The 57,671-nt window shown below is 41.9% G+C and carries 47 protein-coding genes and 1 pseudogene (2 of these 48 running past the window's edge); 8 read left to right on the top strand and 40 right to left on the bottom strand.

The features are described 5' to 3' along the window. Nucleotides 1-378, bottom strand: partial view of a S8 family serine peptidase gene (locus HYW21_03480; GenBank protein ID MBI2548387.1) — the start only. The gene continues 3,798 nt to the left of window position 1, outside the view; the window shows 378 of its 4,176 coding nt (coding positions 1-378); the start codon lies at nt 376-378; its stop codon lies beyond the left edge, outside the window. A gap of 136 nt (nt 379-514) precedes the next feature. Beyond that, the gene (locus HYW21_03475) at nt 515-778 is read right to left on the bottom strand and encodes a hypothetical protein (protein ID MBI2548386.1); all 264 of its coding nucleotides are present in this window, start codon (nt 776-778) and stop codon (nt 515-517) included. Nucleotides 779-1,079: 301 nt separating this feature from the next. Between HYW21_03475 and HYW21_03470 the strand changes: the two genes are divergently transcribed. Then, on the top strand, nt 1,080-2,627 hold the full coding sequence (locus HYW21_03470; GenBank protein ID MBI2548385.1) for a right-handed parallel beta-helix repeat-containing protein: 1,548 nt from the start codon (nt 1,080-1,082) through the stop codon (nt 2,625-2,627). A 55-nt stretch (nt 2,628-2,682) separates the two neighbouring features. Here the strand turns inward: HYW21_03470 and HYW21_03465 are convergent, their stop codons facing one another. The 6 genes from HYW21_03465 to HYW21_03440 all read right to left on the bottom strand — a co-directional run bounded on the left by HYW21_03465 (nt 2,683) and on the right by HYW21_03440 (nt 8,330). Continuing rightward, entirely contained in the window at nt 2,683-3,144 is a 462-nt protein-coding gene (locus HYW21_03465; GenBank protein MBI2548384.1) for a TRAM domain-containing protein, read from the bottom strand. A gap of 161 nt (nt 3,145-3,305) precedes the next feature. Continuing rightward, nucleotides 3,306-4,562, bottom strand: a complete 1,257-nt coding sequence (locus HYW21_03460; GenBank protein ID MBI2548383.1) for a right-handed parallel beta-helix repeat-containing protein — start codon at nt 4,560-4,562, stop codon at nt 3,306-3,308. An 81-nt stretch (nt 4,563-4,643) separates the two neighbouring features. Further along, nucleotides 4,644-5,660 (bottom strand): DNA repair and recombination protein RadA, encoded by a 1,017-nt coding sequence (radA, locus tag HYW21_03455; protein ID MBI2548382.1) that lies wholly within the window; start codon nt 5,658-5,660, stop codon nt 4,644-4,646. A 286-nt stretch (nt 5,661-5,946) separates the two neighbouring features. Continuing rightward, nucleotides 5,947-6,294 carry a hypothetical protein gene (locus tag HYW21_03450; GenBank protein ID MBI2548381.1) on the bottom strand — a complete coding sequence of 116 codons (348 nt, stop codon included), beginning with the start codon at nt 6,292-6,294 and terminating at the stop codon, nt 5,947-5,949. A 290-nt stretch (nt 6,295-6,584) separates the two neighbouring features. Next, complete coding sequence (locus tag HYW21_03445; protein ID MBI2548380.1) at nt 6,585-7,079, bottom strand: metal-dependent hydrolase; 495 nt, start codon at nt 7,077-7,079, stop codon at nt 6,585-6,587. A 39-nt stretch (nt 7,080-7,118) separates the two neighbouring features. Beyond that, nucleotides 7,119-8,330: a DUF2240 family protein gene (locus HYW21_03440; GenBank protein MBI2548379.1), complete on the bottom strand. Its 1,212-nt coding sequence runs from the start codon at nt 8,328-8,330 to the stop codon at nt 7,119-7,121. 152 nt (nt 8,331-8,482) lie between these two features. On the opposite strand from HYW21_03440, the gene HYW21_03435 reads away from it, so the two are divergent. From HYW21_03435 to pip, 4 genes are all read left to right on the top strand, one after another. Next, complete coding sequence (locus tag HYW21_03435; GenBank protein MBI2548378.1) at nt 8,483-8,983, top strand: hypothetical protein; 501 nt, start codon at nt 8,483-8,485, stop codon at nt 8,981-8,983. Between the two features lie 155 nt (nt 8,984-9,138). Then, nucleotides 9,139-9,417, top strand: coding sequence for a hypothetical protein (locus tag HYW21_03430; protein MBI2548377.1), 279 nt, complete (start codon nt 9,139-9,141; stop codon nt 9,415-9,417). Further along, complete coding sequence (locus tag HYW21_03425; GenBank protein MBI2548376.1) at nt 9,414-9,767, top strand: hypothetical protein; 354 nt, start codon at nt 9,414-9,416, stop codon at nt 9,765-9,767. Before HYW21_03430 ends, HYW21_03425 begins: the two co-directional genes overlap by 4 nt. Before the next feature lie 282 nt (nt 9,768-10,049). Further along, nucleotides 10,050-11,012 (top strand): prolyl aminopeptidase, encoded by a 963-nt coding sequence (gene pip, locus HYW21_03420; protein MBI2548375.1) that lies wholly within the window; start codon nt 10,050-10,052, stop codon nt 11,010-11,012. A 190-nt stretch (nt 11,013-11,202) separates the two neighbouring features. Here pip and HYW21_03415 read toward each other — a convergent pair whose 3' ends face one another. The 15 genes from HYW21_03415 to HYW21_03345 all read right to left on the bottom strand — a co-directional run bounded on the left by HYW21_03415 (nt 11,203) and on the right by HYW21_03345 (nt 25,056). Further along, on the bottom strand, nt 11,203-11,754 hold the full coding sequence (locus tag HYW21_03415; GenBank protein MBI2548374.1) for a nucleotidyltransferase domain-containing protein: 552 nt from the start codon (nt 11,752-11,754) through the stop codon (nt 11,203-11,205). 83 nt (nt 11,755-11,837) lie between these two features. Continuing rightward, nucleotides 11,838-14,432, bottom strand: coding sequence for a M23 family metallopeptidase (locus HYW21_03410; protein ID MBI2548373.1), 2,595 nt, complete (start codon nt 14,430-14,432; stop codon nt 11,838-11,840). Between the two features lie 14 nt (nt 14,433-14,446). Next, nucleotides 14,447-15,094, bottom strand: a complete 648-nt coding sequence (locus tag HYW21_03405; GenBank protein ID MBI2548372.1) for a hypothetical protein — start codon at nt 15,092-15,094, stop codon at nt 14,447-14,449. Then, nucleotides 15,087-15,683 (bottom strand): hypothetical protein, encoded by a 597-nt coding sequence (locus HYW21_03400; protein ID MBI2548371.1) that lies wholly within the window; start codon nt 15,681-15,683, stop codon nt 15,087-15,089. The genes HYW21_03405 and HYW21_03400 overlap by 8 nt, the downstream gene beginning before the upstream one ends. Continuing rightward, complete coding sequence (locus tag HYW21_03395; GenBank protein ID MBI2548370.1) at nt 15,680-16,765, bottom strand: hypothetical protein; 1,086 nt, start codon at nt 16,763-16,765, stop codon at nt 15,680-15,682. The genes HYW21_03400 and HYW21_03395 overlap by 4 nt, the downstream gene beginning before the upstream one ends. A 308-nt stretch (nt 16,766-17,073) precedes the next feature. Continuing rightward, a complete protein-coding gene (locus HYW21_03390) occupies nt 17,074-18,027 on the bottom strand; it encodes a terpene cyclase/mutase family protein (GenBank protein ID MBI2548369.1) in 954 nt (317 codons plus the stop codon). 95 nt (nt 18,028-18,122) lie between these two features. Next, nucleotides 18,123-19,520, bottom strand: coding sequence for an AAA family ATPase (locus HYW21_03385; GenBank protein MBI2548368.1), 1,398 nt, complete (start codon nt 19,518-19,520; stop codon nt 18,123-18,125). A gap of 66 nt (nt 19,521-19,586) precedes the next feature. Next, complete coding sequence (locus tag HYW21_03380; GenBank protein ID MBI2548367.1) at nt 19,587-20,792, bottom strand: hypothetical protein; 1,206 nt, start codon at nt 20,790-20,792, stop codon at nt 19,587-19,589. A 57-nt stretch (nt 20,793-20,849) separates the two neighbouring features. After that, on the bottom strand, nt 20,850-21,161 hold the full coding sequence (locus HYW21_03375; protein ID MBI2548366.1) for a hypothetical protein: 312 nt from the start codon (nt 21,159-21,161) through the stop codon (nt 20,850-20,852). Between the two features lie 6 nt (nt 21,162-21,167). Next, a complete protein-coding gene (locus tag HYW21_03370; GenBank protein ID MBI2548365.1) occupies nt 21,168-21,527 on the bottom strand; it encodes a hypothetical protein in 360 nt (119 codons plus the stop codon). After that, on the bottom strand, nt 21,517-22,389 hold the full coding sequence (locus tag HYW21_03365) for a fibronectin type III domain-containing protein (protein ID MBI2548364.1): 873 nt from the start codon (nt 22,387-22,389) through the stop codon (nt 21,517-21,519). Before HYW21_03365 ends, HYW21_03370 begins: the two co-directional genes overlap by 11 nt. Before the next feature lie 34 nt (nt 22,390-22,423). Further along, entirely contained in the window at nt 22,424-22,588 is a 165-nt protein-coding gene (locus tag HYW21_03360) for a hypothetical protein (protein ID MBI2548363.1), read from the bottom strand. A gap of 124 nt (nt 22,589-22,712) precedes the next feature. Next, nucleotides 22,713-23,654, bottom strand: a complete 942-nt coding sequence (locus HYW21_03355) for a hypothetical protein (protein MBI2548362.1) — start codon at nt 23,652-23,654, stop codon at nt 22,713-22,715. Nucleotides 23,655-23,681: 27 nt separating this feature from the next. Beyond that, nucleotides 23,682-24,467, bottom strand: coding sequence for a hypothetical protein (locus HYW21_03350; GenBank protein MBI2548361.1), 786 nt, complete (start codon nt 24,465-24,467; stop codon nt 23,682-23,684). A gap of 256 nt (nt 24,468-24,723) precedes the next feature. Further along, complete coding sequence (locus HYW21_03345; GenBank protein ID MBI2548360.1) at nt 24,724-25,056, bottom strand: hypothetical protein; 333 nt, start codon at nt 25,054-25,056, stop codon at nt 24,724-24,726. A gap of 111 nt (nt 25,057-25,167) precedes the next feature. Between HYW21_03345 and HYW21_03340 the strand changes: the two genes are divergently transcribed. Further along, a complete protein-coding gene (locus tag HYW21_03340; protein MBI2548359.1) occupies nt 25,168-25,632 on the top strand; it encodes a YbaK/EbsC family protein in 465 nt (154 codons plus the stop codon). Nucleotides 25,633-25,649: 17 nt separating this feature from the next. Here HYW21_03340 and HYW21_03335 read toward each other — a convergent pair whose 3' ends face one another. From HYW21_03335 to HYW21_03270, 14 genes are all read right to left on the bottom strand, one after another. Beyond that, nucleotides 25,650-25,931: a hypothetical protein gene (locus tag HYW21_03335; GenBank protein MBI2548358.1), complete on the bottom strand. Its 282-nt coding sequence runs from the start codon at nt 25,929-25,931 to the stop codon at nt 25,650-25,652. A gap of 441 nt (nt 25,932-26,372) precedes the next feature. After that, the gene (locus HYW21_03330) at nt 26,373-26,648 is read right to left on the bottom strand and encodes a hypothetical protein (GenBank protein MBI2548357.1); all 276 of its coding nucleotides are present in this window, start codon (nt 26,646-26,648) and stop codon (nt 26,373-26,375) included. Between the two features lie 109 nt (nt 26,649-26,757). Next, entirely contained in the window at nt 26,758-27,006 is a 249-nt protein-coding gene (locus HYW21_03325) for a hypothetical protein (protein ID MBI2548356.1), read from the bottom strand. Between the two features lie 2 nt (nt 27,007-27,008). Continuing rightward, nucleotides 27,009-27,272 (bottom strand): hypothetical protein, encoded by a 264-nt coding sequence (locus HYW21_03320; GenBank protein MBI2548355.1) that lies wholly within the window; start codon nt 27,270-27,272, stop codon nt 27,009-27,011. Between the two features lie 112 nt (nt 27,273-27,384). After that, the gene (locus HYW21_03315) at nt 27,385-28,269 is read right to left on the bottom strand and encodes a hypothetical protein (protein ID MBI2548354.1); all 885 of its coding nucleotides are present in this window, start codon (nt 28,267-28,269) and stop codon (nt 27,385-27,387) included. A gap of 215 nt (nt 28,270-28,484) precedes the next feature. Further along, complete coding sequence (locus HYW21_03310) at nt 28,485-29,159, bottom strand: hypothetical protein (GenBank protein MBI2548353.1); 675 nt, start codon at nt 29,157-29,159, stop codon at nt 28,485-28,487. Then, nucleotides 29,156-29,644, bottom strand: coding sequence for a hypothetical protein (locus HYW21_03305; protein MBI2548352.1), 489 nt, complete (start codon nt 29,642-29,644; stop codon nt 29,156-29,158). Before HYW21_03305 ends, HYW21_03310 begins: the two co-directional genes overlap by 4 nt. A 32-nt stretch (nt 29,645-29,676) precedes the next feature. Further along, a complete protein-coding gene (locus HYW21_03300; protein ID MBI2548351.1) occupies nt 29,677-30,732 on the bottom strand; it encodes a hypothetical protein in 1,056 nt (351 codons plus the stop codon). Between the two features lie 30 nt (nt 30,733-30,762). Beyond that, complete coding sequence (locus HYW21_03295; protein ID MBI2548350.1) at nt 30,763-31,281, bottom strand: hypothetical protein; 519 nt, start codon at nt 31,279-31,281, stop codon at nt 30,763-30,765. 40 nt (nt 31,282-31,321) lie between these two features. Continuing rightward, nucleotides 31,322-43,312, bottom strand: a complete 11,991-nt coding sequence (locus HYW21_03290) for a hypothetical protein (GenBank protein ID MBI2548349.1) — start codon at nt 43,310-43,312, stop codon at nt 31,322-31,324. 179 nt (nt 43,313-43,491) lie between these two features. Further along, nucleotides 43,492-46,977: a hypothetical protein gene (locus HYW21_03285; GenBank protein ID MBI2548348.1), complete on the bottom strand. Its 3,486-nt coding sequence runs from the start codon at nt 46,975-46,977 to the stop codon at nt 43,492-43,494. Between the two features lie 427 nt (nt 46,978-47,404). Continuing rightward, nucleotides 47,405-47,605, bottom strand: coding sequence for a hypothetical protein (locus tag HYW21_03280; protein MBI2548347.1), 201 nt, complete (start codon nt 47,603-47,605; stop codon nt 47,405-47,407). Then, nucleotides 47,602-48,102, bottom strand: coding sequence for a DNA-binding protein (locus tag HYW21_03275; protein ID MBI2548346.1), 501 nt, complete (start codon nt 48,100-48,102; stop codon nt 47,602-47,604). Before HYW21_03275 ends, HYW21_03280 begins: the two co-directional genes overlap by 4 nt. Continuing rightward, the gene (locus HYW21_03270) at nt 48,092-48,664 is read right to left on the bottom strand and encodes a nucleotidyltransferase domain-containing protein (GenBank protein ID MBI2548345.1); all 573 of its coding nucleotides are present in this window, start codon (nt 48,662-48,664) and stop codon (nt 48,092-48,094) included. Before HYW21_03270 ends, HYW21_03275 begins: the two co-directional genes overlap by 11 nt. Nucleotides 48,665-48,931: 267 nt before the next feature. On the opposite strand from HYW21_03270, the pseudogene HYW21_03265 reads away from it, so the two are divergent. After that, nucleotides 48,932-49,194, top strand: a pseudogene (locus HYW21_03265) (hypothetical protein). A gap of 156 nt (nt 49,195-49,350) precedes the next feature. On the opposite strand, the gene HYW21_03260 reads toward HYW21_03265, so the two are convergent. From HYW21_03260 to HYW21_03250, 3 genes are all read right to left on the bottom strand, one after another. Further along, the gene (locus tag HYW21_03260) at nt 49,351-50,343 is read right to left on the bottom strand and encodes a hypothetical protein (GenBank protein MBI2548344.1); all 993 of its coding nucleotides are present in this window, start codon (nt 50,341-50,343) and stop codon (nt 49,351-49,353) included. A 52-nt stretch (nt 50,344-50,395) separates the two neighbouring features. Continuing rightward, nucleotides 50,396-55,483, bottom strand: a complete 5,088-nt coding sequence (locus HYW21_03255; protein MBI2548343.1) for a PKD domain-containing protein — start codon at nt 55,481-55,483, stop codon at nt 50,396-50,398. A 212-nt stretch (nt 55,484-55,695) separates the two neighbouring features. Continuing rightward, nucleotides 55,696-56,760 (bottom strand): mRNA surveillance protein pelota, encoded by a 1,065-nt coding sequence (locus HYW21_03250; protein MBI2548342.1) that lies wholly within the window; start codon nt 56,758-56,760, stop codon nt 55,696-55,698. 425 nt (nt 56,761-57,185) lie between these two features. Here HYW21_03250 and HYW21_03245 point away from each other — a divergent pair, with 425 nt between their 5' ends. Then, nucleotides 57,186-57,671 carry the 5' end (the start) of a hypothetical protein gene (locus HYW21_03245; GenBank protein ID MBI2548341.1) on the top strand. 729 nt of this gene lie beyond the right edge of the window, so only the first 486 of its 1,215 coding nucleotides appear in the window; its start codon is at nt 57,186-57,188; its stop codon lies off the right edge, out of view.

Below are 57,671 nucleotides of genomic sequence, written 5' to 3'. Positions count from 1 at the left end.
CAGTTGTTTTAAGCCATTCTTGGTAACGCGTGCACTCAAGCCAAAAAGCGTGGTAAACCGGCGCTGAATCTGAACATCATCAGATGAAATATCCTCAACAAGCGTATCCTGAAGTGATGCAATGATGAGTTTATTCTGCTGAAGAGCAGCCTGTTTCTCCTGTGGAGAGGAGAATGAAGCAAGAGGGATGCCAGCACTTTTGTCTAACTCAATGATAACCGGAACAGACGTATCATGTTGTAATGCTGAAAAAACCTGTGCATCAACAGAAGCGAGTGATGGAGCGAACGAAGATGAAAGAGACGAAGACGGGGAAAAGGAAGGAAAAGAATGAGCATAAAAACCACTTATCACTAAGAAAAAAAGGAAAACAATCACGATCACCAAAGGTCTTGATAGCTGGCCATACCAAGAGCCGGAAACAGAGGAAAGAAACCCACGGCTGGGAGTGCAAGAATACGATTTTGGGGGTGTTGTATCTGCAGAAAAATCCCAGCGGTGGGTTGAAAAAAAATCATGATGCCTCATAATCACGTTCATACCTCTTTTCTTCTAAAAGTACCAATTTTCTTCGAATAAAAGGAAGTTTCCAATAGGTAAGGAACATTTTTAGATCTTCATCAGCTCTAAAAGGGGCTAAAAGAACTGTTTTTCCTATATGAAAGGTTTTTGTTCTTCTAACGATTCCAGATCTTCCATCACGGCCTTTAAGCGCATAATAGAACCTAACCTTATCAGTTTTTGATAAGCATTCGGTAGAATATGAATATAACACCATCGGTCTTCCTCTCTTTTTCTCGGAACTACCCATGAAGTTAATTTAATTAACATAGGTTATATTTAAACATTTGCTTGTTAAATTAACTAACAAAATAAGTGTTAATAAGATTAACAAAAAAGAATTTTAAGTACATTAATGTTAAGTTAATTAACATTATTGTTGTTAAATAACATAACGAAAAGAGCTAAAAAATCCCCTAAAGTTATTATTATTAACTAGTTATGATTAGCCAATTAAGAACTGACGATAACAGACAAAAACAGAAACATATAAATCTCACAGATTTCTTACAAGATCTATGCGACTATCCCAAGCAGGCTTGATTCCCGTCATAATAGGCATGCTGTTTCTCCTAACTCTTGTAAGCAGTTTTACTCGTGCAGAAGAATACTCTCTAAACACCGAAGAAGAATTACAACAGATAGGAATAAAAGCACAACCCGGGGATATATTCAGCATAGCTCCAGGCCATTATACGGTATCCATCCGTTTACAACAATATGGAACACCAGAAAAACCAATCACCATAAAAGGTACGGGAGAGGTTGTATTGATGCCAGCAGGAGGAAGTGTTTTTGATGTCAACGCTCCCTTTTGGAATATTGAAGAGATCAGCATTGACGGTCAAGGAAAAGATCGCATTTTAGTAAACATTAACCATGATCATTTTAGCCTTAAAAACAGTAAACTATTTCATACCCTGAGCAGCGCCATTGAGGTTAAGGGAAGCAACATTACTGTAGAACATAATGACCTTTTCATGATCGACAAACTGAATGCCTGGTTTTTCGCCCCAATACTCTATATTCTTCTGACGGTCATCCTTGTCATCGCTCTTTGTTTATCTTTATCTTACCGGAATATTCTGTCTTCGAAAATACTCATTGCTGCTATCATCATGAACCTTCTGTTTTTTGGATGGTTAGTTACCCAAGGTAGCTTGTTTTTCCAAAACAAGGACGCCCATGGGGTACTTGTATGGCCAGGATCTTCAGCTATCGTTATCAACGAAAATAATATTTCCCAGCTTTCAGGTGATGGCATCCAGGTTATCAATGATTTCAAAGGAACTGGACTTCCTGCTGCTGAGGGGATTGCCATCACTAATAATCGCATTGCTGCTGCCCGTGAGAACTGTGTTGATATCAAGACCTCGAGATCAGTTGTTATTGAAGGAAACGCCTGTAGCGGAGTTTTGCCGAGTCAGACATCATGGGGAGAGGGTATTATCATCCATAGCAATGCACAGAATATTACGCTAAAAGATAACATCATCTACCGTAGTAGAAATGGTATTACCGTAACAAAAGGCGCAGTTACGAATGATCCTGAGGAATATCCACGAATGGTTATGATACAGAACAACACCATTACTGAACTTGTTGCTCCTGACCATGGCTTTGGTTCTGGTTCTGGCATTCTTGCTGGCGAAGGTGATGATATCCGTATTGAAAACAACAAGGTGTATGGTGCTTCTGATTTCGCCTTTGGTCTAACCAAGGATGGAACGAGTAAAACCATTGTTCTCCAAGACAATATTTTTACCGGAACTATTGCATTGCATCTTCCTGAAAAGTACGAGGAACGAATTCGAGAAGCAAGCGGCAACATCATCCAAGGAAAAATACGCATTGGAGGGGCGATAAGAGATAATGTCCAAGATGCATCACTCAATTCATTGCACGGGTTTGCATCAAGAAAGGGTATAGAAAAAGATTATAACCCATTGAGCAATGCTGATTGGTATGCAAACAGAAACAGAGAAACATGGGTCATGTGGAGTCAATGGGTGTGGTTGGGAATGATTATTCTAACCATTTTTACTGCCACTCTTCGTAAAAGATGAAGGCTGAACACAAAAAAATGAAGAAAAAAAGAAAGATCTGTTTTTAGGTACGTCTTTACTCGCTTTTCTCTTCGTCACCAAAGTCCTCAGTGTCCTCTTCCCAATCAGAAGATCCTTTTTTAGGCTCTTCCTCTTCATCAGAGGTTTCTGTTTGGCTTTCTTCGTCGCCAAACTCTTCGCTGTCTTGAGGAGTTTCTTCTTCTGAAGACTCTTCTGAAGATTCTTCAGCGTATTCTTCGCCATCGGCAGGAGCACTCTTGGCTGGTGATCCCTTTCCGCCAATAACTTCTGCAAATCCTACTTTACGAAGGACTTTATTCACACGAACGCGAACATGATCGCCTTCTTTCGTGTTCGGTACAAAGAGAACAAATCCATTCTTCTTTGCAATGCCGTCGCCTTTTTCACCGACAGCTTCAATGCTTACTTCCAACTCTTCCCCAACTTTTACTGGGGCAAAACTTCCTCTTGGTCTAAAACCACCACTTGGTCTGAAACCACCTTTATTTCCATACATATCACATTCACCTATCTCTGTTGTTCTGTTTTAGGCTAGACCTAAAACACTCGGTAGGCCAGAAATAATGCTAAGCCTATCCAAGGTAAGAATATCTTCTAAGTATTTAAAGGTTTGTTAAAAATGGACTAAAACGTCTGCTTTATCTCTTTTCGTTACTTCTATCTATTTATTCCAGAGACAGGAGTAACGGTTAAAGGAGTAGCAACAAAAGAGTTACGCGCAAGATCAAGAGGAGGAACATCATAGTCATACCGAACAACATACGTATTTCCACGGAAAACATTTGCAGCAACTTTTAAATCGCTTGCCGGAGGTCCTCCAACGCGAAGGGCAATAGTATTGCTATCGAAAAGATTCCCTGAAAGATAGACACGTGAGGAACTTTTGAGTACCTGAAATGCTTCTGCAGGATCCTTACCTAATGAAGTTGTAATTTCTGCGAAATCGTTTCCTGTAACAGAAGCAGAGTCACTATGGTCAACCGTAAGCCCCTTCCAGAGATTCTCAGTAAAGATATTCCTGTAAAATCTTCCATTCGCTGAATTAATGAACATAACACCAGCTCCACTAGGTACATCGGTAAAATAATCGTTTTCTACATGCAAATTCTCGGTATCAATGGCCATAACACCACAGTGTTCGCCAACACCACGAAAAACTGTTCCAGTAATGCTCATAACAGGTTCCCCTTGAAGTCCAGAAAGAAAAATACCGTTATAGGTTTGATCTTCAAAAAGACAGTCCCGAACAGATAGGTTAACAGGTACCCGTGAGGGACTACCACCTTCGACGCCTAACCCTACAGCATTACCATGCAAATAGCAATTATCAAGAGAGATAGACGATGGTGTTCCTGCCAAAAACAGATGAACCCCACGTTCAATAGTACCGCTCGCTCTTGGATCGCGTGCTAAAGAGGATAAAGGATCACTTACTGAAGAGATCTCGACAGAAGACCAGTCCACAACCCTCGGTTTCATCATCTCAAAGGCATACGGCTTTCCATCTAAACTGCGAACCTTAACATGATCAAAAACAAGGGATGCTCCAGAGCCGGTGTAAATCCCTCGGTGAGGCCCTTCCCCAGTAATTTCAAGGACAACGTCACGTAAGGTGACGCTATCTCCATCAGCAACACCAAAGTTTGAAGCACGTAAAACACTGTTTTCAATAGTTCCTGTCAAGTGAGATCGTCCATAAAGAGTATCGGGGGGAGATTCAAAGCGGGATATTTGAAGAGGAATTTTACTTTGAGGTTCAGGATAAAAGGGCTTACTAGAAATAGTAGGGCTAGACTCAAAACTAGCATGCTTTGCTTCCGGACCCGTAAAATAGTGTCCGGCAAAATCAATCAACACTGCACCTATTATTGCTGGAGCAAGTCGATAGACCGTAGATCCGAAAAGAGGACTCATAATTACGGGTAATATAACTAAACTTTATAAAATTATCCATGAAAAAGTAAAAAAAGAAATTAGAAAAAGAAGAGAAGAGACTTATACATCCCGTAAACCATCGGTTGTAATCTCAAAGATAGCTTCTCCATCAGGAAGATTGGGACTGTCAACAAGCTTGGCTACTCTTGTTCCTTTCTTGCCTTTACGGAGATAGATTCGAAAGGTCGAGTTATGAGCAACGATATGCCCACCAATTGCCTCGGTCGGATCTCCAAAGAATTGATCAGGCTTTGCCATGACCTGGTTCGTAACATAGACACAGAGATTATAGGTACTTGCAAGCCTAGACAGGGCGTGCATATGCCTATTCAGTTTCTGTTGACGCTCTGCCAACGTACCACGACCAATAAACTCTGCACGGAAATGTGCGGTGAGCGAATCAACGATAACTAAACCAACTTGGATCCCTTCTTTCTGGATGAGATCCTCAATCTTCTCCACCAGCAACATCTGATGATCTGAATTGAATGCTCGGGCAACTTTGATACGTTTCAATGCCTCATGAGGATCAAAGCCTGCACCTTTTGCAAACTGACAGATACGTTCTGGTCTGAAGGTATTTTCAGTATCTATATAGATAGCAGAGAGTGGATTTCCATCTTCATCCTTCAATTTCTGCACATTGACTGCTAACTGATGGGCAACCTGGGTTTTTGAGCTTCCGTAGGCACCAAAACATTCGGTGATAGCACCTGTTTCTAAGCCACCATTCATTAACAGGTTAAAGTTTTCACTGCCCACAGAGATTCGCATAATCTTTTCACGCCGCTTTAAGAGCTCATCACCTGACTCGAATCCCATGTCAAGCATGCCTCTGGCAGCTTGGATAACTTTACGGGCAGAAGCCTCTCCCATACCAACCGCATCAACAATCTCTCCCGGAGATGCAACAGCAATAGAGAGTAAGGTACCATAACCAGAAGCTTCAAGCTTCTCAACCGTAGCTGCACCAACGCCAGGCAGATTTGCAATTCCTGGCTCGCGGTCTCGTCTGAGAGAACGTACCTCACGAACATTCATACTTTCTCTTTCCATGCTCTCTCGCTCGTTCTTCATTGTAAGCTCGGATTCCTCAGTTTCATCCATTATTTGGTCTCCAATCTGCTCTTGAATCTGCTCTCCAGATTCTCTGTTTTCTTGTTCTTGCTCCATAAAAACTTGTTTTTGTATTGGTTTTTTCATGCATCTCACCTAGGAAGTTGTTAAGCTTTATATGTTTATATGTCTTTCATAGCCATATCCGTACATCTTGCTAAAAATTGAAAAAAACAGAGGACTTCTTTGGAAAGATTCCTAGAAGTCTTCTGAAAAAGAGGTTGTTGAGGGTGGTATCATAATCCCATTAAAGAACGGGTTCCTCAGGAATAGCTCCTTCAGAAGAGCCTTGTTCCATACCACGGAGTAGCAAATCCTCGTAGACTTTGCTCAAGGCAAGCATAGCCTTTGGCAAATCATTGAGACGCAACGAGTTCGTATGCTGCCACTCTCCGTTCTTATCAAGGTAACTCCTGTCCAGAGTAATGGTTCGGAAAGTTACTGGTTTTCCAGATTTTCCTACACTCTGGTTGCTCCAGACCGTGACTTTAACCGGTCCGGCTCGTATTTTCATTTCTGGCAGATTCTTGCCAGTACTCTTCTGCAGGTCTATTTGTTTTACCTGCATTTGTTTTTGTTGTGTTAGGTGTGTCATGAAAGACACCTCCATTGCTTTTCGCATTTTGTTTCAAACCCCCTTTTTTTGAGGTCCATAAGGGAGAGCTCCTTACCGCAAAGGCATTCACACCTTGGGTTTTTTAGAGTATTTCCTTTATGTCCTCCAGGGGTTGGAGATTACATTGCTGTAGGTATCCGGCATAGCAGGAAACTGTGCCAAGAGATCTACGCAAGGCAATAAGAAGGTAAGAGGAAAGCCTCATTTATATAGCTCACGCAGGGTTGTCCAGTGGGGAGTGCTTTGGTTTGGAAGAAATTGGAAGAAAATCAAAATAACTGCCAAAGCAACCATCCCATAGTTATGAGAATACCTATAAACAGGACTGTTTCAAGAGCTCCACCAGTCTTGAGGAATCCTCTCAACTGGAAATCACTAAAAGGATAGAAAAGACGAACTCCTCGGGGGGTTAATCCATCAAGAAGGAGATGTGAAACAATGCCCAGAGAAAGTGCCATGCTCGGGTAGAGAAACCACGGAAAAAAGAACCACCCAAGGCCAAGAATAGCTGCTGGAAGAAGGAGACTATGCCAGATTCCTCGATGGGAAAACAACCAGCCCACGAGTTTTACTCGTTTGCCAAGCAAGGATCCAGGATGGTCTATATCCGGCAAAAGTGCCCCAAGAGCGACAAGGAACAGAAAAAGAAAGGCACTGACATTTTCGTTACTATCACCATACCTATCGACATACGCGCTTGGAACAAAGACAAGAAACAGCAGTGCAACAACAATACCAAACACAAGATGAGTATATCCACGCATTCGCAACAAAAACCAAACAGCAACTATAAATCTTTGCTTTTACATAATCGATTCTTCTTCAGGATCATCATCAAATTGCTCTTGTTCTGAGTCTGAAGAAGAGGAAGAACTCCCATAGGGCCTTCCATACTCCTGCTTGACTGATTTCGCTTTTGAAGATGGATTAATAAAGGATCCGGTAAGCGTATGAGGAGCTGCTTTTGTATCTCCGGTTAGAGAACGAGGATGAGGAGTTGTCCGGGAGAAACTACTTTCATCATCCAGCTCCCGTTGTAATCGCGTAATTTCTTCTTCTGGATCTGTTTTTGTAACTGCTTGAGCAATGAATTCTAAACGATCAAACATGGTATTCTTAGTGACTCTGCCATTTATTTTAATGGATTCTCCGAGAAGATTTTGCTTGAGTGACTCAAATGCCCCAAGGTTGTCCTTATAGGCAAGAACAGCCGTGCTATCGATTTCAAGCAGCTGGTCAACGACATTACGAAAGAGAACAACGCGGATGGTATCAGTACCATCATCAAGCAAGAGGTTCATAACATAACCGTAGGCAGGAGTTACTTCGCCATGGGCATCACAAGCAAATTGTGCATCTTTTGGCCGTGCACGTTTACTACACTGCGGACAAATCTCATAAAACCGAGGATCAAATGCCTGGACAATAGTGCCAACAATCTCCACATCACTATCTTCCTCACTTAACTCGTGGAGAGGCTTTCGTTTCTTTTCTGGTGGAGCGAGTGTTAACTCTGGAATGGTTTCACCACGAGGATCTTTAATGAGCTTTGTGCGATCATTGACATGGATTTCTTTCTTTCCATTGTTTTCCTTGACATAAGCTCCTTCAATCTTCACCAGATCATTTTGTTTAAAGGTCTTTACCAGTGATGTTTGCTCATTCCAGCAAACAACACGAATAACTCCCGTAGAATCTGCGAGTAAGAAAGCACCAACCTTTCCCCGTCTTTCTCCGGAGACAAATTCCTTGACTTCGTAAACCTGCTGTACCCTACCAATGGTCTCAACATTTCGCATACCCGCAAGAATATTCTTGATCTGCAGTTTTCCTTCCTGCTGCTCAACCACCTTTACCCCAAGCTCATTTGCAATAATATATGCAGCCCCTTCCTTTGAGATCAAGCCAGAAAGTACCTTCATCTTTTCCTTTACTCTCAGTTCTATTTCAGTCGGAGTAAGGTTTGTTTTTTCAGTGATCTTAGAAACAATGTCTTCGTAAGGAATTTTAAACATATGACCTCAGGAAGGTGCAATCGCCGATGGTTTATATATGTTTGGGTTTTCCTCGATAAGAGGGAAAAGAAGCAAAAATCACGAATACTTAAAAAGATTCTGCACTTTCCTCATCAAGAAAGGTGTCAAGAAGATGAGTTAGGGGGATAAGCATGCGAAGACAACAATCTCTCCAGATAATTCCGGAGTACGCTCTTGAGAGCTATACCGAGAAACTCAGAAGAGAATTTCGTGCTTTTCATTTACCAAGACCTATCTATAGCGGAGAGCGAACAGAGCATAATCGTATTGTACTATGCAATCAACCAGCTGGCACGCTTATTGAGCTTCAGGGGCTAGATAGCTACCTTCTCCAGGTGAATCAGGAAACTATTGATGTTTGGCAGGGAAACACCTGCTACCGATGTCCCATCGAAGCATTGGTGTCATGGCAGAGCAGCCGCACGAGACCTATGCCAGCAATAAACGATAAAGGAGAAAGGGTTCACGTCCCTGTTGCTATGGTCAGTATCATCGAAGGAGTTCTTGACAGGGAGTATCAGGGGATATTTCCACGTCATGCACCAACACGAGAACCTTCAGTGGGACAAAACCCCGGACGCATGGCCTATGAGAGCTACAGCTCACTCAGGAAAATTGTGCAGGACAGCTGATGATATGCTCAGAAAGCTGTCTCATTCTAGCGGTCGAAAAGTGGGGGGCTCTACGTAAAAGTAAAGTTTTATTTCTTAAAGCGGGACTAAAAACGAAACGTTTATATATAAGTTAGTATATATTAGTTATTAACTAATAAATATTAATGATTAAAATGTCAGAATCAATACAAGAACAAAGATTAGAACATTCTCCTACTTTGAATACTGTGCTGATGGTAGAGGAAACTCTGAAGAATATGGATGAAAGTGTTATAACTATTGCTGAACTTAAAAGAAGGCTTCCAAAGCAAATTAATCACAATACTCTGAAGGTGATACTTGAGTATTTGGAAGAAAGCAATAAGATAGCAGTGAGTATGAAAGGGATTACCTGGATTCATAACCCTAATCCAAATTTAAGAAGAGCTATTGCAAGAGGGCTTGAATTATGAAAACAGTACGAGTAATCTTATCTCCAGAAGCAGAAGAAGTATATGCTTATCTAAATGAACAAGCACCTACTTCAAAGAATGAGCGTATGATCCTAAATTCTGTGAATAAGAAAGTCGAATTAATCAAAGCAAACCATCATTATGGAGAACCGATAGCAAAGAAGTTGATACCTGATGAATATAAAAAGAAGTATGGTGCGACTAATTTGTTTTGGGTTGAGCTTCCTAGTTTTTGGAGAATGTTATATACACTTACAGATGGAGAAAGAGAGATAGAGATAATTGCTTTTGTTCTTGATGTAATTGATCATGATACTTATAATAAAAAGTTTGGTTATAAAAATAAATGATTTTTTAGTCCCGCCTCTTCTATTTAGGTCTTTTTCTCAATTGAACATAACATCGGAATTCCTGTTATATCCTTTTCCCCTACGCAGTGGGGGGGATGAGGAGGAACGAAGTGACGACGAAGAGTTATGACGCAAGGACATACGATCAGGTGAACAAAGTGAGCAATTAAAAATAGTATCAAAGACACTCTCACCATAGTACAATCAAAATCGGGGCAGCATTTTCTTTTTATTATTGTCGGATAGTAAACTATTTAAAGAAACTGGAGAATCCATATATAAATGACGCTGAATGAACTTTTTCCAGAAATTGGAATATTTGATGAAGGAAGATTACGGGTATCAGGACTTCATGAATTATATTATGAGCAAAGTGGTAATCCAGATGGTAGACCAATAGTGTTTCTTCATGGAGGGCCTGGTAGTGGAACAAATCCTAAATATCGTAGATTTTTTGATCCTGATTTTTATAGAATTATTTTATTTGATCAAAGAGGAGCTGGAAAAAGTACACCTCATGCTAATATTACTGAAAACACAACTCAAGATTTAGTTTCAGATATGGATAAATTGCGAGAGCATCTTGGACTTGATGAATGGATGGTTTTTGGTGGGAGTTGGGGAAGCACTTTAGCATTATCTTATGCAACTTTTCATACCGATAGAGTAAAAGGACTCATTCTTCGTGGTATTTTTCTTTGTAGAGAAAAAGAAATTGCATGGTATTATGAAGAATGTGGAGCGCAGATGGTTTTCCCAGAAGAATGGGAAAGATACAAAGCACGGATTCCTGGAGTTGAGCCTGGGAAGATGGTTGAAGCTTATCATCAATTGTTGACAAGTGACGAGGAAAGTGTAAGATTAACTGCTGCTTTAGCATGGAGCAGGTGGGAAGCTGCAACATCAAAACTAGAAGATGATGGAAGTTTAACAAGTAAATTTGAAGATCCACATCTTGCTTTGTCTTTTGCTCGGATTGAGAATCATTATTTTAGAAATAGAATCTTCTTACCGTCCGATGATTATTTACTTGGAGAAGTTGCAAAGTTACAAGGAGTTCCAACAAGAATTGTTCAAGGAAGATACGATATGGTTTGTCCGATTGGAACCGCATGGGAAGTTAAGAAAGCAATGAAATTACCTGATGAAGAATTCCGAGTTGTAACTGCGGGTCATTCAGCATTAGAACCAGCAATAAGAAGCGAGTTAGTACAAGCGACACAAGACTTCAAAAGATACTTCTAGCTGCCCCGATTCTTTCTCTATAATTTTACAAATGCGTAAGCATCTTCAAGGTGAGAGTGTCTCTTTACAAAAATTAAGTGTGTCCTGAGTAATAATTAATCAGTTCAATATCTATCGATTTTTCCTTTATGCTTCCTGTACTCTTGCAGAGCTTATAGGTTTTATCTAGATTATCAACCGTAAGTTTCATTTATGCAACCTCAGCAATGTCTTGTATCCGACCTTTTATGACATATCCATTGATTATGTTTTTTATAAGCCCTGTCTTTACTTCTTCTATCTCTTCCTTGTTTTGGAATAGATATAATTCTATGTTCTTTTGAAGTTTAAGTTCATAAACGTTTTTATCAAAATCCGAAATATCTCCAAAAACAAAAATGTCAATATCTGAGTCTTTATACCAGTCTCCTTTTACGATGCTTCCGAATAATATGATTACCTTAGCTGTTTTGAGGGATAAGAGTTTTGGAATAAGCCCGCTTTTATGAAGTTGTTCTAAGGCATAAACTCTTTTTAGAGAATAATAAATAGGATTATTACTTCCAACGGTGAAATATGGAAATGTTCCTTTTTCATTTATATGTTTAAGTAATCCATCAGATACATATTTTTTTAACCATTTGTTCGCCACTCGTTTTGTAATTTTTGCTTCCCTAACTACTTCCTCAAAATGCCATTCTTTTAGAGGGCTATTTTCTAAAATTAGTTGTAGTACATTTTTTTCTTTACTTGGGCTTGCCATAATTAGTATACCTGAGATATACTATTTAAATCTTTCGGAAGATCAAAACATTTGAGCTAGATTTGACCACGGAGTTCTTTCTTTCATTGCTCGCTACCTCCCTCGTCTGGGACAATAGGCTCTTCAGGAATAAACGAAGGTGTTGATAGCATAAAGGAATACGTTGCACCCTCATCAGTAATGGTTAGCGCTGAAATTCCTAAACCAAGGGCCTTTCCTAGTTCTACAGGAAGAACATTCGTTGCATCATCCTGGGCAACAATGGCAACTGCATAGACAGAAGTCGTTTCAGGAGGATGACAGGCAGGAAAGAACGATCTTTCAAGATAGACCGGGCTTGTTGTCCCAAGAAGATATGACCGTGGATTCTGTCCTAATTCGTCACACTGATAATAAAGGATATATCCATCAAGGTCATTCTGGAAGGGATAGGTAGGAACGAGATTTCCAAGAACCTCTGTCCATGAAAAATGAAGAGGATCATTTACCGTTTGAATGGTTAATGGCTCTAGCTGGAATGTTGTTAACCCTGGACTTAACGTGTCAGTGGGTTGGGCAGAGGGAAGTTCTCCTTGCGTACGTATAAAACGCTGACCTTCATCCTGATTGTTTATCTCAGCACCATTTTCACCAATAGCAGTAACTGCCACAAAATAATTCTGTTCTTCTAATCCTGTAAGCACATAAAAGAATTCCTGGGTTGTCTCAAGAAAATAAAGCTGATTCGTTTGTACTAATTTATTCCCATCAAAGAGACAGGCTATCTGTCCTAAAGGGCTTGTCCGCTTCAACGTACAGGAATCAAAGCTCATGCTTGAAAACATTCGGTAATCAGTGGCAGATAACTCAAGCGAAGGAATTGTTTTCTCAGAATCCTGAGGATCTTGGATTACATGATTAGCAATAGGTTGATCTTTGAAGTCTGTGGTGGCATAATACACCTTGTAGGAACGTATCTTCTCCCACGGACTTTTCTTGAATTTAACAACTAAAGAGCCCTCACTTCCGGGGAATGGAAATACCGTAACATCTTCTACTGGAGGAGGGGGCTGTGCGACAAAGGTTAGGGCAAAGCGATACTGAACTGGATACAGAGCAAATGATTTCGGATAATCCTCCTGAGTCATAAATCCCTGTTTTGAGCGAACGCAAAAGGCTCTACTATTTTCATTTTGTTCTGCTCCTTTTGTTTTTTCATCCTCGGTTTTTTCACGACAAAGAGTTCCATCCCAGAGACAATCATAAGTACATGGATCTCGGACACAATAGTCAACCGTGGCATAATCTTGACAGATCTGTGGGGTTTTCTGTGGACAACGACCACAATTGGTAAAATCGCCTTCAGCATCAAAGAAGGGAACAGTATAAGGATCCTTGAGACAGGCTTTTTCTTCTTCTGTTCTTGGCTCGCAGTAGCCCAAGGACCAGGAAAATTCTTGCTGGGAAAGACTCGGTAAACTCAGGGTGATACACTCATCAAGATCAGCGGCATTGGCACAATTTTGTATTAAATTCCGTGCATGACTGGCAAGTGTTTGATAGGTCCCTACGAGATCATAATGGGTAGCAATTCGAAAAGATGGTTTGACCGTGTAGCTACCCCCACCGCCCTTTGGATTTTGTTCTGGTTCTTTTTGGATTACCGCTTGTAAGGAGTCATAGGGATTCATTGCCTCCTTGTTGACATAAATACCAAAATGAAGATGAGGTATGGTTTTTCCTGGCAAGCCACACAGATGGATACCATCGACTACCGGACAGGATAATCTACAGGCATCATTGCTCGTACAATCATTATAGCAACCAATATTATCCCCGGTCTCACCCAACACCTGGCCCGTGGCAACAATATCACCGGCCTGCCAATTTTGTGCATAGGTTCCCATATGCGCATAATAATACTCTATATTCGGATCATCAACATCACGGATGAGCATACGATTTCCTCCATAAGGATTGCACCATGCCTTAACAACCGTTCCTGGACGGACAGCAAGAATAGGTTCAGCTGGATTTTCTGGCATGACATCGGTTCCTTCATGCGTTCTTTTCCCTCCACTACGCGAATTTCCCCAGTCATTAGAGAAGCTTACCGTATCAGGATTGGCATAGGGAAAAATATCAAGGCTTCCTGCATAACTTGGACTTCCAGTCAAAAACAGCAGATCATTTCCTGCAACGCCAACAATTTCGTTATCAAGATAATTAAAGGTTCCATCAGATAAGGAGAAATCTGCTTCAGGATAAAGACCGAGATATTGACTAAGCAATGGCCCGAAGAGCTCGATAAATACTACTGGAAGGTCTTCTGCTGGGTAGCACTCTTCGGTTTTATTATTCCACAGCGCATAGCCTTGATACGTACCACAAGGACTTTCTTTGTTAGAACCTCCTTTCTGGGCTAAGGTATGTATGGTGTCATAGGCACTTAGTTTTGCAGCCTGATCAAGATAGAACAACGCACGTTCTCCTTTCTGATAGGTCTGAAATACCTCAGCTTGTTTTTCTCCAATAAACCGGTCTTCAAACCGGCCATACGATTTTGCAAACCATAACAGCGCGGTAATCATAACAACGGCAAAGAGAATAACCAAGATGGGATGATACAGAGGAATACTCGCTTTCTTAGCCTTATTCAGGGAATATTCTCCCAGAGTATGCTGGTTATGGATTCTCATGGTTTTTCTCAGTGTTATTTGTCTTCATCGGTCGATGCGGCTGCACGACTGGCAAGAATGCTGACATAGATGGTTTTGGTTTCACTTCCTGGAAGATATGCTCCCCCTGCTTGTTGACAGAGACTACCCCTCATCAAACAATGCTCACCCTTATATTGAGTAGATGGAAGACGAAGGAGGATTGACTGAATTTCGCCACGAACAGGTGGCCCTTCAGATATCCAAACAGCATACGCCATGATACGCTCGTTTTTGAATTGGGGATCAATGTAATGGTAAGTCCATTGGTTCAACACCTCAGTAGATTGACTGGTCAGCAAGGCTTCGTATTTCTCAGGATTATGGTACCACAAAACAATAAGATCTGCCATGGTCATGGCCTCACCATCCACAGTTACTGGAGTACGGAGATAATTCAGCAGGGTAAGATCCCAATGGAGTTCTAAGCCTGAGCCAAGAACATTGCTGGTATTAATATATGATTTTTTCTGTTCTGCAATGGTATCAGTCTGTAGTGCTATAATAAAAAAGAAAATAATGACCAACAGAGCAAAAGCCGTATAAGAAAAAAAAGCAGTAGTAACCGTTCCTAGTCCTTTTCTTGCTTTTCTGGGTGTTGTTTCTCGAATTTCTCTGTTCAGATAATACTGGTTCTTAATCATTGGGAATGACCACACTGATTTCAAGGATTTTTTGTTCAAGAGTTCCGTCTTTTGTTCTGGCCAGCACATACAATTGTTGCTTTTTTTCTCGTGCTCCACCAGGACCAACATAGGCTGAATTGCCAAAGGCTTTTGCCAGCGTACTCCAATACTCGTACTTAGCTTGATTGTAATAAACGATTGTTTCCTCAGTACCAGAAACACTCTTGAGACGAAATTGTGCTGCGACGTGGTTATTCTCCTTGCCAAAACTGAATGCTCTATCCAGAGAATGCGCAACATTTTCTGCATTGAATCTCTGGATATCAATGATCCCCGGATACACTCTTCCGGTGCCAGGATCACGGTAAGAAAGTCCATGAGGGGAGTACAGAAAACTGTTGATAAACGTTGCTGCTTCTGGCTCGAACACATCAATACCGGTTACGAGAAATTCTCGGATAAGAATGATGGCCACGATAAACACAATAACAAGAAATAGTATTTTCGGAATCCACATCACCGTAGTAATCGGGCCTATACCTTGACGGTTTTTCAGGGCTCTCTGTTGTTTAGCCCATCGTAACCATCCAGGAAGAGATACGCTCATGATGCCACCCCGTAATAGGTGTTGATGGCCTCATGCAATGCCTGTGCAAGCTCACGGTGTTTGTCCAGCATGACATTCTCCTCTCGAGGAATCTGGATATTTCCTAATTCAAATTGAACCGCAACATGCTGTTTTCCAAAACCTTGGTTCTTCGTAAGGAGAGAATCATCACGTTCAAGGATAGCAACTTGCGTAATGTCTGGATATTTTTCAAGCAGGGTGTTTATTGCAATACAGGCGAATTTTTGACTGTAAGGGGAGTCTGGAGGAATAAACGCAATAACTGGGTTTTCCTCAGGAAGTGTACTTCCCGTGTGGATACTTAGAACAAAGTCAGTATCTTGGCCAATCGGCAACAGTCGATCAACAACAGCATCAGGTTGTTCTTCCCTGGTGAGCTTGGCTGACAACCTTGTCGCAAAATATGATGCCACACTGTAGGCTACCTCTGCTTCGGCGAACAGAGCATCTTGAGCATTGACATAGCCCCTATCTCTTGATCCCTCAATGAGATCACCATGACTTGGATCGACGACAAATGAACGCGTAGCCACATCTGCCTGTGTTTGAAGCTCTGCAAATACTGAACAATCCTGTCTGAGTAAGTTTTTCTCAGGAAGTGTGCCAACGGTTATCTCATCACCAATCTTACTGAACTGAAGCATGGTGATAGGTGTCTTGATATCCGTCGTGAGAAAAGAAATATTATTTGCAAGGAAAAGATCAGCATAGTGAGGATAGGCTGTAAGGCTAGGCTGATTTTTCTCAGTCATGGCAACCGTGTAGGTATAATACAAATAGTTGAATTGAGACATATTCAAAAAAGTATCTGGAAGCGTATAACTATAATCAATGTTTCCTGGAGCTGCATAGATCGCATCGATTAAGAGTGCTTGATCTCGGGTAACATAGAGCTTCTCAACCAAGGTACCTTCAGCACTGGATTTGGCATAGGCAAGAAGAACGAGAAATGTACTGACCAGAAGAATAAGATCAATAATCACTTCTGCAACAACCATACCTCTCTTTGCATGGTACAATGTATGGTACAAACAGGATATCCCTCTTTTTTTTGCCACCATCCAACGACTATAATGATTTTTGTATTTATACCTTGTGCTTTTCTGAGCTTCATCCAGAAAAAGGGCTAGCAGCCTCAAGTCAAAATTCAATTCCATACATGATCACGGGCGTTATGAGGGGTGGCTCCCTACGGGAACATAGCCCTTTTACATCACCGGTCAAGAATTTTGAAGCTACTAGCCTGAGCGGTAGCGAATTTTTGGATGGAGCTGCTTTTCTGAAAGAGTAATCAAACACACGCCACGCTGATGGCGTGCATCATATACGTTGACCTAACACTGGTTCCTATACGTTATTGGCAATCGTCCTAAAACTGCTTTCCCGTTGCTGCTCGATAATCGCTGAGCGCTTTAAGGCAAGTCGCTGTGGTAAAAATCCTGTTTTGGTCACTTGCGTCTTCTCGCCAGCACGAAGGGTAAGTCCACGGTTCGGCGTTCATCGGTGATGGGAAACGCAGGATGGGTTGCGTGTTCCAGCTCCAGTCATCAGTTCGCTGCATAGCGAGGAGTCTCTCGACCCGAGCATCTATGATGGGCCTGGATGCTTCGTCTTCTGCCAGTGCCTGGATCGAGAGTGCGAGATAGAATGGAAGAGAGGGGACGTTGGCGTCGTCAGCCAGCCATCGCTGAGCAGCACCCACTTCTTTCTCGAAACCAAACGGGCGAAGGGCTTCGGCCGCGTGCTTCGTCGTGTAGACATCGCTCGTCCACCAGTAAGCCCGCCAAGACCCGTCAGGAAGCTGAGAGTTGAGCAGATAGCATACTGCGCGTATATTGGTAGGTAATGCTAGAAGTGCAGAAGCGGTCACGTCAGTCGTTCCTGCGCACCATCCTGCGACCGACATCTCCAGAGGGATGCGCGTGTACTGCCTGATGGCCTCTTCGCGATACGTCGCAAAACTGCCGTCCGTATGCTGATGAGCGGCAAGGAAACTGCGCGCATTCACCAGTTCGTCTTCAAAGCCGAAATAAGAAAGAAAACGGACTGCGAAGGCAGTCGAGTCGGCATCCGGAACAATCTTGTGATTATAACTAAAGCCCCCACCCTCGCGCTGGCGTTTCAGGACGCTCTGCGCAGTTCTCAACAATTCGTCTCGAGGGGTGCCGGCGCGAAGCATATTCAGCCCGACAAATGAACTGACCCAATCTGCACTCTCTCCATGATGCCGAGTTAGGAAATTATACCACATTCCATTTTCAGGGTGACGGCTATCGAGCACGAAGGCCGTGGCACGGGCAATAGCATCATCGATGTTTGTCATCATTAAAGAGAAATAACCAGTAGACTTTAAAGGTTTGGTGACGTGCGACGTTTCAAGAGAACCCACCAGTCAAAGACTGGATGGAATACTCACATTCAACGTAAGATAATGCCCGAAGAAGTAATAGACTCTACTCGTTGAATGTTCTCGTAATGACTACCCGCAATATTTCGTTTGTCATAATCAGTGACAAGGTTAGGAAAGTGTCGATGTTCTTCATAGACGGTCTGGACAGCCCGTTCTAGATCGTCAGAGGTCACACCCCGAGCTCCACCCTTAATCTCTCGCTCTATTGCTAATAACGCCGCTCGATATACCGTATCTCTGATAAGTTTCCCACTCATGAGATCAGAAAAATCAACAAGGTCATATGCTCTTTCCCAATACACGATTCTGGCTATGGGACGGGAATGAGAAAACAACGAATCCGTAACCCTTTTTGCCATATCCTTTAGAGAGGATCCATCAAAGTCTGCCACTCGAGAATCCAAGGCTACTTGTTTTAAGTAAATGGAAAAAATAGACTCTGTTCCTTCCTGACTCGGACGAGGAACATAGATCTTATGTTCCCATCGTCGAATAAGCGCACTATCAAGCAGTTTCTCTCGATTTGTTGCGGCCATACACACCACATTCTCGAGTTCATTCATGCCATCTAATTCTACTAATAATTGATTAGTAGCAGTGTCATAAACTCGTGAATTCTCTCCCTGTCCTCGCTCTCTTCCGATCGAGTCAATTTCATCAACGTAGAGGACCAATGGACCACCGTCTCCTGCCACCTCTCGAGCAAGACCAAAGAATGTCCTCAACTTTCTTTCTGTACCTCCCACGAGTGGATAACGACGAAAAACATCAGGATACAAATAAGGTAACTCCACTACCTCTTGCACTTCGCTAACAACGTGATCAAGACCACCGACTGCATCCCAGGTTACATTCGGGAATTCCACTAAAGGAAGCGATGCACGACTAATTACATCGAGAATATGTCTTTCTTCATCATCAAAGATGACCTCATCTCCTACCCGCAATCCTTTACCACCAAAAATGACCGCTTCGTGGCCATCCCTACCAACCATTACTCTTCCCTGATCTAAGAGTCGAGTAACTTGGGCAACAGGACCCGTTAACACATGGCTTTTTACTCCTTGAATGTACGTTCTTTGGGCGTTTGTATAGACCTCTCTGCCTGGAGTAAGCTGACGTCTTATATCCGGATCATACTTGGCTGTATATTTGTTGCCCTGTACGTCCTCAATCTCTACCGTGGATTTAGAAACCGATACTACTCTTGCGGTATCAGCACCATGATTCTGCAAAGCTCGAATTTCGTTCCAGAGGCAGTCTATCTCACTGTCATGATCCTTTTCCAAAAAGCGAATATGCTCTTCTAGTCGCTGTATTGTTTCCTTCTGCGACGGCTCTCCTACCTCTTCTGCAGTTGCTGCTAAAGGCACATCCACTAATTTCCCTACTTCCTCATTGGACATAAGGAAGAGGAATCCCAGTAGTTTTTATATAATTTACTTAAAGACGCTTAAGAAATGTCGATTGACCTAATCTAAAGGAGCTTTTTCCTTGCAACGTGACGTAGATATGTCCCAGATACATCCGGTAAGTGGAGCAATATAGCAGGTATCATGGGTACAATCTAAACCCTCGCTGTCAGTATAATCCTGACAACGAGAAACTTCTTTACAATGGCATGGTCGAGCCTCTACGTTGTAAGTCGAAGTCTCCTTATTCAGGCAACAATAGCCCTTTTCAATAAGATTGGCGTTACAGGTACACGGCGTACTAATCGGTTCATTTGCTGGACAGGACGGCCAAATACACGCTAAAGCACAGGCATCATTTGGCTGATAAACACAGTTAGCTTTCCGGGTGCTACATGCTCTGCCATCAATAATCGTCGTTGCTTCAACACTTACCTCGGTTCCCGGCTTTAGTTGCTTACACTGCTCAGCTGAATAGTCAGAACAAAGAGGAGGAACAAGTTGGCGTAACTGTTCATAGCGCTGCTGTGGATCAAACTCTTGGTCTTGATCTACTAAAAATGGCTTTTCTGCAATAAAAACATACGTCTTATCAGCCTTAACATACTTCTCAAGGTACATGGCGCTTGTCTTCCACGTCTCACAATCCCCGTACACTAAATAACCATAACGTATACCTTGTGGTTCTGTTTCCGGCGGATACATGGTAACAATGGTATGAGAATCAGACCGTGTACGTCGTTGTTTTTCAGCTTCGAATTCACCAACTGCTACGGCCATATCAACAGATCGTGGCCTCATGAAAGTAATATCTCCCGCAAAGAGAGTACATTGGGGTTTATCCCAACTCTGAAAGACACACAGACATGCAGATCCTTTACAGAGAGATGGTTTTTGAATAACATCCAGATGAACATTTCCACAATTAGCAATAGCACCTGTTCCAAATTCACTTTTTGGCTCCCATGTTGTATCGAACCCAATGACAAAATAAGGGTCATCAAGAGTAAAGAGAAACTGCTCAACTGCTGCAAAATCCTTTTTATCTTCAAGTAAGTCTTGGACCTCTGCAGTTAAGGTGGTAAAGCTGGTAACGCTTTCATCAGGCCGCTTGATAACGCTTGCATAGAGATCCTGAGCAAAACCAAAAAGAACCAAAATAAAGATAGCTGAGAGAACAAGACTAACCACCATCCAGGTCGGAAACTCTACTGAAGCTTTTCGAGTATACTGCCAGCGTAACTGGCGATTTTCTCTGGGACGCATGGTGTTTTTCTCTCCTAACTCTTATAGTTTGCTCAATTTCTCCTTATTTCATCCGTCTTATTTCTTTGTTTGGCAGTTTTCCTTTGGTCCATGGATTTTCGGATCAGTATCATCACAATCGCATTCCGCAGAGTTACGGTACCCGTCTCCGTCTTGATCTTCTCCACCACCAAGAATAACCAAACAACCTTGCTCAGTATCGGTTTTGTTTTGTGTCGCTCCAATGGACACAAGAAATTTCTTCACCATGCTACTGCCAACAAATGCAAAGATTGCCAAGAACAACAAGGCAAGGATTAAGAGAACCAGCAACCAGGGGACATCACCTTTTTTTTGCTTGATGAACTTTAGTTGTGTCATTTTTTTCATAAACCCTCACCCTGTTTCTCGCTTTGTACAGCATACTTTTTTTTCATCGCAATCAACAAAAGGAACCTCTGTTTCTGTTTTTGGATCGCATGATGACTGACACGTTCCTCTAAGAGCTTTACAGGTAATTGTGCAACAAACCCGATCCTTAGGACAGGTTAAATCGACCTGACCAAAACCCGAACAGGATCCCTGAGCAACACATTCCCCACCCTTTGTTTCGCAGTCCTCAACATTCTTGTTAAAGAAGCGTATTTTGCCAGTCATAAGCATGACAATGATAATCAGTGCAATAAGCGCAAGAGCAGCCATGACCACATAATTGATGGGTAAACCCTGGCCTTGTCTCTGCTGTTTATTGTTCACGGAAGTTCACCACCAGTTCAGCAGGCATTACCACATCTGCGATATCATCCTGCCATGAAGAAACGCTTGCTGGATCGGCAAGAGTACTGAGCAATAAAAATGATTCCTGGGTGTCAGCAGAGGTACAGGTAAACGGGGCTGGGCTTATTGACGGCAAGAGAAATCCCTCAAGTTCTTGGTCGTCACAATTACCATCCTCATGCGCCTTGGCAAGTACATCAGTACACTCTAAGGTAAGCCCGCCTTCATTACCCCTATCAACAAGATGCCCACAAAAGGATTTGGTAACACCATCACGCATCAATTCGTTATTCATTTCAAAGTGCATCACGTCAATCTTATACTGAAGCACGTCAGCAAAGGATGAAGCCGTAGGAGCAAGGGTAAAGGAAAATATTGCCTTAACTTCTTCACGGTTCTTTCCTTCTTTATCTTGGGCAAAGACAATGAGATTATAGTTTTGTCCCTCAAGGAGGTTTTTGATTTCAACCGTATATTTATCTTCGGTAGGGGACGCTGGGATGGTATACTGTGGTGACGCTGGTTCTTTTTCACCCTCTTTGAAAAGGAAAACAAGAAACTTCTGAAAGTCCTTATTCTTTTCTTCCATCTCCCAAGCAATGGTTGTTGTCAGATAATCGTTTTGTTCAACATGTAAGGTAAAGGCATGTTCAGGAGCTTCGCACAACGACAATCCAAAGGCTAGGGGGACTTTACAGAGCGTATCACTCAAACCCTGTGCCATGCTTTTTCCTTTGAACGGGATAAAGAGACCAATACCAAAAACCACAAGCACGAGGATCCACACGGTAATTTCCCATTGCATCTCCGCCTTTTTATTCGCTACATTAAAGGGTTTCATGGTGAATGGGGGTTCGATTTCTGTCTCATAGGTTCTAATAGATGTTACTAAAAAAACTGGTTACTCCTTCCAGATTTCCTTTAAGGATAAAGAGAATGATAAACAGGACAACTAAGGTTACTAGAATCAAGATAAGGGTAACTAAACTCCATTGAATAGACGCTTTTCGCTTAGGTTGGGGGATTGATAGCGGAATCATTTTGTCGCCAGTTGCTTTGCTCTATCTTGCAAATTTCTTACTATCTCACTGCTATCTCAGTTATATCTTCGTATCAGTTACTCTATTTAAGGGTTTCTGCGTGTTGAGCTAGGTAGTCCAAATCTTAAGGTGAAAGTATGGTCTGTTTTGCCGGGAGATAATCACACTCTAAACTACTCAAGTATTCTGTGGTATACGGTACCAACATATAACCAACATTGGCTGTCTGTTCAATGGTTCCTGTCTTTTGGGCAACTGCACCCCCCGCCAACGCGCCTGTACCTGCACCAGCGCCAATGATCAGGAGAACAGGAATAGTACCTACGCCACTAAACAAGGCAATGCCTAAACCAACAGCACCAAGTGCACCCGAGCCACCACCAGTCCATTCCCAAAATGCTGAGGTTGTCTCACCGCCTTTGTTGTACATAAAGATGGTTGCTAAATCAGTGTCTTTTGTGGTGATTACCTCGTCAGGAAAAGACGGAGCTTGTGCTTGTAATGCTGCACGATTTTCTTCAGGAGAAATTCCGGTGAGGTATTCATAATAGGATATCTCTTCCAGACTCTGGTTATCAAGAAGACGCTGAAAGGTATGATCCATCAGATAGTTCTGAATCTCTTCAGGGGTAAAGGTAAGTTCATTGGTAAACTCTAGGCGATGACAAACCACACAGTAATTGGTTTCCTTGTCCAGCAGAGCATCGAAGACACCTTTATTTTTAAAAAGGTTCAGCCCATCACCATCAAACTGCCACTTACATTTTCGCATAGCTTCGGCAATCTCATGCAAGGCATCATCATTCTCACGAGCTCTATTCTTGATGTGCTGCGTTGGACATTTAATATCAGAGGAAACATCAACACCCTTGATATGTAGTCCTGCATGAGCCAGCACACTATCACGGCAGATCTGCTCAGGCACAGTTCCTCGAAGAATATTTCCAACGCTTAACTCTAATTTTAGCATGATAAATAAGATAACCAACGTAATAACTAGTCCAACAATAACATACTCACCAAAATGATCTGCCTGTCCTCTTTTTCCTCTTTTTTGACGTATCATATATTCTCGTTTGAGAGTACGATGATTTTATTTTTGTGGATTGTGATGGACTAATTGACATCCCAAATCGCCAAGATGCTCGGCATCAACAAACACAACCATTGCAGCTGTACCAACCTGTGCAAACCACGTGAGGCTGATAGAGGTTCCATAATACACCACATAATATTTCTGGGAGGGACTAATGCAATCGTTTCCTGGAACTAAAGCAGTATCTTTACCAAAACGATCCTCAACATCGCTTCTGTAAGCATCTAATGTCGTCTGACTTCCATAGAGATAGGCAAAATACGTTTTGTTTGTCCCATCAAAATTTCCTGCTTTCCACGACTGCATCTTCTCGTTTGACAGCGTATCAAATAATCCACAGACCTTTTCTTGAGCAAAATCAACCTGAACTTTTCTTTCGAAATCAATTTCTCCGCCGATAAAACAGGCAACATCTTTTCCGAAAAGACTTTTTTCGGTACTATGAGCAATGCCTTCTATGGCCTGATACCAGGTCAAGCGTGCACTGTTTGCAAATTCATTAAAGATAACGGTTTGATCAAGCTGCTCATCATCCCCGTTATCTTCTAAAACCTCTTTGTAAGAAAATATCTTCTGGTAGGTCATGCATTGTTCAGGAAATCCCTTGATTCCTGTTGGTGCATAGCGATCTGCAAGCAATCCAGAACGGCAGGATTCAATAGCACTCCCTCGAGTAAGGCTTGCATAGAGCTTCGTTGTTAAAGGAAAAACAACCATGACTAATGCAGCTACAACAAAGAGAATAACTGCAAGTTCCTTTGCTGCAATGCCTCGGGTATTCATGGTAAGCGTCGTTGTTAAGGTTGCGAGTGAAGTTTAACTGAAAAGTTGTCTGGTTATCGACCAAAAAATAGCGACAAGCACGATAATAATGACGGCAAAAAGTACCAACAAAATAATCGTCTGCAAACTTAAATCCAAACCTCTTTTCTGCACCATACAAAAGTTATCAACCAAGAGAATATATAAACCTTTTGCTCATTAACGACGAAGAGAACATAAGGAACAGAGAGGGTATAGCTCTCGGAACCAAATCTTTTTAATCAAGAGATAAATAATCTACTTTGACTGTTCTTTTATGATCTTTAAGACAATAAAATTTTCCCCGATCTGATTGACCCTTATTTTCTTCAAAAAGTGAGGGACTTCCCCAACTCCAAAATCTAAGAACTATCCCGCAATAATCTCCGCCGTCACGTGCCATTGCATAAACATGCCACCTATGATTTCCTTCTCTATTAACCCAACGAGTCTCTTTGTGAACAATGAAGCTGTATTTTGTTCTTTTCTTAATCTCCCATTTTAACTCCAATTTGTTTAATGTAAGAAATTCTTTAAGTTCTTCTTTATTTATTGCACGATATAGAAACATATATTATTTTTATCAGTCTATTATTATATAAAGATTTCGCTTGCCATTTAAACAATGCTCATCCGTCACCACTAAACAATATTTATAATCTCCAAAATAATTCTTTACGCTATGAACCAATACGAAGAAAAACTAAAAAAGTTTTTACATGATAAAAACATTCAAGGTGAACATCTACATTTTAGCCAATCATGTCACTCTGTAGAGGAAGCAGCACAAACTGCAAATGCAAATACCGATGACTTTGTTAAGAACATCTGTATGATTGATGCACAGGGGAACCTTATTGTTGCTATTGTTAAAGGTGAAGACAGAGCGAGTACCTCACAGGTTGAAAAGGCCTTGCATATTCAACGACCAAGAACCGCTACACCCCGGGAGATTTTAGAGAAGACAGGTTATCCTTGTGGTGGAACTCCCTCGTTTGGTTACGAGGCAAGATTTCTCATTGATCAAAAAGTAATGGAAAAACAAATAGTTTATACCGGTGGTGGTTCTGAAAATTCTCTGGTAAAGATTTCTACCCAAGAATTACAAAAAGCGAATCATGCTACTATTGCTAGGATAAGAAAGTAAAGTAAAAGGAGCGAATTTCACAACTCACAGCATTCTCCAGGGCAATCTTTCCATGGCTGGTTGTCTTTTTTGGGAATGAAAACACCTTGTTCGGCCTCACAGGTACCCTTAGATTCATAGCACTCCCGTTCAAGACCTGGCATTTTACATATTCGTTCGTAAGAAGTCCCACTCTCGTTGATATCCTTACCAAAGATCCTCAACTGTGTAGTAAAGATTACCAGAAGGACAATAAGTACAATAATAACAAGGACGGCAATAACAACTGTTGTCAGAGAAAGTCCCTGGCCTGATCTCATCGTTCCACCACAAACTATTCTACAAAAGCTCACAACCGCTTTAACAGCAAACTAAATCTAAAGCGTAAAAATTGTCAGATACACCACAGCGATGGCGGCTGACGGATTTGCTCGGCAAATCCTACGAAGTACCCCGCAACTGGTTACGCTCAGTTGACACGCAAGGAAGAGCATAAAGCTCTTCGCCGTGGCTATCCAGGCAACACGAAGGCCACGAAGTGCAACTTTATGTTGCACCTTTTTGATCAAACTTCGGTAAAGTTTGGGGGGCGTCCCCCCCTTCGTCAGCGCCCATAAGGCGTGCGACGAGCCGAGGGTTGGCTCCTTCGGAGCTGGGCTCGTAGGACAAAACCGAAGATATGAGGTTTTGACCGTCGCACTGCCATAAGCGGCGCTGTAATTGTAAAAGTTTGCTGAAATAAACACTTTACGTTAGAGGAATTACAATATCTGAATGCAACAGACATTTCCGGTTGGACTTCCATCTGGTGTTTTCTCACAGTCACTATTGGGAATCTTTGCATAACCAGAAGGACATGCATTTGCCTGACACTGTCCACCTTTTGAAACACAATTTTCAAGATCAGCACTAAACAATCTGATCTTTCCAGTAAAGATAAGAACCAACACAATGAGAACAATAAGGACCAAAACAGCTATGATAATGGTGTTTAAACTTAATCCCTGGGCTTTGGTTTGTTTCTTGTTTCTGTACATCGGATCATCACCATAACCTACTTATTACTTCCACTACCCGACTTCTACTCTATCTACGTCATATCAGTTTACGTCATCTCTCTGTTGACGTCATCTATCTGTTGTGACGTCATGCTAGGGGCATGCAACACAGATCGTTTGTCGGATCCTTATCATTATTGCAGTTCGTGTTTTTGATGACATACTGATCAGGTCCACAGGAGCCACTGCACGTACCACCTTTTTCCTGACAGTTGGTTAAACTTTTCCCGAAGAGATCGACTTTTCCGGAAAAAATAACCACTAAAATAACCAACACAATAATGCCAAGAGCTGCAATAACAATCACATTAAGGCTTAATCCTTGAGCCTTTGTCATACCTAAACACTCAATTCCAAACAACAGACTTCATCGGTTGGTTCACCGCTCTCATCAGCACATTTCCATGCATTGTAGTTACGGAAACCCTCTTCACAATCAGGACCTGTTTGACACTCGCCGCCATTCTGAACACAGTCCTTAACCTGGCTTCCCCAGATATTAATCTTACCCGTAAAAATAAGCGCTAAGACCACAAGAACAAGTAATGCTAAGGCTGCAACAATGATAACATTTAATGAAAGACTCTGAGCTCTTTTGTGCATGAATACCACCTCTTCGCTTGTTAGCGTTTTCTGAATCGAATAACCCCTTAAGGAGGAGGGTATATATAAAGGTTGTTATCGTTTTTAAATGCTCGAAAAGGTTATCATGACCTTAAGGAACAATGCCACCAAAATGGCGTGGGCGTCCTTGAAACACCTTCTTGAGTGTTTCAGGATCATATCCCTTAGGAACCTTACCGGTATCAGCATAGATAAAAAGGACCGTATTAAAGACGCTATTCGCTACATTAAAGATCAGAATGACTGCTAAGAAATAGAGCACCGCAAAAGTAAGAGCAATAAATATGCCTACCAGTCCAAATACTGAAAGAGCGAAAAAAAGAACTACGGCAATAATAAACCCAAGGATAAGAAAGAGAAATTCCATCAATCCAAGACCATAATACCGTATCAAACTCTCTCCCCAGGTCTTCTGCAAGATTTCAAAAGAACGTTTAATGGCTGCAAATGGACCAAGATTGTAGTAAACCATACCAGGGACGACAAAGATCGTAACAATACTCCACATCATGCCAAAGAGAGATGCCAATATTCGAGTAAATACAGCCATACCTCTTCCTCGACCTTGACCTAGCTGTTCAAGCATACGCAAGAGTAATCCAACGGTAGCAGCAACAAGACTCCACTGTAAAATAAGAGGGAGCTTTTTCAGGGCAAATCCGAGACTTTCGGTAAACGTTGCATTCTTTCCTGAAAAACGCTGTTTTGTCGTGTAGACAACACAGACATTAAAGAACGTAGCAATAAAGGACAGCCCTAAGTACGTAAAAAAGAGGAGTCCGTATTCCAACAACCCATATTCCTGCGTTACACCATTGATAAGATGCACGATAATGGTGGGAAATAAGATGACTACTATGAAAAGCAGAGAAAAGATACCTCCACATAAGGGAAAGAGCAAGAGCTCTTTGTCCTGTTGCATAACACGAAAACTAAGCTTGGTCAATTCCCAACTTCGTGCAAAAACACCTACCATGATAAGGTAAACATATTTCTGCTATATAAGTTTTGTTATAGGTTAGTGTAAATCGAGAACCTGTTATAATAGAAAACCTAAATTTTTAATATTATTTGTTAGGTTTTCTAGTATATAATAGAGGAAAAAACATAGTAAATACTATTGTCCTCTATTATAGAACCAAGGGCGTCAATGTTTACGAGTAATGTATGGGCACACTGGATAAGATGGGCTTAAGGCTTACATAAATCCAAGCGGATCATTAACGGGGCACCAGAAGCAAGAGGAAGGGGTTGTAATCCGGGTTTTTCTTTTAATGCAGCAGCAGAACAGTTGCCATCGACACTAAGAACACTCTGCGGAGGAATGGTAGCAATGGTTGCATTAAAGGTATACCTTCGATGCCATATGCCAAAGGTCTGGTTGAATATAAGAGGAAGGGTTTTGTTGAGATAACTGCACGAGGTGTTTCCATCACCGCAATCAATGCTTTCATAGCGGGCACAATCTTCAAGCAACTCAGTCATACTCAAGTCTTTACACGTCGTCGTTACTTTCAACAATGAGGTAATCATGTTCTGTGCCATCTCGACATCAGCAAAGGTTGCTTGGACATTTTCAGCGGGTTTAAGAAGCACAAATCGAAGGACAAATAACATCCCTAACGAAAGCAAAACCATAACCATCAAGAGTCCGAGAATTTCAATCTGTGCTTTCAAAGATTTTTTTCTCGTCAACTTCATCCAAAAATTCGCTCCGCTCAGATTAGCAGCTTCAAAGTGCTTGATGTTATCTGCATTTGCCGACATTCCCCGTAAGGGACATCCCCCTTGTCGGTTGGATTCAATAATGTGATGGGACCTTGCCCTGATGCTGCTAACCTTTTTTTTGGATGAAGTTGTGCTCATCGCTGATAAACCTCCACGACAAGGATGCCTAAACTATAACGCTGGGGATGCACTGAATCGTCTAGTAGTGAGACAGGAACTCGGGTAACAATCGTCGATCCATTGTACGAGGTATTGTAAAGTACCCATACCTGCCCGGTAGAAGGAAATATTTCTTCAACAGAGATCGTACTATAGAAAAACTGATCATAATACCGCAGCCTATTTTCCTCCATGATAGCATCAGACGCTTGAAGTTTGAGTATATCAATACAGTCTAAGGTAGGAATGTTTGTCGTACTACAACGTAATTCAGGAAGATAAGAAGCAATTTGGCTTATCTCAACAGCACGCTGCTGGAAGTTCTCATGCATCTGTGTCTGTGTCTTCGTTGTAAAAATCTTTGAATAAAAGATAAGTCCAAAGAGCAGCAAGATAAAGAAAATAAACAAAACAGCAACAGTTTCACCAATTTTAACTTGAGATTTTTTGGGATTGAAAATCATCATTGCACCGTAAAGTAATCTTACATTGTGTACTAATACATAACAGGACAAGAGTACAACTGCACCAATTTATTTTGTGTCTCTAATTCTTGGGACAGTTGATAAAGGCGTTCTGTGTTTGCTGCCGTAAATCTGTCTGAAGCAGTAGCCATTCCTTCAAGGATTGACGACCCTGAAGGAACACGGCAACAGGCGTCTTCATAATAATCCTCACAATTGCTTGTCAGTATGCTTTGGTGATATTCCCACAAGGTTCTTGTTCTATTTTGCAGTACTGTAGTCACAATGGAAAGTTTAGCAAAGGCTTCATTCATAGCACAGGTGTAGGTCTCTGGAGTATCACTATACATTGCACCAAGCAGAGATTCTCTACTAAGATAAGAAGCATTGCTCTGGTAGATAAGCTGTGCACCACGCTTTTGATAAAACGCAATAGTTCCATATCCCTCAAGACCACCGTTTATAGGAGTAATAACAAGAGCAGTAACATCTTCATCAGGCATATCCTTGAGTTCAGTAGAAAACAGCGTCAAAGATGGATCCCTGTTTACCATGATAAACCTTACTTTATAATGATTCTGTGATGCGGTCTGCCCAATACTGGTTGTATTCATCTCCTTGGTAATATTGTCAGGCATACTTGCAAAGAGTGCTTGACCATAACCCTCTGCATCACTTACAAAGATATAACGAATTTCCGGAGAGGTTAGGTAGACAAAATTGGTTGCGGTAAAAGGTACTGCCCAATCTCTGGTAAGCACAATAATCTTTCCTGACTGTGATTGCAGGAGATTCGGAGCAAACATCACTCCTTGACGAAAGGGTTCTAGATTGCCAATCTTAAAACCATCACAGGAATAAGTAACAGGGGTGTTATGAACGGTAATTGCAAAGGTTTTTCCATCACTAACCATTGCATTGGTCAAGATCGTTCTCAGATCCACTTTAATCTGCGCATCAATGGTTGTTTGACTAACGGATTTTTGTTTTTGCACAATACTCACGAAAAAGATAAGGATAATGGCTCCGATAATTAAGATAAAAATCCAATGGAATTGCATTTCTTCGCCCTTTTTTTTTTTACTCATTTGTCTAATTGCTTCATCTATTATTAGAACTTATTGCCAAGAACTGACAAGCGTATAGCTGCCTTGTCCTTCTAATCGTAGCGTAATCCTTCCATTAACCGGCGTAAGGCACAGCCAGCCTGGATCAGGAACACGGAGATAATTGACATTAAATGATCCTTTCATGAGTTTATCAACAAAAAATACATTGGCTGGATCACTTGATTTCCATGCATCACAGATAAGCGGCTCATACGCAGTAATGTCCAATGAATCACAGAGATCTGTTTGCTCAGCCTGTGATGAATGTTCACGATCAACAAAACAGATTTTGGTATATTCAGCAGGAACATCGAGTACTTTTTTAGTTACGCTTCCATAACCCGTACTGGTTTCTACGGTTGCAGCAAAATCATTTTTAAATTGAATTAAGGCGACTGTTTTTGTTTGACTCATAAAACCCTTAACTGCTTGATACCCATAAAGAAGTACAGCACTAACAATAATCATAGCAAAGATATACATCATAATTTGGGTATGGGCTTGGCTTTTTTTTTGCATGGTTTTCATAACGTGGAAGGCTGCTACTCTTTATTTTTAACGAAACGCATTATGGTTTATCTTTTTGCGTTGTTTTAGCAGAGGTTGTTTGAGGAGTCGTTTCATAAGGTCCCATGGTGGTATGAAGATCAAACATCACGTCAGCAATATCTTTCTTAGAGAGAATTCCTTTTTCGCTAAGCTTTAGCAAGACATCATTAACATCTTTTCTGGTAATCTTGTCCAGCTTCAAGAAATAACTCAAGATCTCCTTAAAGACATTTTTCCGTTCCTCTTTGCTCTTGTCAACTCCTACACTCTTTAATACCGAGAACAAATCTTCAGTGTTCGCAGTCTTGAGCTGGGCAAGTTCTGCCAATTGATCAAGGATATTTTCTTCCAACTTATTGCCAACCATTGCCCGGAGTTCCTCAAAAATATCTGCCTTTGTCCCTTCTTTTATCTCTTTTGTTGTCCCAGTGTTCACTTTATCTCCCACTCTTCCATCGATCTTTATCCCTGCTTTTTTTTCAGAAAGTTCGTGACCTGCATCTTTTCCTGATGCTGAAATAGTAGAAAGCTCCTGGAAGATGTCTGCACCAACCTGTTCTTTCAACTGTTTCTTTGACAACCCCGTCACCTTGGAAAGCTCTTCAAAAACATCCTTTCCCTGTGCAAGGCCTTTGACACTCTTAAAACCTGGCGTGATAGTTTTTTTCTTCTCGACATATGCTTTAAGATCGTCAAGCGTAACATAGTCTTGAACAGTTGATGCTGTTTCCTTTTTTTCCTGATCTTTTATTTTTCCAGAAGGGCGCTTCCATACCAGTGGCAATTTTTCGGGTAATTTTCCAAGAGGTCCAAACTTTTCCAAGATTTGGTGCCTCTGTTCAGTTCGTTCTTGAACCACTTCTTGCTTCTTGACCTGTTGCTGGCGAAGTTGTTCAGAAGTTAAGGTTCGTCGTTGAGGAAGTACTGGCCTCTTAATCGGATGCTGGACATGTTTCTGATAATACCCATAACCAAGATAACCTGCCCCACCAAGGAGGAGAACAACCAACAGAATAATCCATACCAAACCCCAGATGCTTGATTGTTTGAAATCATTAGGATCAATGGGATTAGTGAGGTCAACAAGAACCTCCTGTCCATCAGAGTAACTATCACCATCAGTATCTGCTATTGTTGGACTAATAGGACGTTGGGTGTCTGCAAAATAAATGTATTCCTCATAGTTCGTCATGCCATCTCCATCAGAATCATTATCTCTGTCATAGGTCTGTGGATCAAGTCCATACTGCCTCTCCCAATCATCAGGCATGCCATCGCCGTCAGAATCCAGTGATGTTCCCATGCCACATTGACCATAACGGCAGTTTCCTGAAGCACAATCAGCATCTTGATTACAGGATTGGTCTTCCGCGCATTTTCCACAATTTGGACCGCCGCAGTCAACATCGGTTTCATTTTGATTTTTGATATAATCACTACATGTTGCAAGAGCACAGGTCTTGTTAAGCGCTGCACAATAACCACTCAAACAATCATTATCCACAAAGCATCCCTGACCCATTAAACAACTCGTACAGGAATAACCGCCACAGTCAATATCTGTTTCAAATCCATTCTTCACCGTATCACTACAGGTTGCTTTTTTACAGATATCATTTTGACAGTAATTGCTTCGGCAATCAGTACTTGTCTTACAAGATTTTCCATCAACACAAGCCTCACAGTTCTCGCCACCACAGTCAACATCGGTCTCGGAGTTATTGCTGTCCTTTTCATCATTTGAACAAAGTTTCTCAATACACTTTCCTGATGCACTGCAGTAATCGCTCAGACAATCGGAACCGTAATCACAGTTCTTTCCTGTTTCACAAGGTTCGCAATTTTCACCGCCACAATCAACGTCTGTTTCATTTTGGTTTTGAATACCATCACGGCAGCTGACTGCTTCTGGTGGCTGACATGTGGTGTCCACTTTGATTGCAAGATTTGCAACATCACTCCACATACCCACGCCATTTTGGGCAATAACATTCCAATAATAGGTGAATCTATTGGTAAGGTTTAATCCAGTAATGGTTGCTCCTGTTCCGGTCGTTGTCGTCCAATTGGTAATGCCTGGTTTGTCTGGATAGACGCCTAAGGAATAATTATAAGCAGCAATGCCCGAGAGATTATCATCAGCCATCCAACTGGCTGCAATTGTTGATAAGGACCATGCACAGTTATCTTTATAAGATGTCGTGATGTTGGCTTTTCCTGATTTTGAAGTGTCAACAGCAAAGGTGAGGGTTTCTTCAAGTGGACCAGCTGTTTCAAACTGACATTGGACATAGTAGGTGTATCTTCCCTCAGTAAACCGCACCGGATCACTGTACCATTCTTTACCAGAGCCTTTCATCGGCGTTGTTGGATTTGTTGTATTGCCATAAGTACATCCACTGACCCGTTTATTAGTACTTACTCTGAACACGAGGCTGATGTTGGACGTTAATATTGGGGGTTGATAAATAGTCATGTCTGCCTGGGCATGAGTATCAACTGTTAGTGTGATAGTAGCTGGATCTGAAACCAATCGTGCGCCATTTTCACAGATAACCGTAAAGCGATAACTCTTATTATCTTGAAGTGTACGCTCATCAAACAATTGCATATTGATGGGCTGGATGGTTGTAAAAGCATCAAAGGGTATCATGGTATTATAATCGGCGTTATCAATGCCATATTTACATCGCGTATCATCATCAGTAACGACCGTTAAGTTCGTAGCTAATGGATATTCAACAATAACACCACCCCATGTGTTACTAAAGCTAACATTCTGGATAACCGGTTTGTTTGTGTCCCATGAAAGATTAAACCAGGCAGGACTACGCTCATTGACAACCTTGCTTTCGGTGAGGTTACATTTGACCACAAAAGGATATTTCCGTCCTTCGATCATCCCGGTTTGGATGTCATAATTCGTTACATAGTGCTTTTGTCCTTCTGAAACAAATGGATCCATGTAGGCATAAAGAATGTCGCTCGTTGCATAGTGACACTGAGCGTTTTCGCCTGTATGGACCTCAACATACAAGGGAGGAGAATGATTGGCTACGCCAAATACCGGTTCAATAAGCGTAACCGTAATAGGCTTACAGCTCTGGTCAATGCGAACGCCATCACTGTAGCCGTAACTCTTCAACCCTGCCCCATTCGTAGCTTCGACGCTCCAATAATATAACTGCCCTTCTTGCAATGATAGATCAGTAGCGGTAACGGTTGTATTCGAGCCAACCTCGGTCCATGACACCACATCAGTTCCTTGTCTCGTGGTTCCAATCGCATAACGATAGGTCATGGGACTGAGATCTTCGGTAAAGTTCCATGACGCTGTTAAACTAATGAGGGACCAACTACAGTTATCCGTAGTTATACTTCCAAAGAGAGGTGGCGTGAGATCTAAGGTAAAGGTTGTTGAGGTATAGATAAAGGGCATCAAACTGTCATTGCAGCCAACATAATAGGTATGGGTACCTTCATCAACATCAAGGATCGTGCCGGTATGAGTATAACCATCAATGCTTGCCAGTGGTGTTTCACAATCATCCATATTTCCCGGTTCTCTGGTGCCACAGATACGACAGCTACTTTGGCGTAACGTTTCAACTTCAAAGAAAACATCAGGAGTGGGAACAAATCCCTGATCTTCCGGATGAATAATTTCAATATCAGAGGAAGCACTGCTGTTCACTGAAAAATTAATTTGTGCTGGTGCTGTTAATAATCCTATACCATTCTCGCAGACTACAAAGTAACTGTAGAAGGTATTATCCTCTAAAGGACCGAAATAGTGTTTACTGGTTTGGGACAGCGTTTTCTTGGGGAAGTCATTAGGCTCGATAAAGGAATCAAAGGGAAACATCTCTACATATCGGGTTGTTGTTGGACTGTACTTACATCGCACCAGATCATCAGTTTGTATGGTAAGATTAGTTGCATAAACCCCTTTCTTCTCGACAATAACATTGTTTCTATTGACATTGGTTAGATCCCATTCCAGAATGACTGGCGTCGTATTGTCCCATGATAAGGGTAAAGGAATGTCATCAGTAGATTTACCATAACTATCTTGACAGGTAACGTAAAGATACTGCTGGTAAGGAGCTCCTTCATGGATGTTTCTAAAGAGATCAAATCCAAGCTTAGTGTGCAGAGTTACATTTGTATTCGGCTCATCAAAGCTGTGTTTCTCATCCCATTCGTATCCTCTACCACTGTGATAACGACAGGTTGCTGCCTGACTGGTAATCAACTGGAGACCATAAATGGGTTGGCTTGCAACACCAAATCTTGGTTGAGGAACCTGAAGGATTTCTGTGCCATTCAAATCCAAACGAAGGACAATAACGTTATCCTCTCCCTTGTTTCCGGCTTCATCCTCAGCAAAAATCGTAATGGCATTTTCACCTTCAGCAATAAGGGTTATATTCAATGAAAAGAATCCTGCTTCCGGAGTAATCGTCAAATTATCTGCTGCATAGGGATCAACCTCGGCAAAAAGCGCAACAACATCCTCACCAGTATATGTCCCGTGAACCGTTACCCCAAAATTATCAGCTTCAATCTGATACAGCTCACCTCGCGTAATTTCTCGAATTGCTCCTGGAGAGGTTACACTAGTTATGGTTATCTCTGGCGGTTCATTATCAACCGTAAGCATACTTTCCTTGGTAACACTATTTCCTGCACGGTCTGTTAAGGTGACAACAACAGGATAAATCCCAGACTCAACCTCGGGAACAGGGAAGGTCTCCTCATAATATTTCCCCAACTCAATAGAATCCATGATATAACTCTCACTCGTAAATGTAAGATTCCGCTCCTCGAGTTCGTATGCCTCAGTCTGAGTCAAGTTCGCACCTACAGTCAAATTCAGACCAGAAGCAATGACTGGCTTACTCAGTTGCAAGGTAAAGTCAGGAGCAGTACTATCAAGGAAAATGAGGTAATCCCACGTACCATTAGGCCCTAAACTTCCATCGGATAACTGCTTCTGAGCGCTGATGTTCAGGATATGATCTCCTTCACCAAGCATTGTCCGTGGCACGAGCGTAAAGGTATGATTGTCTGCTGTTGTTACTTCGAGTAATGGTTTCTCGGGCAACAATTCGTATGCCGTCAGGGTTATGTTTTCAGTATCGGTAAACTCGAGACTCATCAATGAGGGTGAATGGTTGAGATACTGTAATTCACCATAACTCCCTATAGACGAGTAGGCACCTTCAACGCTTAAGATCGGCTGATTCGGGGCATTGGCAACAACAACAAACTGCCATGATGTAGCAAGCATGTTGCCTCCCCTATCTTCTACAATAAGCGCAACCGCATAAAGGCCATCCTGCAAGGAAGGAAGAAGATAATTAAATGTATAATTGTATGCTAGACTCTCTTCAGAGATTGTAACGGTAAAATCATCCCAGAGTAAGGTCTCGTTGAGAGACGTTCCATTAATGGTAAGCATGAATGCATCTTCCTTTAATCCGGATCCAGAGTCCTCTATATAGAGGCTCATATTTCGTGGATTTCCATTAATCTTCTCTCCGTCACTGGGAGAATACGCAAGAAGTTGCAGGGGATTTCCATCTTTAAAGACGGTATAAATAGTAACTCCTTCCTGGGTGTTATTAAGTTCATCAACAGAACTTGCCCAGAAGAGATTTTCTGCATTACCCTTAAATGTGGGAGTAGAGAGACCAAACCAGCTGGGCAAAACGTTTCTGCTATGCGCGGCTGCAGTCGTCCCTGTAAGTTCTTGCTCAAGAGCAGGGCTAATATTCAACAGGCAGTATGGCTCTATACACGAGACTGCGGTAATGGCATACAGCAGATTATAAGCACCGTATGCTTCACGGTTATGATTGGCAAACTGTATAAAATTCTCGGTACTATTAAAAGCAGAATAACGGTAACTATAGGGAAGGGTAATCAGTTGTTCGCCTTGTGCAGCATCAAAAACCGTTGCATCTTTTTCTAAAAGTGTTACCGAGTGATTTATGGCAGTGCTCGTTTTGAGTATGGATGTTTCAGGCTTAACATTCAGCATTACTTTTGCAGCGTCAGCTGTTGCTGTTCCGGTGATAAACAGCACATCCTTATTGGTGTAATAGGTTAGCCATCCATCACGGTAGAGGTAGTCTGGATACATATCGTAATAGTACGGAGTTCTATAGAACCATGAAGGTTCAAGAATCGGTTCAGGGGGTGCAGCACAGTCAAGAGTAAATCCTAGTGTTCCTGTTCCCTGATGTCCCCTAGTATCATTTGCAACAACCGTCATTAATGCGCCGCCTTCATAGCCATAAAAGGGACCTAGAGGAACCAGCATGCGATAGATGAAGGTTGTATTATCGACCGTGTTCAGAAATGCGAGTGGAATAGTCTCATCTAAAGCAGTATAACTAAACGCAATAATCTCTTTGATTGGCTCAGAGGCAACAAGTTCAACCCAGTAATTACGCGGTTCTGGCTGGCACCCAACAAGCGTCGTGTTCTTGGTGAAGAGCTCATCCACAAAAATAGTCATGGTAAAGTTTGGTGCAATCGTGTCATTGACGATGAACCATTGCGCAAAGGTTTGGTTTTGACCGTAATTATCATAGGCAGTGTAGAGAACAGTATAATTGTCTGCCAAAGGGAAATAGATCGTTTTATCAAACGGTATTCCAGCATTCCAGTGACGGAAATCAGAAGAGGTCATCCATGCAGAATAATTCTCAGGCTTCATGTCGTGGTAATCTAGGTAAAGACTAACATTGGTTATATCGCCGATCCACAGATCATTGAAAAGCTCAACACTAAAGTTTACCGGGCTTCCATATTCCACCACGTCAGCATGATACCCAAATGATTCACTGTTATCAACGCGTGTTCCCTCAGTAGTAATGTTTGCTTGCTGGAATTTTGAACCGGGAAGAACAAAGAACCACTGTTCGTAGGTAGCGGAATTATTAAAGGCATCAAATGCCTGATACACGACGGTATAATTCCCTGTTCGGTTTGCCTCGTCAAGATACTGGGAACCATTATGAAGGATGGTATGTTGCCATAGTCCCTCTCGGTAGACCATCTGCAGATCGCTAACAAAATCTCCAGAGCGATTATCATAGTAGATGGACAAATTTACTCGATCAACAATTTTTGTCCAGTTACTATCGGTGACATTAACCGTGAAGTTCAGGGCATTCCCATAGTAAAGCTCCACGCGATTGGGCGCGTCGCTATCAATCCGCCCAGAGAAGTCTGTGGTAATATTGGCATTCCAAAATGACGGAGGATAATCATCACGATACACCTGATACGTGTTTACCGTATACCTTCCTGAGGAATCATTGCCACCAACATAAATGATATTGTGGTAATCACTCATATCAAGTCCGAGGGTAGTCATGAAATAAGAGTCTGCATCTGTTGATCCGCTCGCACTGCTGTACACTTCCTGATTACTGTTGGTTATGTTTACGCCATAGCTGGTCTGACTGTAGAGTTGTTTAAACAAATCTCTAATGGAAAGGTCGTGGAGAGTAATGCCGTATTCTGGTTCGGCAAGTGAGATGCTCAGGGTTCCGTAGGAGTAGGTCAGGTCAGTGGTGAAAACACTCTGATTATCAAAGGTAAAGTTCAGCAATGCATCGTCCGCAACAAGACGAAGGCTGTGCAATATACTGAAGTCTACATCCAAAACCTCCGTTGTAGCAAGAAGCGTTTCTGTTAGTCCATCATACCGGAAGAGCTGGATAACATTAGGCGTACTAAAGGTGTTAACCCGTGCAATATAATATTGGCTACTATTTTGGCGGAAATTAATGTCCATACTAATAACATTGGTGAGGGGGTCAACATGGGTTATGTTGAGCTTTGTCGTAAGAACAAAATCTGAAAATGCAGTGACCTCACCATACAAGGGATCGAGGACATGATCTCCTTCGCTCAGGTCTGGCCAGAGTGAGCGGCTGTAGACATCGTCGAGAATCCAACCGTAGATGGTTACTCCCTCTTCTTCTGCGCCAACAACATAATAATCACCGACTTGCTTTGATGGCGTAACGGTATTGAGTTTAACCGAAGGATCACGCCGATCAACAAGAACAACATTACAGAGCGTTTCAGTAATGAGACCACCCATTTCTTTTCCCGATTGATAATCCACCGCTATGTTCTCTTTGGCATGGTAACAGACCTGTTGCGTATACTCAAACAAGGTGTAGTAAGAGTCGGGGTTAAACCAGATTCCTGGAGAACATCCCCCTTCATCATTCATGCCACAATAATCGGTTGCATTCACCCCAAAACCAAGTTCAAGATCGCCAAGAGCAGGAAGGTCTCTGCTCCTGAAATACAGAGTAGCAGCATCGCCGCCACTGTTAGTATACCACTTGCTGAAATTGAACAATGTTTCTCCTGCTCGCTCATCCGTTGTCACTAGAACAACAGGAGTAAGCTGGTCGACAACAAAGGAAATGACACTGTCAGCGATAACCGTTTTTGCACTCAGAGTCATCTTACACTTGACATCAAAATGATACTGTCGATTGAGCTCTCCACCTAGCGAAGTAACGTCAAGGATATATGAATGCGTCGTGTTAACCGGAGTTACTGCTTTGGTAAAAAGGTAATTCATGTCGTCAAAAGCTACCTGTTCATACGGTTGTGCAACAGCTGCTGCACGACACTCTGCATCTTCAGTTATGGTCATAACACTCAAATTGACATCGGTATAATTGAGGGTCTGATTGGGCAACTCGTTCAAGATGCGGGAATCTGCCTTAATTCTGACCGTAGGAGAAGGCCTAAGCTGGGTGGGATTTCCGAGTTTATCTGAACAAGTAATGCTATAAAGATACTCACCGTCCCACAATCCCTGCTCAGGGTTTGTCACTGAATCTTGCGGATATTGAACACGAAAACTGGTTGCATAGTCATCGTCATAACTTAAATTCTGCCAGCTTTTCTCACCAAAGGTTAAGGTATCAACACAATGGGCAGGTTCATTAAGGTTTACCGTAACCGTCAGATTACTGCTGTCATAAGGCTCTTCAGGGTCTGGTTGTACAGCAAAGTTTACATCAATAGCAGGACCCTCTTCATCACAGAAAAATTGATAGGTTCGAACGACCTCGAGATTATTACTCTTATCACGAGAAGCAATAAACAACCTTCGTAGTCCTGATCCCCCACATTCTTCATCAATCTCGTTGTTTAGTACAAAATCTCTTGCAACAAGGGGATTCTTATAATCACTCGGCTCTGTTTCATTGAAGAAATACTTTGTTTCTTGTATACCACTACATCGGGTTTCTGTAGAACTCGGATAATCAGGTTGACAAACAACGCCATCAATCACATCATAGGCATTGACACTAAAATTGATCCTTGCGACAGCGCCATCAACCATGCCATCAGGGATAATTTGGGTAACCGGGGGAGTAAAATCATGGTCATAGTTATTGTTTATGTTATCATCACTGGTGTCACCATCCGCGTCTTTAAAACAGCGCCCTGTTTCAGAGGTGGAATACCAACGACACAATCCAATACCAACAACATCATTGCTCTGTTGGAGTAGGTGGTTATCCCCTAAAAGGCCAGTATCCACAGCAACAGATTTATTGTTAGGATACAAACCCTCACAGGTTTCGTTGCTTTGATAATCACGGCAAACAACATCCACACGGGCTTTACAGAGATCCAACTCCTTTGGATCCAAATTTTGAATAATACCATTATGATTGAAATCCAGAGGAAGACACTGAGTGTCATCAAGCGACGTGTAGTCTCCCTGGAGGATGCACGAGACATTGGTACAGGCACCGTACACATTATTGACTGGATCATAACATTGCTCACAGTCTGTTTGCGCTGTATCTGCAGGCTTACAAACACCAACGCCTAACTCAAGATAGGCTGGATACAACAACGAGGGAGGATTTTCTCCAGGTTCCCATTGGCATGCCTGCGAGGGAATACATTTATTCTGTAAACAGCTAAAGGCTGACTGGTAATCATAACAACTGCTCACCTGGCTACAGTTATGAAAGTAATCTGCTGTGGTTAATGATGTATCGTAGTAACAATAGTCAACCTCTAAACACAAAGCCGCTTCACTATCACCAACAGTACTACTTCCATAATCTGCAAAAACTCCCAAGGGATCTTGGCAGAACTCACAAGGGCTTTTGGCAATACACTTTGCTTCATTATAAGAGGATGTATAAGGACCCATACAGTACTCTCCTTCGCCACATTCCTCAAAGGTGGTATTGGTATTGTCCGTAATCCAACAATCCTTTACCGCATTGGTTTCTCGATCACACCATTGATTGGGGTAATCTATACAGCTTTGATCGCCAGAATTAATACACAAGGGTTCTGACCAATTCGTCTGACCAGAGACATTTACCTCAACGATATAACAGTGATCGGTATGAGCAAGGGTAAATGAATCGGTAAACGGTGTTTCTGTTAGTGGAAGTGCATTCCGTTTTCCGTTCGGTAAGGCTTTATACTCTTCGAGGTTTGTAATATCGCTACATTCCCCCATGCCGGGCAAACAGCGGTAGACATTGTACTCACCACTACATTCAGTCTGCCACTCCACCAAGATTTGGTCCTGTCGTTGTTGGTTTTCTTCAACAAAACTCAATAACATGATCTGTGGTCGTGGAGGTGGGCTACACCCTTCAGGAATGTAGGGAACACACTCACGAAGACTAGGATTCAGATTAGGATATCCTGCACAGGCAACACAGTCATCACCACATGGTGAGCTAACTGTTTCGTTAGGGCACCAGAAACAGGCATTTTCCGGAGTAGTACAAGCAGTTTCATCATAAGCACTACACTCCTGTTTACAGGTGTACTCAACAGCACGTGGATAACCGTAACATGCTCCGCACACACCAAGGTCAAGACAACTTCCTGCAGGACACCAGCTACAGGCTTTGGTTGCGAGACATCCCACTTCATCTCCATTAAGATCTGAACAGGTTACCGGACAGGAACCACAGGTTTCATTATAACCATTGCCATCGCAATCACGTGCTTCTGAACCACAACAGTACACCTGGCTTGGACCATTATTCTTCTGCCAATTACATCCTAGAGAGGATGAACCAGTACAGTCCTCCTGGCTGCAATCAGGATCAGCACAATCAACAAACGCATCCATGGTTGGATCATCATTGAGATTATTCGTACAATCAATTTCTTCTACTGCTGCACATGGCTGATCACAACATTCTCCACTACAATCGACAAAAGGTCCTGCATAGGCAATTCCCGGACATGCATATCCCGGTGGGCAACACGTGCCAGAAGGCTGGTAACTACAGTAGGACAGTCCGCTACATCGTGGACTTGCAGAACAATCTGCCTGATTAGAGAAAACGGCATTATCAGCCATACAACACCAGGGATTACTACCATCAGTTTGGTTAGAGCCACAAAGACAATCCTGTTGACTGCCCTGACATGCAGTGTATGTACAGGAAGGAAGGGATGGCTGACAGTCTGCCTGACAATCGGGCTGGTTACTGTATGACTCTGCTTTCCCGTACGCATGACAACAGAACTTCCCTGAGTCAAGAAGCTCTTCGCCACACCAACAAGTCTCTGTTGTTACACCACAGGTTGGATCACAAGAAGGATAGGTACCTTCACAATAGTTCTCACATTCTCGTCTTGATTGAATTGTCGTATTGAATTCCCCACCCTCACCCTCACAAGAAAGTCTGTATTCCTGCCAGAGATATTCTTCTCCAGGGGGGCAACAACATCCTCGTTCACAATCAGGAACGTCATCACATGAACCTGGGTAAAACTGGCCACCATTGTTCGTACATTCTCCTTCAGTAGACTCTTCAACACAGGTGCCAGGAACACTTAACCCAGAACAACAACCGGTTTCATCAGCAGCAGAAAAAGGAAGAAAACTATCCAACAAAAAAAGGCTTGAAGCAACGATAAGTACCGTAACTGCTAAAAGGAAAGATGACTTTCTAAAACCATGCATGGCATAACCCCTTTTTTCTCCTGCAAATCCATGAAAAATGCAGGATGATGATCCCTAAAGATACTGGTCTCTAAATGAGCACTTATTTATATATCTTTGCTTCTTTCTCTTCGATAAGCCGAGTAAGAAATCGTTGAAAGAACGTCATGAATCATGGAGAGAATGCAGAAAGCAAGAACTTATTTTCCTGCCCCACTCCGGCAACGGCAGTCTGTCTGGCAGGTCATGCCTGTTCCACACGAATTCCCAGGAGACAGCTCATCACAAAGCGAATCTGCATTGCAGTTCCCTTCTCCAGCATCTGCCTCACACGTACCAAGATTTCTGGCATCCCCACCAGATTCTCTATTATTAGTACAGGAGAGGCAACGATTGCTCTCCGGATCCCAACCAAAGGCATCATCACAATGCTGAAGACCTGTAGCAGTTGACCGGTCATGACAGGTTTTGGTTAATGGATCAAAGGCATAAGGTGTACAACTCACGCCAGTACAATCAAATTCACATCCCTGCTCAAGCCTTGATCCTGAACCAAACACCGCTCCCGGAGCTTGGCCATTGCAAAAAGTATCAGCAATCCGTACACCGCGAACAGCAACATTGTTGTCATCACAGGTTGCTGCATTGAGTTTACAAATAGTGGTTATGTCCGTAGCTCCTGCATTACTCGTACACTGATCCTCAAACCAGGTTGTTCCTGCACGATTACAGACCCCTAACGCATCCCCTGCAACATGACCGTCGCATTGTGGTTCAGTGCAGGAACAACTGCCCGTACATTTAAACACAGGCGTGGTATCCTGTAACAGGCAATCATTCGTGCATTTATCTTCAAAATAAACCTGCCCTACCTGGTCACACCTGCCAATACGATATCCTGGCTGTTTCTGATTGCAGTACGAGTTCGCTCCACAACTCTGATCGCAGTAACATGCTGTTCCATAATCACAGTTTCCCGAGCTCCCACATTGACCAACACAAGAAAATCGACCTGAAGGGGTGTTGTAATGGTACTTTCCCGCACCAGAGCCAGTCGTACACACACGATCATGACTGCAGTTTCCCTGACCATTTTGAAAGATGCTTTCAAAGGTTTTTCCTGTAATATACTGTGTACATGCTAAGGGCGTTGCACTTGCCGTGTTTCGATAGGCTTCTTCTGGTCCAGAACAACGTTCATCATACCATGGTTCTAGTTTGTCAGGACATTCTGCAATACTTTCCCGTTTTTCGTCTGCAGCTCCCTGACAAACATTACCGCGAGTACCATCACAGCTGCGTTCAAATGATCGTTGATAGAGGTCATTGTCGTAAGGGTATAGCAGCATGATCGGGAGGGTGATAGGCCCCTGTGCAATTTGGCCACCGGCCAAGTCATAATAAGTTACCGTATACGTCGACGGTGACACGGGCAACGATGAGGCAAGGAAAAGATCATTGTTAAAGGAATAATGACTTCCGTATTCCTCGTAGGTAAAGCAACTGTTTCCCAACGTATAACTTCCATACATAACCGCATCATCACTACAACAGGCATGATTTGCTTGGAATGGGTCATCTAAAGAGCTGTAATTTCTCCCAACATAGGAAGCAAGGGAAAGATTATGGTACGGAAATGATGCTGTTTCAGTTCGATGAGGTAAACAATAAAACACCGAAACATTCATGATGGCAGAATGAAAGGGGCTTCCCAAGGAGCTTACCGAGAGATTAATAGTGTGATTAAGAGGACTGGTGTCAATACCTGGAAGAGGACGAGTAAAGGGATACGAGGACATATTCAGAATCGTAGCTCCTTGAGGAATGGTAACCAATGGCTCAGGACCCTGATAGAGGTACGTTGCCTCTTGTTCATCAAACCACATGAACCATGTTGTTGGACTATAGACGGCAAGGGAGCGTGTAGCATCGAGAATATAGCGATCTTCGATCGAGGCATAATTATCAGGGATGTCATCATACTCATTTGACCCATTTGGTCGTGCCTGTGCAGTGTCCATCACCAAGATGGTTATGTCTTGATAATCAAAAGACCCATTCTCTTCATCAAAGACATAGACGCTCACCTCATGAGGACCGGTATCATTCAAGGTAAGATTGTAATTTGCAGAACGGCTGGTCTGTTGGAAGAGTGAAGAGGTAGACCATTGTTGTGGTGCATTGAGATTACGAACAACACACTGAGATGCAAGAGTGTCATCAGTACAATTAACACTTCCTGATCCAATCGGAGGAATGCAGCAGGAGAAATCAAACCATTCATCATAGTCTTCCTTCCAGCCCCGATAAACATAATAATCAAGCATATATGTCCTATTGAAGAGGTCTAAAAACAGCGGGGAGTGAAAATCCTCATCAGGATCATAGGCATAGGGATCAATAACAATAGTTTCATTTTCGCGAAGAATGAGATCATACACTCCTGAGTAATTGCTAAAGGTGATATAATTAAGCGCGGGTTTTCTGTTCTCAATGGCAAACTGAAAGCGCAAAGGCCTTCCATCAATAAGCGAGTTGTTATCCTGGATGACATAGATGTCAGAATAATTTCCTGTTTGTGGGCAGAGATCATAGCGCTTACAGGGCTGAACCTCTTTAAAAACCGTCATGCCTTCTTGGAGATAAGGTTTTCCTCCTCGAGTTAATGAATAGGCATCAGTAACCATATCAAAGAACACATTGTTGGTATCTGCTTCAATGATCTGCATAGCAGTGTCATAAACATACATAAAACGAATATTCTGACGAGTGGCAAAAGTCAAGAATTTTGTGATGGGCTCACGACCTGCAACTGAAAACACTAAGGGATAATCAAGGTAAGAATCTACATAAGCATCAGAGAAAAGAATCTTGCTGGTAATGTTTCCCTCAGTGATGTTTAGGCCAAAATAGGCTGACAAGGTAGGGAAGTCAACACATGCTCGCGTTTTATTCGCAATGGCAAATTGGAGTTGTTCCTGAATAGAGGAATGGTCGCTGGTATTGACGGTATCAAACCAGCTCTCGCGGCAACGAACCCAAACTGTATAATTCGTTCCATTAGCGCTATAATTGAAGGACTGGAGTGCATTCATACCATAGCGGTCACAGAGTGCTGGCAGGATATGTTCTGGTCGTCTAAAGTTACCCAAGGTATCTTTGTATCGGGTATCATAAGCTTGAGGATCCTCAACGAGGAATGTATAACTGTCTTGCAAATAAGGATAGTATGGCACGTCGGGATGCCATTGACTAACGGTGAGATTAGGGCGGGCAATACCATAACTCACATTGATCAGCGTTGCGTTCTCACCAAAAACTGTTTGAGACATGTTCAAGGGAAGGACAAAAGAACCATACGCCAAGGAAGGTGGACCTTGAAACTGCTTTGTTCCTGGGATTTGTGTTTCATAGATTCGCCCACCCTGCAAGCTTGCAATTGCCAATGCTTCTTGAGTTGCAGACTCCAGACAAATCGTCACATAATAATCAAGCGCTGTTGTCTCCAATACATCTTCCATGATTTGGTCGACCTTATGCTGCAAGCGTATCTGAGACATGATTTCATTCACGTAAAAGACAAAACCAAAGGCTGCCAGAATAACAATACCAAGGATCATAAACATCGTTATTTGTGCTTTCATGGACCCTCTTTTCCAATAAGTTACTTTTTTGTCAGTAGCCATTTCCAAAGGGGAACAGAGAGAATCTTTTTTCCTTTGCTCCTCTCAGTCCCTTCTTCTGAAAATCAACAAGGTACTCGTTAACTGCTGCGGCATCCATGTACAATGTAGAGGGAAACTATTATCGAAATCTTTCCCTGTTCACAAACCGTTAAAGCCTATTCTTAGTTATAAAGGTTTCGATCGAAACGTTCATTTTTTGCTATTTCTGAACGTTAGAACGTTCGGATTACAGAATTACCTTGCTCCCATACACCGCCAGTAAACAGAATATTTATAAGTATGTGCAAGTGTTTCTTTATTCGGTGGGGTTTATGAAAAGAAAAAATTATTATTCTGCACTGATTAATTCTCAGCACTCTTAGAAAACCTTTCTAAAGACTTGAAACTGATGTATGGGAAAGGGTTTAGCAAAAGCAATCTGATATATCTATGAGGCTGTTTTATCTGAAATACCAAAAAAGTGAGACACTGTCTCACCAATTGTCATGGATCCATTATTTTCGAGGTTATTATAATCAAATAGATTGACTATAATGTGCCTTTCTTCTCCGCCTTTTGAGATTGGAATACTCACCCCATCAACAAGCAGTTTATGGAAACTTTCATTATCGGCAATGAGTTTTTTCATCTTTGTATCAATTCTTCTGTTTTGTTGATGAAATCTAGGACTTTATTTTCATAGTTATCTATTGTTTTTTGGTTGAATTTGATATTTGTTGCATAACTTGCATCGTGCCTGTCATCTTTTAATTGAGTGTAAAGCTCTGCATCATCTTTATTTATGGATAATTCATTTAACAATTTTGCTTCATCTTTTGTTAGAGGGTATTCTTTTACGAGGATGAGAATTGTTGCATAATGATTTTTTGAGGAAAATCTTTTGTTTGTTATTAATGCCAACGCTGAATGATAAAGTGCATAGTATAAAGTTACAATAAGCCAGTCATTGAATTTATGATGCTCTTTGTTTAATTTGTAAAATTCTATATTATGCCTTGCTTTTTTGAGATGGGAATTTACTAATTCTTTGTTTTCTGGAATTCTCTTGATATGCTTTTTTCTTATGAAAAAGTTTAGTTCATTTTCCAAATACTTCTTATCATCAAACAATCTTTCAATATTCACCTAACATTACCTCGTAAAAATTCTGTTCTTTGTAAATTGGAAAGCCTGTTTTTCTTACCTGAATGACGATATCGTCTTTGTTTTCGGTAAATTGGCTGATGGTTGCTTGGAATATTGAAATTGGATGTTTTGAAGTTATTTCTGCCTCTTTTTTATTCTCGGTTAAGTCTATTTTTTTGTTTGAGATTATTAGCAGGTCAATATCGCTTTCTTTTTGTTCTTCTCTTCTTGAGGCAGATCCAAAAAGAACAATGGTATAGACTTCTTTAGGAATTTCTCTTAAGAAGTTTCTCAACGGTGTTTTTACTCCAATATTTAGCTCATTAAATTTTTGTATTGCAATTTCTGAGAATTTTAAAGCAAACAGTTTTTTATCTTTTATTTTATAGAACGTGTTTGATTTTGTTTTTTCTTGGGTTAGAGTGTTGTTTTTTGTAAGCTTGTTTAACGTGTTTGTTAAAGAGCTGTCTGATAGTTTTGACAACCCCTTTATTTCATTGAAGTAAAGGGTGCTTTTCTTACTTTCAAAATACGCCTTGTAAACCTTTTCTTCCGGCTTCATTTTGATAATGGTTAGACAAGCTCATTTATAAATGCTTCTGTTTTTGGAGTGATTGCTTCTGTTTTTGGAGTATTTTTAATTAATTTTTGGTTTTTTGACGACACCGGATTACAGAATTACTTTCCCATACACCGCCAGTAAACAGAATATTTATAAGTATGTGCAAGTGTTTCTTTATTCGGTGGGGTTTATGAAAAGAAAAAATTATTATTCTGCACTGATTAATTCTCAGCACTCTTAGAAAACCTTTCTAAAGACTTGAAACTGATGTATGGGAAAGGGTTTAGCAAAAGCAATCTGATATATCTATGAGGCTGTTTTATCTGAAATACCAAAAAAGTGAGACACTGTCTCACCAATTGTCATGGAGCCATTATTTTGAGCTTCTAAAAATAGAAGATGATTTGTTCAAGCTGCTGTACCTGGTAGTTATCGACTCATATGAGAAACGGCAGACAGTCAGAGACTGGAGTCAGATGGTAAACCAGCTTGGCGTATACTTTGGTGACAGGGTGACAAATCAACTATGATCAGCAAGGAGTTTCAGCAAAAAAGATTACGGTCTCTGTTCATATTGTAAAATCCTTATTCCTGCTTCACTTTTTGCTATTTCTGAACGTTAGAACGTTCAGGCTGAACAGTTTCGTTAAAACAAGCGTTGTTCAGACACGAAAGAAACTGTTTAACTAGCTCAACTCCCCATGTTGGATTAACGCTGAGCCGCATAGAGCACCACAGATCATGTTCGCAGCAGTATTATCACCATCACTTCCACTGGTAAACATATGGCCAACAAGCCTGTTTTGTTCAATTTCACACCATCCACCTTTAATAGGGTCAGTATCATCATCGTTCTGATTAAAGCTACGAACAAAAACCACACAAGTACTTTCGGTAAGTAACTCGTTTTCGCTTCCACACCATGCTTCGTCATTCCATTCACCGCTTTCCTTGTGCCCATCATTACACAGAGACTCAAAAACATGAAGACTCTGTATTTTCCCAGTAACAGTAAGATCACCTCTCACCTCAGTTTTCCCAGTAGTAAGAGTACCTTCCACCTCAGTATTCCCCTTTGCCACAACCTTCCCTCCCGAAGGATACAACCAGATGTCTCTGTTGCCATAGCTGAAAATAGTAAAATCATTTCCATCTCCAAAGTTTGGATCATTAACGTTGTGCATAATTCCACCAAAATGTCCCTCTCCTGAATTCGGACTTATATCATCACTTAAAAAACGTAGATAGTAATAGGTTCCAGGATTCTTATTTCCCATACGGATATAGCGAACATCATTATACTCCCCGGTAATCTTCAGATCCGAAGAAACAGTAAGTAACGATGAGGCGGGCTGAAGGGTAGCAACGTCGAGTACCCCACCAATAGTTGTTCTTCCTCCAACAGTAAGGGTTCCAGCAATAGCCGCATTCTGATTTATCGTAAGACCATCCGCTGTCAAACCATCGTTGACTCTTGCTGCACTCTCGACAGTCAAACCATCATTGACAGTTACTGTGCCTTGATCTTTCGCCCGAATAGTGTTTGCATAAAGAATATCATGAAACGACGTGCCTGACGTCCATCCGGTAGCAACAACAAGGACAATACTTGCTAAGAGTACCAGTGTTCCAATCAAAAGATACACGTGCTTTTTCTCAATATTAATGGTTATTTGCATAATCAGCACCTCACAGCGTTTTTTTCCGTTAGTTTAGTTATTGGTTGATAGATCAGTTATCATCATTCAGTCCACAACAGACTGAAACAGGGAAGGGATAGTAGTCACAACCTGACAGGTGAGTTCCATCTGATGAAATGGTTACTACACAGCTTCCCGTTGTACAAGCACCCCAATTTTCCCAACCTTCTTCACTCTGATCTTCCTGGTTACAGCTCAAATCATAAGCACCACAATTAGTAACATCCATACAAACATGATCTAAGTCAGCTGTGTCGCAAAGAGCAGCATGAGAGCCTTCCCCTGAACCAGTCATTTGAGTAAGAGCAGTAATACAGGCAAGAGATCCACAAGTACTAGGGGGTGTTGTTACCTTAAGCTGACAGGTTGGTGGTGTACAGCAAATATTGTATTCACTATTCGGATCATAGGTAAATATATGCGAATTTGTCTGCTCTAAAAGTGATAAGACGCCGACCTCTTCGTTATTACAAGCAGTGCTTCGGAGCGTACAGTCTAATGCAGGCTCACGAACTGTAACCACAATCCTGTCCTGAATGATACGCCCATCATAAGAAGCATTCAGAGTTACATTGTAGGATCCTGCAATTGCATAGTTATGGGTTATGGTCTTTCCCGTACCTTGCGAAGCATCACCAAAGTCCCACAAATATGAATCCGGCGCAGTTCCAGCAACAACGGCTTCAAACTCAAACGAGGTAAGGAGCGCCTGACCTTCGATGATTTCAGCGTTAATAGAAGCCATGGTGGGAACATATCCGAAATCAGCCACATCAAGACGAGACATTGCACCTAAGCTTGGCCATGCATTCAGACCAATGAGATACGACCACTCTTCAGGACTGCTATTACGTCTCGTAACAACATTATACGACCAGCTATCATCTTCATAAACGCTTACATTACAGGCAAAAGGACTTCCACCCATACCTTGATTCAAGATGTTGTACGCTTGTACTGCTTTACAGATATCGGTTGTTGCGTTGAAATATGATACGAGCAGATATTTTCCATCCAAATCCTCACGCACCATGCCTTTTATTTCCTTCTGATTTTCTTTGAAGAGGTAAAGCCTGTCAAAGTCTTCAGCAACCGCAAGATGCTGTGTCTCTTCTCCCTGTAATCCTAAGAGATGCGTAGCCGTATTCCGTATCTTTGCAAAGACAAACTGTAAAAAGAGATTAAAGTTCTGAAGAAGGTTTCCACCGTTGAGCACAAGCTTATCACCTGGTTCTAAAGAGAATCCATGTAATTCCTCCTCTGCAAAAAGCATAGATTTCGTTTGGTTATTCCAGTACGCCATGATCAGTTCTCCATCAGCACATTCCTCGAATGTTGTGCTCCCTACATTATCACAAATTGTCGGAGTTTCCTGAAGGATCTCGTCAAGGAAATTCTGAACAGTATACCCTTCACTCTCCCATAAACTTGCACCAACAATGACACGCCAACCTTCACCAGTCTCGTAGTTCAGAACACAATAATTATTGAGTCCTTCTAAACCTAAAAAAGGGCCATTCCAAATCTCTGTTTCGCCCCAATAATTGGTTGATAAGTTATAGTAATCACAGAAAAGGGTATAATTATCTGAACTGGTACGGTTGACAAAGGTCAAGAGTTGTGTGGCCAATAAGGCAGTTCGCGTGGTCCAGACACTATCATTATAAGCTGTGCCGTTCCATCCGGTTGACAGGCAAAAGTTATCACGATAAAAATAGTTCTCATCAACACAGTTACGATCATCGACAGGATCACACTTATCATCATCGTAAGGACAAAAGCATTGGGTATTGTTCCAGCAGAAGCTTGCTTGATCATGATCCCAGTCCCATTTCAACGGAACAGGGCCATACCACTGGCTTGCTTTACAGACATAGATATCATTTCCCTCATCTGTTGTCTGGTTAAAGTACGTATATTCTGATTGACAAGTTGTCCCATTCCAACAGGCATTATTGCCACAGCATTCTGCACGAGGTGTTGGATCATACCAGGGAATTTCCCACGGAATGGCTGTTAGGTTCATGACTTCAGTTTCACCAAGCGTATATCGGGAATCGCTCTTATTTAACCATTGGTTTGTGCCAGAGCAGAACCATGATCCTTTGACCTCGCAAGGAATACTCTCTCGAATAACTCCGGAGCCAGCATGATCAATAACATAATCAGAGGCATTGCAGCCATACAAGTTTCCATTGTTTGCAAGCACCTGCATTTTCACATCATGGACGGCAACCAATGCACTGTCGGTAGTTGCTTGACTAAAATATTGAGCGCCATTTTCTGCGGCAAAGAAAGATACATTGTAAAGTTCCGTGTAAGGATTAGCTACAGTATAAAGAGCTCTACCTGTTCTCGGCATCGGATACAAACAGGCATTCACAAATTCCTCTGCATCTTCTTCCGCAGTCGCACTGATAAAGGAATTGTATCCTTTACAGGCATGAGACTCTGTTGAGGACCCGGTAACGGTGTAGTCAACCTGCATAATCCGTGTGTCGTGTGGTACAATCCTTCCATCCCAACAGGCATGTAAGCCCGCTGGATCTGCATAGTATTCATGCGGATCATCTCCGCAACACTGAGAGCCTGTCCATGCAGTTTTAGCGGTATTATCACAAGCTAAGGCGCTTTCATCAAGGTCATCAATCCATCGGCCACCTCCGCTACAGAACGTGTTATTAGTGTAACTCATACTATCCCGAGAAAGATACATCCGATCTAAACCAAAAACTGCTGCTGTATTTCCTCCAATATTAAATACGTCAAGCTTTCCCCAACGATAATGTACTTCATTCTTGATTGCCTCTCTATCACCCACAAACATAATAAGGGAGATGTCCTCTTGCTTAAGTGATGGTGGAAGTGGAATTTTAATATGGTGCCATTCATAGAGCTCATTCCCATCAGTAGAGTAGTCAATGATTCTACGATTAAAAAGAGGGGCTTTTGATGGATAAGAGATATTAAATTGCAGGAGATTAAGTTGTGATTCTTGAGTTAAAATGTCATCACTAATAGGATAAGCAGCACTATCAAAAATAGTAATGTTCCATAGATCAGTGGTTGTAAAAGCAATATCAAACTCAAGGAAAGAATAATTTTTCCAGTTAGTAATGCGAAGAGGCGCATCCATATAATCATCATTAGGATTGTTGTTGAACGAGTGAGCAACATCATTTATGAGTCCATAGATAAACCCAGACTCTTGGTCTATTCTTGCCGTAGCAATCCATAACTTCAAGACGTAATTTGCTGACGGATCATCAGAGTTATAATAATCAATAACAGACCCCAGAACCTCACCGGATCGCTTAACTTTAGGATTAGGGTTAGCATTCACATCCCATAACCCATTATTTTCTGTTGGACAATCTGCATAAGAGTAACCGCAACACACTGCCCAGGATCCACGATTACCTTCATCGTAGCAGATGACCCTATCAGTATCAGACCCAACAGGCTCGTCTTCCGTAGTATCGCTTAATACAAGATATTGACTTGCAAAAACATAGGCCCTACTATTTGTTCCGTTTGTCTGGAGGGTAAGATTATGATATCCCTTTTGTAAGTCACCATTAAAATATATTGGTAAATTGCTAAATTCTTTGTTATTCAACAGCTCATCTCGATGGAAAGTTCCCGTTCCTTGACTGGTTTCATTATGCGTAAAGAAGGAACTGTTTGCTTGGATAGCATCACCTTCAAAACCACTGCCTTCACAAACAATTCGTGTAAGATTCCTTCCAGATCCTGCGTCAGGAAGACAGGAAATCCATGCACTTTTGTCCTCATCGTATGTTTTTTTAGGGAATTGTATATGGATACCAAGATCCTCAAAAAATCCAGCATCGGGGACAACACCCCCATTACCCCCTCCAGATTCCGGCAGATCAGGAGGTGGTGTTACGGTAATTCCTGAATTTGCATTTCCCAAATCTAAACCCGGAGCCTGTCCTTCACGCTGACTCTTGCTCAGATTAAATGCTCCAAAAGGATCGCATGCAATCCATTGAGGATTATTTGTAGCACCCCATCCTATAACATCATAAACAGGACGGTCAAATGCCCCCTGCGGTTTGGGAATCTGCCAGCAAGATTCATTAAGATTTATTGTATAGATCTTCCACAGGTTTTGTAGCGCCGATGCTTGCTCCCATAACCATGGACCTTGCGTCTCAATGCCAGGATTTCTGCCTAATGGATAAGGACATCCTGTACCCCCTACATACGTATCTTGATCCTGAAGCGCATTCTGATCAACATCTTGACGAACACAAAGAGAGATAGGAATATTCGAAATATTCGCAATCATACCTTGATCAGCAAGGGCATCAGAAACGTTCGTACCATCACCACAACAATTCGGATTAGTAAAATAGCCAGGTTGTTCAGTAACATTTACCGAGGCAGGAAGAGAACAATCAAATGGTTTTGTATGTTCTGGTACACCATCTTCATCACTCAAATCATACGTATGAGTTCGTGCAGTAAGGGATGGGGGAAAGGGTTCCCACCATGGTTCAGTCAGATCTCCTTCAGTAGGACAGTTATCTCCAGTACAATCCCCACTAAGGGTAACATTCATGTAAATACCCTGCAAATTATCAGCTCTTCCTGATGCACTAATAATACATGAAGGAACTGGCGCAGATGGGGTAGTATTGAAAAATGGAAACATGAATTGAAAGGGGTCAGTGAGCGTGTAAGTTGTGTTACACCAATTCACTCCATTGCAATCCGCAAGAGGAGTAACACCATTGTACCATGTACACACGAGGCCAAGCCCACCTACACAGGATCCTTCAAAACAGACATTTCCCCCGCCACATTCTTTGTCTGTACAGTCGTCGTCTGCACAGTCTTCATCTCCATCACCATCGTTATCAAAACTATCCCCGCACGAATAATATGTCGGACCAAAAACTACATCTTCAGTAGCACAGCTTCCTGTATTAGGGTAGCCTCCACAACTACAAGAGCAATCCTTGCAATTATCAGAGGATCCTATCTGACAATCGTGGTCAGCATCAAAGTAACAGTCGTTCAAACTATACCCAGAACATCCATCATAACAACTATCTTCGCTAAAACATGATGCTGCCTTAACCGAAGGCATCGAAAAGATAAAGAAAAGTGAAGAAAATATTAAAAATATCGTCACCAAGAAAGATAGCCGTACAATCCCGTTAAATCTTTGAGAAGTTTCTCTGGTCCAACCCCTTTTTTTGTGTGTGAGTTCCATAGCAATCTGCGTATATTAAATATCACAATTATTGTCCTTAATAAACTTAACGATTAAGACGAAAGATTAAGGCAACCAACATAAGGTCAGTATGCCAACTTCCATCGGAGCAATGCTGCAATTCCTCCCAAGCCATCCAGTTTCTTGCCACCTTCATGGTCGTTACTCACCATCATAATCTCTCCTTTGGCAGCATCGGTCATTTTCAGTAATTGATCAATTGCTTCATAGGTTCCTTTTTGGCGTGCGTGCTGAATAAAAGAATCAGTAATCAATAATGTTTGTACTGCTCCTGCATCAACTGCAGCTGCTGTCTCAGTAATACCGTACGCCGCAAGTTTATCTTTGGAAATCTCTTGGAGAAGCTGCTCGACAAGAGTCATCTCTTTGGAGATACGATCCTCATGAAGTGCATGTTGCGTTTCTGGCCTCTTGAGCACCTCTTGGATACCATGCTCGCCAGCATCACTGCAGGTTGCAAGAATAATCTTTTTTCTACATTCAGAATCTTTTAATTCTTTGAGAAGGTCTTCTTTCCAGAACGCAGGACTGCCAATAATAATCTTATCAAGCTTGTACCGGGTATCATATTCCACGATCAGTTTCAGAAGATCAGCATAAAAACTTCCTTTCTTCTGTTCTGAAATACGTTTCCGTTGGACCTCTCCCTTAATGCTGCTCAATAATTGGTACCCTGAGGGTTTCATAAGGGCAAACAATGCCTCTTCGCGATCAAGAACAAGGATGAGTATTTTAGGATGTTTTGCTTTTGTTGCCTCACCCAAGCGTTCAATCTGGTATGTTAACCATTTTTCCTTTTGAATGACAACGATACTCTGTTCCTCAACGTTGATCGTATGATAACTTCCGCGGGGAACATCCTCTGGTCCTTCAAGGATTTTTCCCGATACCCGTAAGATGGTTGCAGAAGGATGAAATTCTACCTTCGCTGCATGTATAGTAAGCGTCACCCATTTTTTGATAATTTTTACCTGGCGTTCCTCTCCAGTTCCTAATTTTATTTTTCGCTCTGTCCTACCACTAATCTCGTCACCAGGATCAATTAAATGGCTGAGGTACCACAGGTCATCAAGAACCGTAACTTTAAGCTTTACTTTGCCATGTTTCAAATCTTTATGGATAATCTGCATAGGAGGCACCAGTTAAGGGTTTTCATTGAAAACACAATTCACAAAACGCACGCCACCACTATGGCGGCTGACGGATTGCTCAAGGAGCAATCCTACGCACACCCCGCAACTGGTTACGCTCAGTTGACACGCAAGGAAGAGCATGAAGCTCTTCGCCGTGGCTATCCAGGCAACACGAAGGCCACGAAGTGCAACTTTATGTTGCACCCTTTTGATCAAACTTCGGTAAAGTTTGGGGGGCAAGCCCCGTTGCGTCAGCGCCCATGGGCGTGCGGCGAGTCGGGGGATGACCCCGTCGGGGTGACTCGTAGGGCGTTTCCGCAGAAACGACCGTCGCACCGCCTACAATGGCGCTGTGACGATAAAAGGCTTACTATTATATTTACGAAACATTTTTATAATAATACTATTTAAACTTTGTTACGATGCTTGCTACAAAAAAAGGGGCAGTGACACAACCACCAAGCGGTTCACAGGCAGCGGTTCTCATTCTTATTATTACCCTCCTCATTGTTCTGTATGTTGTCTTCTTACCAGGTAAGGAACGGGCAGAACTCTTCGGCGACGAGCCAAGTGGAGGCGAAGGAGAGGGTGAATTCACGCCAGACTATGAACGTCTTGTGCTTGATGAACGAGTCGGAAGACTAGACTACCTTAAATTTAAAGAATATGAACATACCGTACCCTCAGTTTTTGTCACCACGCGAACAGAGGCCAATAGCATCAAAGAATTTAACAGTGTTTATGTGAAGAATGGAGTTTTAGATCAAAAATTTGCAAATCTGAGCTTTGCCATTGATGATCCTGAAAATACTGATAATGTCCTTCTCTCCTTTACTGTCAAACGTGCACAAGGCTTTCTAACTATTAAACTCAATGGGTACACGCTCTTAAGTAACGAACTAACAAGT

Source organism: Candidatus Woesearchaeota archaeon (assembly GCA_016187565.1).
GTDB lineage: Archaea > Nanobdellota > Nanobdellia > Woesearchaeales > JACPJR01 > JACPJR01.
The sequence above is the reverse complement of the archived record's forward strand: the minus strand, read 5'-3'. Positions and strand labels throughout refer to the sequence as shown.

Bases quoted from the DNA above. Each gene is read 5' to 3' on its own strand.
- HYW21_03475 (MBI2548386.1), bottom strand. From the start codon at position 778: ATGGTGTTATATTCATATTCTACCGAATGCTTATCAAAAACTGATAAG.
- HYW21_03470 (MBI2548385.1), top strand. From the start codon at position 1,080: ATGCGACTATCCCAAGCAGGCTTGATTCCCGTCATAATAGGCATGCTG.
- HYW21_03465 (MBI2548384.1), bottom strand. From the start codon at position 3,144: ATGTATGGAAATAAAGGTGGTTTCAGACCAAGTGGTGGTTTTAGACCA.
- HYW21_03460 (MBI2548383.1), bottom strand. From the start codon at position 4,562: ATGAGTCCTCTTTTCGGATCTACGGTCTATCGACTTGCTCCAGCAATA.
- radA (MBI2548382.1), bottom strand. From the start codon at position 5,660: ATGAAGAACGAGCGAGAGAGCATGGAAAGAGAAAGTATGAATGTTCGT.
- HYW21_03450 (MBI2548381.1), bottom strand. From the start codon at position 6,294: ATGACACACCTAACACAACAAAAACAAATGCAGGTAAAACAAATAGAC.
- HYW21_03445 (MBI2548380.1), bottom strand. From the start codon at position 7,079: ATGCGTGGATATACTCATCTTGTGTTTGGTATTGTTGTTGCACTGCTG.
- HYW21_03440 (MBI2548379.1), bottom strand. From the start codon at position 8,330: ATGTTTAAAATTCCTTACGAAGACATTGTTTCTAAGATCACTGAAAAA.
- HYW21_03435 (MBI2548378.1), top strand. From the start codon at position 8,483: ATGCGAAGACAACAATCTCTCCAGATAATTCCGGAGTACGCTCTTGAG.
- HYW21_03430 (MBI2548377.1), top strand. From the start codon at position 9,139: ATGTCAGAATCAATACAAGAACAAAGATTAGAACATTCTCCTACTTTG.
- HYW21_03425 (MBI2548376.1), top strand. From the start codon at position 9,414: ATGAAAACAGTACGAGTAATCTTATCTCCAGAAGCAGAAGAAGTATAT.
- pip (MBI2548375.1), top strand. From the start codon at position 10,050: ATGACGCTGAATGAACTTTTTCCAGAAATTGGAATATTTGATGAAGGA.
- HYW21_03415 (MBI2548374.1), bottom strand. From the start codon at position 11,754: ATGGCAAGCCCAAGTAAAGAAAAAAATGTACTACAACTAATTTTAGAA.
- HYW21_03410 (MBI2548373.1), bottom strand. From the start codon at position 14,432: ATGAGAATCCATAACCAGCATACTCTGGGAGAATATTCCCTGAATAAG.
- HYW21_03405 (MBI2548372.1), bottom strand. From the start codon at position 15,094: ATGATTAAGAACCAGTATTATCTGAACAGAGAAATTCGAGAAACAACA.
- HYW21_03400 (MBI2548371.1), bottom strand. From the start codon at position 15,683: ATGAGCGTATCTCTTCCTGGATGGTTACGATGGGCTAAACAACAGAGA.
- HYW21_03395 (MBI2548370.1), bottom strand. From the start codon at position 16,765: ATGGTGGCAAAAAAAAGAGGGATATCCTGTTTGTACCATACATTGTAC.
- HYW21_03390 (MBI2548369.1), bottom strand. From the start codon at position 18,027: ATGACAAACATCGATGATGCTATTGCCCGTGCCACGGCCTTCGTGCTC.
- HYW21_03385 (MBI2548368.1), bottom strand. From the start codon at position 19,520: ATGTCCAATGAGGAAGTAGGGAAATTAGTGGATGTGCCTTTAGCAGCA.
- HYW21_03380 (MBI2548367.1), bottom strand. From the start codon at position 20,792: ATGCGTCCCAGAGAAAATCGCCAGTTACGCTGGCAGTATACTCGAAAA.
- HYW21_03375 (MBI2548366.1), bottom strand. From the start codon at position 21,161: ATGAAAAAAATGACACAACTAAAGTTCATCAAGCAAAAAAAAGGTGAT.
- HYW21_03365 (MBI2548364.1), bottom strand. From the start codon at position 22,389: ATGAAACCCTTTAATGTAGCGAATAAAAAGGCGGAGATGCAATGGGAA.
- HYW21_03360 (MBI2548363.1), bottom strand. From the start codon at position 22,588: ATGATTCCGCTATCAATCCCCCAACCTAAGCGAAAAGCGTCTATTCAA.
- HYW21_03355 (MBI2548362.1), bottom strand. From the start codon at position 23,654: ATGATACGTCAAAAAAGAGGAAAAAGAGGACAGGCAGATCATTTTGGT.
- HYW21_03350 (MBI2548361.1), bottom strand. From the start codon at position 24,467: ATGAATACCCGAGGCATTGCAGCAAAGGAACTTGCAGTTATTCTCTTT.
- HYW21_03345 (MBI2548360.1), bottom strand. From the start codon at position 25,056: ATGTTTCTATATCGTGCAATAAATAAAGAAGAACTTAAAGAATTTCTT.
- HYW21_03340 (MBI2548359.1), top strand. From the start codon at position 25,168: ATGAACCAATACGAAGAAAAACTAAAAAAGTTTTTACATGATAAAAAC.
- HYW21_03335 (MBI2548358.1), bottom strand. From the start codon at position 25,931: ATGAGATCAGGCCAGGGACTTTCTCTGACAACAGTTGTTATTGCCGTC.
- HYW21_03330 (MBI2548357.1), bottom strand. From the start codon at position 26,648: ATGTACAGAAACAAGAAACAAACCAAAGCCCAGGGATTAAGTTTAAAC.
- HYW21_03325 (MBI2548356.1), bottom strand. From the start codon at position 27,006: ATGACAAAGGCTCAAGGATTAAGCCTTAATGTGATTGTTATTGCAGCT.
- HYW21_03320 (MBI2548355.1), bottom strand. From the start codon at position 27,272: ATGCACAAAAGAGCTCAGAGTCTTTCATTAAATGTTATCATTGTTGCA.
- HYW21_03315 (MBI2548354.1), bottom strand. From the start codon at position 28,269: ATGGTAGGTGTTTTTGCACGAAGTTGGGAATTGACCAAGCTTAGTTTT.
- HYW21_03310 (MBI2548353.1), bottom strand. From the start codon at position 29,159: ATGAGCACAACTTCATCCAAAAAAAAGGTTAGCAGCATCAGGGCAAGG.
- HYW21_03305 (MBI2548352.1), bottom strand. From the start codon at position 29,644: ATGATTTTCAATCCCAAAAAATCTCAAGTTAAAATTGGTGAAACTGTT.
- HYW21_03300 (MBI2548351.1), bottom strand. From the start codon at position 30,732: ATGAGTAAAAAAAAAAAGGGCGAAGAAATGCAATTCCATTGGATTTTT.
- HYW21_03295 (MBI2548350.1), bottom strand. From the start codon at position 31,281: ATGAAAACCATGCAAAAAAAAAGCCAAGCCCATACCCAAATTATGATG.
- HYW21_03290 (MBI2548349.1), bottom strand. From the start codon at position 43,312: ATGCATGGTTTTAGAAAGTCATCTTTCCTTTTAGCAGTTACGGTACTT.
- HYW21_03285 (MBI2548348.1), bottom strand. From the start codon at position 46,977: ATGGCTACTGACAAAAAAGTAACTTATTGGAAAAGAGGGTCCATGAAA.
- HYW21_03280 (MBI2548347.1), bottom strand. From the start codon at position 47,605: ATGAAAAAACTCATTGCCGATAATGAAAGTTTCCATAAACTGCTTGTT.
- HYW21_03270 (MBI2548345.1), bottom strand. From the start codon at position 48,664: ATGAAGCCGGAAGAAAAGGTTTACAAGGCGTATTTTGAAAGTAAGAAA.
- HYW21_03260 (MBI2548344.1), bottom strand. From the start codon at position 50,343: ATGCAAATAACCATTAATATTGAGAAAAAGCACGTGTATCTTTTGATT.
- HYW21_03255 (MBI2548343.1), bottom strand. From the start codon at position 55,483: ATGCCTTCGGTTAAGGCAGCATCATGTTTTAGCGAAGATAGTTGTTAT.
- HYW21_03250 (MBI2548342.1), bottom strand. From the start codon at position 56,760: ATGCAGATTATCCATAAAGATTTGAAACATGGCAAAGTAAAGCTTAAA.